This window comes from Burkholderia sp. SCN-KJ (assembly GCF_024656005.1).
In the GTDB taxonomy this organism is placed as follows: Bacteria; Pseudomonadota; Gammaproteobacteria; order Burkholderiales; family Burkholderiaceae; genus Burkholderia.
Map to the genome: position 1 here is coordinate 57672 of NZ_JANKOG010000019.1, position 56285 is coordinate 113956.

At 67.9% G+C, this 56285-nt stretch carries 53 protein-coding genes (1 of these 53 only partly in view); 25 read left to right on the forward strand and 28 right to left on the reverse strand.

The window, feature by feature from the left end:
• Positions 1 to 160 precede the first annotated feature (160 nt).
• A complete protein-coding gene (locus NQV17_RS27045) occupies positions 161 to 1582 on the forward strand; it encodes a PLP-dependent aminotransferase family protein (RefSeq protein ID WP_257774622.1) in 1422 nt (473 codons plus the stop codon).
• Positions 1583 to 1590: 8 nt separating this feature from the next.
• Positions 1591 to 2409, forward strand: a complete 819-nt coding sequence (locus tag NQV17_RS27050; protein WP_257774623.1) for an ATP-dependent serine protease — start codon at positions 1591 to 1593, stop codon at positions 2407 to 2409.
• 138 nt (positions 2410 to 2547) lie between these two features.
• Here NQV17_RS27050 and fdhA read toward each other — a convergent pair whose 3' ends face one another.
• The 8 genes from fdhA to NQV17_RS27090 form a co-directional block, all read right to left on the reverse strand.
• Complete coding sequence (fdhA, locus tag NQV17_RS27055) at positions 2548 to 3744, reverse strand: formaldehyde dehydrogenase, glutathione-independent (protein ID WP_257774624.1); 1197 nt, start codon at positions 3742 to 3744, stop codon at positions 2548 to 2550.
• A gap of 239 nt (positions 3745 to 3983) precedes the next feature.
• Complete coding sequence (locus NQV17_RS27060; RefSeq protein WP_257774625.1) at positions 3984 to 5174, reverse strand: HlyD family efflux transporter periplasmic adaptor subunit; 1191 nt, start codon at positions 5172 to 5174, stop codon at positions 3984 to 3986.
• Complete coding sequence (locus NQV17_RS27065; protein WP_257774626.1) at positions 5174 to 7051, reverse strand: efflux transporter outer membrane subunit; 1878 nt, start codon at positions 7049 to 7051, stop codon at positions 5174 to 5176. Before NQV17_RS27065 ends, NQV17_RS27060 begins: the two co-directional genes overlap by 1 nt.
• Positions 7052 to 7071: 20 nt before the next feature.
• Positions 7072 to 8010: a glycosyltransferase family 2 protein gene (locus NQV17_RS27070; protein WP_257774627.1), complete on the reverse strand. Its 939-nt coding sequence runs from the start codon at positions 8008 to 8010 to the stop codon at positions 7072 to 7074.
• Between the two features lie 10 nt (positions 8011 to 8020).
• Positions 8021 to 9607, reverse strand: coding sequence for a DHA2 family efflux MFS transporter permease subunit (locus NQV17_RS27075; protein WP_257774628.1), 1587 nt, complete (start codon positions 9605 to 9607; stop codon positions 8021 to 8023).
• On the reverse strand, positions 9604 to 10887 hold the full coding sequence (locus NQV17_RS27080; protein WP_257774629.1) for a glycosyltransferase: 1284 nt from the start codon (positions 10885 to 10887) through the stop codon (positions 9604 to 9606). Before NQV17_RS27080 ends, NQV17_RS27075 begins: the two co-directional genes overlap by 4 nt.
• 17 nt (positions 10888 to 10904) lie before the next feature.
• A complete protein-coding gene (locus tag NQV17_RS27085) occupies positions 10905 to 11474 on the reverse strand; it encodes an isoprenylcysteine carboxylmethyltransferase family protein (protein WP_257774630.1) in 570 nt (189 codons plus the stop codon).
• Positions 11475 to 11541: 67 nt separating this feature from the next.
• Positions 11542 to 12444 carry an alpha/beta fold hydrolase gene (locus NQV17_RS27090; protein ID WP_044844375.1) on the reverse strand — a complete coding sequence of 301 codons (903 nt, stop codon included), beginning with the start codon at positions 12442 to 12444 and terminating at the stop codon, positions 11542 to 11544.
• A gap of 720 nt (positions 12445 to 13164) precedes the next feature.
• On the opposite strand from NQV17_RS27090, the gene betI reads away from it, so the two are divergent.
• The 3 genes from betI to betA are packed head-to-tail and all read left to right on the forward strand — an operon-like array spanning position 13165 to position 16974.
• Complete coding sequence (gene betI, locus NQV17_RS27095) at positions 13165 to 13749, forward strand: transcriptional regulator BetI (RefSeq protein WP_044844376.1); 585 nt, start codon at positions 13165 to 13167, stop codon at positions 13747 to 13749.
• A 32-nt stretch (positions 13750 to 13781) separates the two neighbouring features.
• Complete coding sequence (gene betB / locus NQV17_RS27100) at positions 13782 to 15251, forward strand: betaine-aldehyde dehydrogenase (protein ID WP_044844377.1); 1470 nt, start codon at positions 13782 to 13784, stop codon at positions 15249 to 15251.
• A 22-nt stretch (positions 15252 to 15273) separates the two neighbouring features.
• Positions 15274 to 16974, forward strand: a complete 1701-nt coding sequence (betA, locus tag NQV17_RS27105) for a choline dehydrogenase (RefSeq protein WP_044844378.1) — start codon at positions 15274 to 15276, stop codon at positions 16972 to 16974.
• An 89-nt stretch (positions 16975 to 17063) separates the two neighbouring features.
• Here the strand turns inward: betA and NQV17_RS27110 are convergent, their stop codons facing one another.
• From NQV17_RS27110 to NQV17_RS27135, 6 genes are all read right to left on the reverse strand, one after another.
• Positions 17064 to 18182 (reverse strand): hypothetical protein, encoded by a 1119-nt coding sequence (locus NQV17_RS27110; protein ID WP_257774631.1) that lies wholly within the window; start codon positions 18180 to 18182, stop codon positions 17064 to 17066.
• Between the two features lie 223 nt (positions 18183 to 18405).
• Positions 18406 to 18909, reverse strand: a complete 504-nt coding sequence (locus tag NQV17_RS27115) for an activator protein (protein ID WP_257774632.1) — start codon at positions 18907 to 18909, stop codon at positions 18406 to 18408.
• A 123-nt stretch (positions 18910 to 19032) separates the two neighbouring features.
• Positions 19033 to 19857, reverse strand: coding sequence for an OmpW family protein (locus NQV17_RS27120; protein ID WP_124485133.1), 825 nt, complete (start codon positions 19855 to 19857; stop codon positions 19033 to 19035).
• Between the two features lie 72 nt (positions 19858 to 19929).
• Positions 19930 to 21183, reverse strand: a complete 1254-nt coding sequence (locus tag NQV17_RS27125) for a DUF2957 domain-containing protein (protein ID WP_257774633.1) — start codon at positions 21181 to 21183, stop codon at positions 19930 to 19932.
• Between the two features lie 71 nt (positions 21184 to 21254).
• Positions 21255 to 22868, reverse strand: coding sequence for a DUF2957 domain-containing protein (locus tag NQV17_RS27130; RefSeq protein WP_257774634.1), 1614 nt, complete (start codon positions 22866 to 22868; stop codon positions 21255 to 21257).
• A 623-nt stretch (positions 22869 to 23491) separates the two neighbouring features.
• On the reverse strand, positions 23492 to 23788 hold the full coding sequence (locus NQV17_RS27135; RefSeq protein ID WP_044844384.1) for a cupin domain-containing protein: 297 nt from the start codon (positions 23786 to 23788) through the stop codon (positions 23492 to 23494).
• 417 nt (positions 23789 to 24205) lie between these two features.
• Between NQV17_RS27135 and NQV17_RS27140 the strand changes: the two genes are divergently transcribed.
• The 3 genes from NQV17_RS27140 (at position 24206) to NQV17_RS27150 (ending at position 26773) form a co-directional block, all read left to right on the forward strand.
• Entirely contained in the window at positions 24206 to 25150 is a 945-nt protein-coding gene (locus NQV17_RS27140; protein ID WP_124485130.1) for an ABC transporter ATP-binding protein, read from the forward strand.
• 5 nt (positions 25151 to 25155) lie between these two features.
• Positions 25156 to 25926: an ABC transporter permease gene (locus NQV17_RS27145; RefSeq protein ID WP_044844386.1), complete on the forward strand. Its 771-nt coding sequence runs from the start codon at positions 25156 to 25158 to the stop codon at positions 25924 to 25926.
• A gap of 145 nt (positions 25927 to 26071) precedes the next feature.
• Entirely contained in the window at positions 26072 to 26773 is a 702-nt protein-coding gene (locus NQV17_RS27150) for an MBL fold metallo-hydrolase (protein WP_257774636.1), read from the forward strand.
• Between the two features lie 50 nt (positions 26774 to 26823).
• On the opposite strand, the gene NQV17_RS27155 is transcribed toward NQV17_RS27150, so the two are convergent.
• The gene (locus NQV17_RS27155) at positions 26824 to 27054 is read right to left on the reverse strand and encodes a hypothetical protein (protein WP_044844388.1); all 231 of its coding nucleotides are present in this window, start codon (positions 27052 to 27054) and stop codon (positions 26824 to 26826) included.
• A gap of 255 nt (positions 27055 to 27309) precedes the next feature.
• Here NQV17_RS27155 and NQV17_RS27160 point away from each other — a divergent pair, with 255 nt between their 5' ends.
• Entirely contained in the window at positions 27310 to 27756 is a 447-nt protein-coding gene (locus NQV17_RS27160; RefSeq protein ID WP_257774637.1) for a YciI family protein, read from the forward strand.
• A 239-nt stretch (positions 27757 to 27995) separates the two neighbouring features.
• Positions 27996 to 28427 carry a YciI family protein gene (locus tag NQV17_RS27165; RefSeq protein WP_257774638.1) on the forward strand — a complete coding sequence of 144 codons (432 nt, stop codon included), beginning with the start codon at positions 27996 to 27998 and terminating at the stop codon, positions 28425 to 28427.
• Between the two features lie 68 nt (positions 28428 to 28495).
• Here NQV17_RS27165 and NQV17_RS27170 read toward each other — a convergent pair whose 3' ends face one another.
• A complete protein-coding gene (locus NQV17_RS27170) occupies positions 28496 to 29092 on the reverse strand; it encodes a TetR/AcrR family transcriptional regulator (RefSeq protein WP_124485126.1) in 597 nt (198 codons plus the stop codon).
• 181 nt (positions 29093 to 29273) lie between these two features.
• Here NQV17_RS27170 and NQV17_RS27175 point away from each other — a divergent pair, with 181 nt between their 5' ends.
• The 7 genes from NQV17_RS27175 (at position 29274) to NQV17_RS27205 (ending at position 35201) form a co-directional block, all read left to right on the forward strand.
• A complete protein-coding gene (locus NQV17_RS27175; RefSeq protein WP_257774639.1) occupies positions 29274 to 30044 on the forward strand; it encodes an alpha/beta hydrolase in 771 nt (256 codons plus the stop codon).
• Positions 30045 to 30136: 92 nt separating this feature from the next.
• On the forward strand, positions 30137 to 30943 hold the full coding sequence (locus NQV17_RS27180; RefSeq protein ID WP_257774640.1) for a DinB family protein: 807 nt from the start codon (positions 30137 to 30139) through the stop codon (positions 30941 to 30943).
• Positions 30940 to 31671 (forward strand): alpha/beta fold hydrolase, encoded by a 732-nt coding sequence (locus NQV17_RS27185; protein WP_257774641.1) that lies wholly within the window; start codon positions 30940 to 30942, stop codon positions 31669 to 31671. Before NQV17_RS27180 ends, NQV17_RS27185 begins: the two co-directional genes overlap by 4 nt.
• A gap of 146 nt (positions 31672 to 31817) precedes the next feature.
• Positions 31818 to 32666, forward strand: coding sequence for an alpha/beta hydrolase family protein (locus NQV17_RS27190; RefSeq protein ID WP_257774673.1), 849 nt, complete (start codon positions 31818 to 31820; stop codon positions 32664 to 32666).
• Between the two features lie 130 nt (positions 32667 to 32796).
• On the forward strand, positions 32797 to 33696 hold the full coding sequence (locus NQV17_RS27195) for a LysR family transcriptional regulator (protein ID WP_257774674.1): 900 nt from the start codon (positions 32797 to 32799) through the stop codon (positions 33694 to 33696).
• Between the two features lie 96 nt (positions 33697 to 33792).
• Positions 33793 to 34119 carry a carboxymuconolactone decarboxylase family protein gene (locus tag NQV17_RS27200; protein WP_044844397.1) on the forward strand — a complete coding sequence of 109 codons (327 nt, stop codon included), beginning with the start codon at positions 33793 to 33795 and terminating at the stop codon, positions 34117 to 34119.
• Between the two features lie 74 nt (positions 34120 to 34193).
• On the forward strand, positions 34194 to 35201 hold the full coding sequence (locus NQV17_RS27205; RefSeq protein WP_257774642.1) for an aldo/keto reductase: 1008 nt from the start codon (positions 34194 to 34196) through the stop codon (positions 35199 to 35201).
• Between the two features lie 232 nt (positions 35202 to 35433).
• Here the strand turns inward: NQV17_RS27205 and NQV17_RS27210 are convergent, their stop codons facing one another.
• Both NQV17_RS27210 and NQV17_RS27215 read right to left on the reverse strand, forming a co-directional pair.
• A complete protein-coding gene (locus NQV17_RS27210) occupies positions 35434 to 35664 on the reverse strand; it encodes a hypothetical protein (protein ID WP_124666872.1) in 231 nt (76 codons plus the stop codon).
• A 294-nt stretch (positions 35665 to 35958) separates the two neighbouring features.
• The gene (locus NQV17_RS27215; RefSeq protein ID WP_124521439.1) at positions 35959 to 36864 is read right to left on the reverse strand and encodes a hypothetical protein; all 906 of its coding nucleotides are present in this window, start codon (positions 36862 to 36864) and stop codon (positions 35959 to 35961) included.
• A gap of 78 nt (positions 36865 to 36942) precedes the next feature.
• Between NQV17_RS27215 and NQV17_RS27220 the strand changes: the two genes are divergently transcribed.
• Positions 36943 to 37281, forward strand: a complete 339-nt coding sequence (locus NQV17_RS27220) for a helix-turn-helix transcriptional regulator (RefSeq protein ID WP_044844401.1) — start codon at positions 36943 to 36945, stop codon at positions 37279 to 37281.
• Positions 37282 to 37901: 620 nt separating this feature from the next.
• Complete coding sequence (locus NQV17_RS27225) at positions 37902 to 39857, forward strand: Xaa-Pro dipeptidyl-peptidase (protein ID WP_257774643.1); 1956 nt, start codon at positions 37902 to 37904, stop codon at positions 39855 to 39857.
• A 151-nt stretch (positions 39858 to 40008) separates the two neighbouring features.
• On the opposite strand, the gene NQV17_RS27230 is transcribed toward NQV17_RS27225, so the two are convergent.
• Together NQV17_RS27230 and NQV17_RS27235 are read right to left on the reverse strand one after the other, a co-directional pair.
• Positions 40009 to 40161, reverse strand: coding sequence for a hypothetical protein (locus tag NQV17_RS27230; protein WP_257774679.1), 153 nt, complete (start codon positions 40159 to 40161; stop codon positions 40009 to 40011).
• 156 nt (positions 40162 to 40317) lie between these two features.
• Positions 40318 to 41247 carry a 2-hydroxyacid dehydrogenase gene (locus NQV17_RS27235; RefSeq protein WP_257774644.1) on the reverse strand — a complete coding sequence of 310 codons (930 nt, stop codon included), beginning with the start codon at positions 41245 to 41247 and terminating at the stop codon, positions 40318 to 40320.
• 166 nt (positions 41248 to 41413) lie between these two features.
• Between NQV17_RS27235 and NQV17_RS27240 the strand changes: the two genes are divergently transcribed.
• From NQV17_RS27240 to NQV17_RS27260, 5 genes are all read left to right on the forward strand, one after another.
• Positions 41414 to 42337 (forward strand): ABC transporter substrate-binding protein, encoded by a 924-nt coding sequence (locus NQV17_RS27240; protein ID WP_257774645.1) that lies wholly within the window; start codon positions 41414 to 41416, stop codon positions 42335 to 42337.
• A complete protein-coding gene (locus NQV17_RS27245) occupies positions 42334 to 43512 on the forward strand; it encodes an ABC transporter permease (protein ID WP_257774646.1) in 1179 nt (392 codons plus the stop codon). The genes NQV17_RS27240 and NQV17_RS27245 overlap by 4 nt, the downstream gene beginning before the upstream one ends.
• Positions 43509 to 44447, forward strand: coding sequence for an ABC transporter ATP-binding protein (locus NQV17_RS27250; RefSeq protein WP_257774647.1), 939 nt, complete (start codon positions 43509 to 43511; stop codon positions 44445 to 44447). Before NQV17_RS27245 ends, NQV17_RS27250 begins: the two co-directional genes overlap by 4 nt.
• A complete protein-coding gene (locus NQV17_RS27255; RefSeq protein ID WP_124891657.1) occupies positions 44444 to 45217 on the forward strand; it encodes an ABC transporter permease in 774 nt (257 codons plus the stop codon). The genes NQV17_RS27250 and NQV17_RS27255 overlap by 4 nt, the downstream gene beginning before the upstream one ends.
• 234 nt (positions 45218 to 45451) lie before the next feature.
• Positions 45452 to 46120, forward strand: coding sequence for a lytic transglycosylase domain-containing protein (locus NQV17_RS27260; protein WP_257774675.1), 669 nt, complete (start codon positions 45452 to 45454; stop codon positions 46118 to 46120).
• A gap of 14 nt (positions 46121 to 46134) precedes the next feature.
• On the opposite strand, the gene NQV17_RS27265 is transcribed toward NQV17_RS27260, so the two are convergent.
• The 8 genes from NQV17_RS27265 to NQV17_RS27300 form a co-directional block, all read right to left on the reverse strand.
• Complete coding sequence (locus NQV17_RS27265) at positions 46135 to 47487, reverse strand: HipA domain-containing protein (RefSeq protein ID WP_257774676.1); 1353 nt, start codon at positions 47485 to 47487, stop codon at positions 46135 to 46137.
• Positions 47487 to 47822: a helix-turn-helix domain-containing protein gene (locus NQV17_RS27270; protein ID WP_257774648.1), complete on the reverse strand. Its 336-nt coding sequence runs from the start codon at positions 47820 to 47822 to the stop codon at positions 47487 to 47489. Before NQV17_RS27270 ends, NQV17_RS27265 begins: the two co-directional genes overlap by 1 nt.
• Before the next feature lie 240 nt (positions 47823 to 48062).
• The gene (locus tag NQV17_RS27275; protein WP_257774649.1) at positions 48063 to 48503 is read right to left on the reverse strand and encodes a dihydroneopterin aldolase; all 441 of its coding nucleotides are present in this window, start codon (positions 48501 to 48503) and stop codon (positions 48063 to 48065) included.
• Positions 48500 to 49129: a sarcosine oxidase subunit gamma gene (locus tag NQV17_RS27280; RefSeq protein WP_257774650.1), complete on the reverse strand. Its 630-nt coding sequence runs from the start codon at positions 49127 to 49129 to the stop codon at positions 48500 to 48502. Before NQV17_RS27280 ends, NQV17_RS27275 begins: the two co-directional genes overlap by 4 nt.
• A complete protein-coding gene (locus NQV17_RS27285; protein ID WP_044844413.1) occupies positions 49119 to 52130 on the reverse strand; it encodes a sarcosine oxidase subunit alpha family protein in 3012 nt (1003 codons plus the stop codon). The genes NQV17_RS27280 and NQV17_RS27285 overlap by 11 nt, the downstream gene beginning before the upstream one ends.
• Complete coding sequence (locus NQV17_RS27290; RefSeq protein WP_124485108.1) at positions 52127 to 52426, reverse strand: sarcosine oxidase subunit delta; 300 nt, start codon at positions 52424 to 52426, stop codon at positions 52127 to 52129. Before NQV17_RS27290 ends, NQV17_RS27285 begins: the two co-directional genes overlap by 4 nt.
• Positions 52427 to 52452: 26 nt before the next feature.
• Positions 52453 to 53697 carry a sarcosine oxidase subunit beta family protein gene (locus NQV17_RS27295; RefSeq protein WP_034180813.1) on the reverse strand — a complete coding sequence of 415 codons (1245 nt, stop codon included), beginning with the start codon at positions 53695 to 53697 and terminating at the stop codon, positions 52453 to 52455.
• 15 nt (positions 53698 to 53712) lie between these two features.
• Positions 53713 to 55098 (reverse strand): L-serine ammonia-lyase, encoded by a 1386-nt coding sequence (locus NQV17_RS27300; protein ID WP_124521422.1) that lies wholly within the window; start codon positions 55096 to 55098, stop codon positions 53713 to 53715.
• 241 nt (positions 55099 to 55339) lie between these two features.
• On the opposite strand from NQV17_RS27300, the gene NQV17_RS27305 reads away from it, so the two are divergent.
• Positions 55340 to 56285 carry the 5' portion of a GlxA family transcriptional regulator gene (locus tag NQV17_RS27305; protein ID WP_257774651.1) on the forward strand. The gene runs 128 nt beyond the window's last position, so 946 of the gene's 1074 nt are visible here — the first part of the coding sequence; the start codon lies at positions 55340 to 55342; its stop codon lies off the right edge, out of view.

Consider the following 56285-nt stretch of genomic DNA (forward strand, 5'->3'; position numbering starts at 1 on the left):
TGCGCAGCATGCCTGCTCGCTCGTCTGAAGAAAAGGCTCAAAGTGAGTCGAAAACAACCGGATCAGCGACAGGCGCATCAGCGTTTGAGGGCGGGATTGAACGCGGCGGAGGCCGTGCTACTCTTTTTTCACGACGGCCGCGATCGGCCGGAGGGCAGGCATGAAGCGTTATGCGGCGCTGGCTCAGACGATTGGCGACGCGATCCGGCGTGGCGACCTCGGGCCCGGCGCGCGTATCCCGACCGTGCGCGCAGCGTGCCGCGCTTACCGTGTAAGTCCATCCACCGTGTTTCGCGCGTACTACAAGCTCGAAAGCGAGGGCCTGATCACCGCGCGTGCGCGCTCCGGATATTTCGTTGCGAACCTGGATGACAAGCGCGTGCGCGCGGGTCACGACACCCCGCGCAAACCGGCCGCGTCGCAGACGGGCGACACCGATGTGCTGTTCCGCTTGCTCGACTCGCTCAAATTCGACGACATCGTGCCGCTGGGTTCCGCGTTCGCCAGCTATTCGCTGTTTCCGATGAGCAGCCTGTGGCGGTATGCGGCGGCGGCGGCCCGCAACATGGACCGCGCGAAACTGCTGGCCGGGCTGCCGCCCGGCCATGAAGCGCTGCGCCGCCAGATCGCACTGCGCTACCTGAACGCGGGCGCGTCATTGCCGATGGAAGAGATCGTCATCACGACCGGCGCGGCCGAAGCGCTGACGCTGAGCCTGCAGGCGCTCACGCGCCCCGGCGACATCGTCGCGATCGAACGTCCGGCCTATCACGCGGTACTGCAGGCCGTGCGGCGGCTGCACCTGAAGGCCATCGAAATTCCGGTGAATCCGCGCACCGGCCTCGATCTCGATGCGCTCGCCGACGCGCTCGACACGCATCCGGTGCGCGCCTGCTGGTTCATGACCTCGTTCCACAACCCGACCGGCGCGACGCTGCCCGACGAGCGCAAGCGCGCGCTGATCGACCTGCTCGCGTCGCACCGCGTGCCGCTGATCGAGGACGACGTGTTCGGCGAACTGCACTTCGGCCCGACGCCCACGCGGCCCGCGAAGCTGTACGACGAAAGCGGGCTGGTGCTGCATTGCGGTTCGTTCTCGAAGTGCCTTGCCCCCGGTTTCCGGGTCGGCTGGGTCGCGGCCGGACGCTACGTGAAGCAGATCAGCCAGGTGAAGAACGCGAGCGCGCCGGCGGCCGACGTGCCCGCGCAGATGGCCGTATCCAGCTACCTGCTCAACGGCGCGTACGACCGCTTCCTGCGCCGGCTCCGCCGCAACCTGGCCGCGCACCAGGCGCAGATGCTGGCGGCCGTCAGCGCGTACTTCCCGCCCGATACGGCGGTGCATGCCCCGCGCGGCGGGTATTTCCTGTGGATCGAATTGCCGCCGCACGTGGATGCGATGCGGTTGTTCGGCGACGCGATGAAAAACGGCGTCAGCCTCGCGCCCGGGCCGATTTTTTCCATGACGGGCGCCTTTCACCGCTACGTCCGGCTGAACTACGGCCGGCCGTGGACCCCTGCCGTCGAGGACGCGATGCAGACCCTCGGGACGCTCGCGGGGCGGCAACGACAGACGAGGTAGCAACGACCATGCAAGTCCTGCCCATCCGGAAAGTCCGCACGCGCGACACGTTGCGCGGCGCACTGAACCTGCACGCCGTGCCGCGCGATGCCGTCAGCCAGCGCTGCCGGCAATGCGGCTTCATGGCATTCCGCGCCACCGAGCAATGCCCCGTCTGCGGACTCGGGGGCTGGCCGTTCGCGCCGCTGCGCGAACCGATCGAATCGAGCGAATCAAGCGACGAAGCGCAGGCCACGCAGGCCGCTCCTCCGCACGACGCGCTCCCCGTCCCGAAATGGTCGTCGCGCATCGGCGCCGCGGTGCGCAGCGCGGCGATCCGGCGGCCGAGCGCGTCGAGCGCGCCGCTGCTGAGCATCCTGACCCTCGTGCTGCTGGTCGGCGGCTATGTGACGTTCGACCGGACGTGCAAGGCCGATCCGGTCTGCCGCGGCCAGGGCGCGCCGGCGCCAGCGGCAAACGACGCCAGTCTGCATGCGGCCGACGCGCTGACGTTGCCGGTCGTGCCCGCGCCCGTCCATGCGTTTCATCCGGCCGACCGCCCGGCGCTCGACAGCGATCGGCTTGCCGCCGCCGACCGGCTGGACGCAACCGATCGAGCAGGCTATGCCGGCCCGAGCCGACACATGACCGGACGCACGGCAACCACGGTCGCGCGGCACGCACCGGCGGTGCGCACGCGCAGCGGTACTCGCGTCGTCAACTGGAAAGGCGGCGCTACCGCGACGCGACACGCGCACGCGATCCGCCGCGTAAGCCTGCATACGCGCCACGGTCGGCGCGCGACGGCAAGCGCGACCCAAGTGGCCATGGTCTATCGCGCGCACTGAGCGCCGGGCGCGCAGGAATTCGGCGCGATCGCGGGCCGCTACGATCGGGGTTCGCCTGCGCCGGCAGCGCAAGCCCACAGCAAAAACGGGCGGCACCGTTTCCGGTACCGCCCGTTTCATGTTCCGCCCGTTCGTGCGTCAGGCCGCCAGCAAGCCGTGCGGATCGATCACGAATTTGCGCGGCGCGCCGCCGTCGAACTTCTTGTAGCCTTCCGGCGCCTGATCGAGCGAGATCACCTCGACGTTGACGATCTTCGCGATCGGCAGACGGTCGAACAGGATGGCCTGCATCAGGTTGCGGTTGTACTTCAGCACCGGTGTCTGGCCCGTGAAGAACGAATGCGACTTCGCCCAGCCGAGGCCGAAGCGGATGCTCAGGCTGCCGTGCTGCGCGGCCTTGTCCTTCGCGCCCGGATCGTCCGTCACGTACAGGCCCGGAATGCCGATCGCGCCGGCAGGACGCGTGATTTCCATCAGCGAGTTCAGCACCGTCGCGGGCGCTTCCTCGGAATGGCCCGACGAACCGTGACCGTGCGCCTCGAAGCCGACGCAGTCGACCGCGCAGTCGATCTCCGGCACGCCGAGGATCTGCTCGATCTGCTCGCCGAGCGACGCGTCCTTCGACAGGTCGACCGTCTCGAAGCCCATCGCCCGCGCGTGCGCGAGGCGTTCCGCATTCATGTCGCCGACGATCGTGACCGCCGCGCCGAGCAGGCGCGCCGATGCGGCCGCCGCCATCCCGACCGGGCCCGCGCCCGCGATGTAGACCGTCGAGCCCGGCTTCACGCCCGCGCTCACCGCGCCGTGATAACCGGTCGGCAGAATGTCGGACAGGCAGGTCAGGTCGCGGATCTTCGCCATTGCCTGGTCGCGATCCGGGAATTTCAGCAGGTTGAAGTCGGCGTACGGCACGAGCACGTACTCGGCCTGGCCGCCGATCCAGCCGCCCATGTCGACGTAGCCGTATGCGCCGCCGGCTCGCGACGGGTTCACGTTCAGGCACACGCCCGTATGCGTGTCCTTGCACATCGCGCAGCGGCCGCACGCGACGTTGAAGGGCACCGACACGAGATCGCCGATCTTCAGCGTCTCGACGTCGCGGCCCACCTCGACCACTTCGCCCGTGATCTCGTGACCGAGCACGAGGCCGATCGGCGCGGTCGTGCGGCCGCGCACCATGTGCTGGTCGGAACCGCAGATGTTCGTGCTGACCACTTTCAGGATCACGCCGTGGCCGATCGCGCGGCCGGTCGGATCGACCATCTTCGGATAATCGATCTTCTGAACTTCGACCTTGCCCGGCCCAAGATAGACGACACCTCGATTGTTGCTCATCGTATTGTCTCCATGTCTCGTTGGATGGCGCTGCTGTGCGCCGGCAGATGCGGTGCTACGCAACGTGCTGTTCGAGAGTAGTCCCGGAGGTGGGGGCGCCGATGTCTCAAACGCGACACGCGTTTGATCGGTGCCGACATCGGTGGCGGAAATGCGAAGGTCGGTCCGGAAAAGGGGTGCGGGCGGGGGTTGGGGGGAAGGCCGGGATGCGCCGGCCACCCACCCCGGCCCGCCGCCTGTCACCCGCCCTGATTCTCGCGGATGATCGCGGCAGCAGCCGCTTCCGCGTCGCTCGCGATGCCGTCGTGCACGCGCGTGCTGACGGCCGGCGTCGGCGGTTCGCTGTCGAGCGAATGGCCGTCGCGGTTGCGCGTATCGACCGTCGCGCGCATCGACAGCCCGACCCGCAGCGGATGCGCGGCCAGATCGCGGGGATCGAGCGCGATCACGACCGGCACGCGCTGCACGACCTTGATCCAGTTGCCGGCCGCGTTCTGCGACGGCAGCATCGAGAACGCGCTGCCGGTGCCGGCCGAGAAGCCCTGCACGCGGCCGCGATAGACGACGCGCGACCCGTACAGGTCCGACACCACGTCGACCGGCTGGCCGACGCGCATGTGGCGGATCTGCCCTTCCTTGAAATTCGCCTCGATCCATAGCCGGTTCAGCTGCACGATCGACATCAGCGGCACGCCGGGCCCGACCTGCTGGCCGGCCTGCACCGAACGCTGGCCGACCGTGCCGTCGACCGGCGCGACGATCGTCGTGCGCTTCAGGTTCCGGTAAGCGAGCTTGAACTGCGCGGCGGCCTGCACGACGGCCGGGCTCTCGTCCACCGGCAGCTTGCTGCCGAGCGCCCGCGCGGCGTCGAGCTGCGCCTGCGCGGCCGCGAGGTTCGCCTGGGCGCCGGCGACGGCCGCGCGGGCGCGCGCCAGCTCCTCCGGCGCGACGATCTCGACCGACGCGCCCGAACGCGCGGCAAGCGCGCGCTGCGCGAGCGACAGGTCGGCCTGGCGCGCGCTCACGGCTGCCACGTACATCGTGTTCGAGATCTTCGCGTTCGCGACCTGCCGCACGGCCTGCGCGAGCTGCGCCTTCGCCTGCGCGAACGCGACGGACGCTTCCGTATCGTCGAGCCGCACGAGCGTCTGCCCGGCGCGCACGGGCTGCGTGTCGGCGACCAGCACGTCGGTCACGGCGCCCGGAATCTGTGCGGCGGCCTGCACGATGCTGCCGGCGACGTACGCGTCGTCGGTGTCCTCGTAGTAGCGGTCGCGTAGCAGCCAGAACGCGATCCAGACGAGCGCGGCGAGCGCAACGACCGCGAAGAACAGCATGAAACGCTTGCGACGCGTCGCGCGGCGCGCGTCGAGTGCCGGGTCGTTCAGGGCGGCCGGCTGCGCCGCGGTGTGAAGGTTGTCGTGGTGCATCAGTCGCTTTGCGTAACGATCAGGCGGTCATGCTGGAACAGGGGGAGCGCGGACGCGCGCGTGTCGGCGGCGACGGTGGGAGCCGCGCGGCGCGAGCCGACGCCGACACTCGTGTTCGTGTTCGTGCTGGCACTCGCGCTCGTGCTCGTGCTCGCGCCGGTACTCACACTCGCATTCTCGGCATCGGCAGCCGGACTAAGCGGCACGACCGACACCGCCGGCGGATCGATCCGCACGGCACGCGGCGCAGCGCCGCTACCTGACACCGCCGCGCGCCGCGCTTGCGCACTGGTGTCCGCCGCGTTGCCGCGGGCAGCGGCATTCGCCGTCGCGCCGCGTTTCGTCCGCGCGCCTTGCGCGGTACGCGCCGCGGGCATCGCCGCACCCGCAGTCGTTGCGCTCGCATCGAACCCGCCGCCGAGCGCGCCGACCAGCCCGACGCGCAGCGTCCGCTGCCGCCCGAGCAGCGCGATCAGCTGCGCACGCTCGTCGATCAGCGTGAGGTCCGCGACATCGACATCCTTCTGCATCAACACGCCGCGCCGATGGCGATCGGCCGCGATCTGCACGATCTTCTGCGCGGCGGCGACGGCATCCTGCTGCTGCACGACGAGCGTCTGCGCGGTCTGCAGCGACGTGACGATTTGCGCGACCTGCCCGAGCGCGTCGTCGACGGTCTTGTTGTACAGCCCGATCGCGACGTCGGCCTGCGCGACGTCCGCGCCGAGCTTCGCCTTCAGCCGGCCGCGATCGAACACCGGCAGCGAGACCGCCGGGCCGACGGAGCCGGCGAGCGAATCACGCGAGAACAGCGACGCGGGCGTCAGCGCGAACACGCCGCCGAGCGCGACGAGGTTCACGTCCGGATAGAACTGCGCGCGCGTCGAATCGGCATTCGCGAACGCGGCTTCGACGCGCAACCGCGCGGCAACGATGTCGGGCCGGCGGCCGAGCAGATCGGCCGGCAGCCGCGCGGGCAGCGCGCCGCCGGGAAACGCGCCGACGCGCGGCCGCTGCAACGCGAGCCCGCGCTCCGGCCCGCGCCCGGACAGCACGCCGAGCTGCAATTGCGCGAGCTTGATCTGCTCGTCGTTCAGCGCGATCTGTGCGAGCAGGCGGCTGCGCTTGATCGACGCGTCGCTCGCGTCGTATGCGTTGTCGAGGCCGCGCGCGGTGCGCTCGCGCAGCACGGCCGTCACGCGCTGGCTGATCTTCAGCTTCTGCTGCAGCAGGTCGCGCACCGCGTACGCCTCATCGAGCTGGCAATACACGGTGACGATCGCGACCGCGAGCGTGAGCCGCACCTGCTCGGCCTCGACACCGGCCGCGTCGCGCAGCGACATCAGGCTCTTCGTCGCCGCGCGGTTCTTGCCCCACAGGTCGAGCTGGTAGTTCAGCCCGACGAACACCGACGACGGCGACACGACCGGATCGCCGAAGATCTCGACCGGCACGCGATAACCGCCCGCCGTCACGTCGGCGATATCGCCCGGCTTCGGCATCCGCGCGCGGCTGACCGTCGCGCCGGCCGTGCCGGTCAAGCCCGTCAGCGAATCGAACTGCTGAAGCTGCGACTGCGCGATCCGCAGCCGCGCCTGCGCGACCTGCAGATCCGGATTGTTCTGCGACGCCTCCACCACCAGGTCGTCGAGCTGCGGATCCTGCAGCTGCTTCACCCAGTCGGGCGCGGGCCATGCGCCATCCGCGCCGGGCCCCGCGGTGCGAGCGAGCGCGTCGCCGGCCGGTGTGCGCAGCGACAGCGACGGCAGGAACCCCGACGGCACGCAGCCGCCCAGCGCCAGCAGCGCGGCGGCCGCGACGATCGCCCAGCCGCCCTGCCCGCGATGCGTCGGCCCGGCCGCTCGCGCCGCTTTCATGATGCATTTCATCGCCGCCCTCACTCCTGCTGGACGCGCCGCGCGCGTGCGGCGAGACGCGGCCGCGTGCGCTCGAGCGGACCGAGCCGCCCGAACAGGCCGTCGGCGATGCCGAACGCGATGCCCGCGAGCTTGGCGCGCTTGTCGCGCTCGACGAGCGCGATCTGCACGACCTGCCACACGGTCAGCAGGTTCGGCACGATCGCCACCGGAAAGCGCAACCCGTACTGCATCCCAAGCTGCACCGCATTGCGTGCGCTGTAGTAGCGCCGTTGCCACGAGTGATTCATCGACGTCATTTCGAAAGGGCCGAACGCGTGCCGCTGCTTCGCGCCGATCCGGTGCGGCAGCACCAGCGACGGCACGACGTAGAGCGGCACGTTGCGCGCAAGCGCGCGGAAGCTGTACTCGGTATCGACGTGATCGATGAACAGCGTCTCGTCGAAGCGGCCGAGCACGTCGAACGCGGCGCGCGACACGACGCAGCCCGACGAGATCAGGAACGCGCAGCGCTGCGGCGGCGCGTCGGGCGCGAGACGCAGCCGACGCAACGCGATCCCGTCGGTCGCGAGTTCGGGCAGGAAGCTGCGCGCGTTCTCGTCGAAGATGCGCGGGCCGGCCAGGAACGCGCGCCCCGCGAGCCCCGTGCAGGCGTCGCGCATCGTCGCGAAGTAACCGGCCGGCACCGACGAATCCTGGTCGAACAGCGCGACCGCGTCGACGTCGTCGCGAAACAGCGCCGCGAGCCCCGCGTTGTAGGCGCCCGCGATGCCGCCGCGATTGCCGTGATGCAGCAGCGCGATGCCGTCGCGCGCGCACACCTCGCGAGCGCGCGCATCGGGCTGCGGCGTGTTGTCGACGACCAGCAGCGCGTCGCACGCGTGCCGCCACGCGCCGAGCGCCGCGAGCTGCGCGTCGCTCGGGTGATACAGGATCACGAGTGCGCCGAGTGTCGTCATGCCGCTCTCCTCAATGTCCGAACGAAGCGGCCGCGCCGCGCTTCGGCCGCGTGAGCCACATCATCGCGGCGAGCACGAGGCAGGTCATGCTCGCCATCCAGAACATGTCGCCTGTCGCCATCATGTACGCCTGCTGCATCACGACCTGGTGCAGCGTGGACAGCTCGCGCACGCCGTCCACGCCCATCGCGTTCAGCGTGTGCACGAAGCGCTGCGTGTTCGCCGACGCGTGCGTGACCGATTGCGACACGACGTCGTAGTGATAGGTCGCGCGGTTGTCCCACAGCGTCACGCTCATCGCGGTGCCGAATGCGGCGGACAGCGTGCGCAGGAAGTTCGACAGGCTCGACGCGGCCGCGAGCCGGTCGTCCGGGATGCGCGATAGCGTCGCGGCCGTCAGCGGAATGAAGAAACACGGCAGCCCGATCCCCTGGATCAACCCGGGCGCGGCGATCTGCGCGAACGTCATCTTCAGCGTGAAATGCGCGTCCCATGCGAGCACGGCAGCAAATATCAGGAATCCGAATGTCGCAAGCACACGCGCGTCGAAGCGATGCGCGTGCAGGCCGACGAGAATCGAGAACACGAGCGCGAGCACGCCGAGCGACGCGGTGGCGAGCCCCGCGTGGAACGCGTTGTAGCCCATCACCGCCTGCATCCACAGCGGGAACACGACGCCCACCACCGAGAAGCTCATCATCCCGAGCGAGATGATCAGCACGCAGAACGAGAACGTGCGGTCGCGAAACAGGCTGAGGTCGACGACCGGATGCGCGTCGCCTGCTTCCCAGATCAGCAGCGACACGATCGCGAGCGCCGCGACCACCGCGAGCGTGACGATCAGCGGCGAATCGAACCAGCCCTTGTCATGGCCGAGATCGAGCATCGCCTGCAGCGAGCCGACGCCGATCACGAGCAGCACGATGCCCGGCACGTCGATCGGGCCGGCCGCGCCGCGCTGCGCGTCGGGACGCAGCATCGCGGTGCAGACGGCGAACGAGAACAGCCCGATCGGCAAATTGATCAGGAAGATCCACGGCCACGAGAAGCTGTCGACGATCCAGCCGCCGACCACCGGCCCGAAGATCGGCGCGAGCAGCACCGTCATCGCCCACAGCGCGAGCGCGACCGTGCGCTTGTCCGGCGGGAACGTGCGCAGCAGGATCGTCTGCGACAGCGGCACCATCGGCCCCGAGCACAGCCCCTGCAGCGCGCGGCAGACCACCAGCACGTGCAGGTCGCGCGCGAGCCCGCACAGCAGCGACGTCAGCGTGAACAGCAGCACCGCGCCGACGAACAGCCGCAGCTCGCCGACGCGCCGCGCGAGCCAGCCGGTCAGCGGCACCGCGATCGCGGCCGCGACCGAATACGAGCTGATCACCCACGTACCCTGGCTGTTAGACACGCCGAGACTGCCGGAGATCGCCGGCACCGCGACGTTCGTCACGGTCGAGTCGAGCACTTCGATGAAGGTGGCGAGCGACAGTGCGAACGTCAGCAGCGCGAGCCGCGCGCCGCGCACCGGCGCTGCCGCGGGTGCGGGTTCGCGTGCATCGACGGCGGCGGGCGTGTCGTGAAGCGGCGCTGCGGTGCTCATGCGCCCGCCGTCGCGAGGTAAGCCTGCACCCGCGCGCGTCCGTGGTTCGGTGCGAAGCGCTCGATGAAATCGGCGGCGCGCTCGCAGCCGTCCGGCGCCGCATCGATCAGCGCCCGCGTGCGTTCCGCATGCACCGCGAATTCCGGCTCATCCAGCACGCGTGCGAGCGCCGCACCGAGACGCGCGCCGTCGACGGGGCCGTCGATGCGCACGCCGGCGCCGCTCGCCGCGACGCGCTGCGCATTGTCGAACTGGTCGTGCGCGAACGGCGTCACGACCTGCGGGATCCCGGCTTCGAACGCGAGCGCCGCCGTGCCGATCCCGCCGTGATGCACGAGCGCGCGGCAACGCGGCAGCAGCGTGCGCATCGGCACGAAGCGGCGCACCAGCAGCCGGTCGGCGGCCGGTGCCGCATCGTGCGGGCTCAGCAGGATGCCGCGCGCGCCGGTGGCATGCAGCGCGTCCGCGACCGCGCGCGCATACGCGTCGTGATCGACCCGCGTCGACCCGGCCGTGAACACGACGGGCGGCTCACCGGCCGCGAGGAACGCGTCGAGCGCGCGATCGTCGTCGGGCGTCGCGATGTCGTTGAACAGCGGAAAACCGCTTTGCAGATGACCGGCCGGCCAGTCGCGCTGCGCCGGTGCGAACCAGTCGGGAAACAGGCACAGCACGCCGTCGGTCGAATGCAGCCAGCGGCCGAGCACGCGCCGCGCGGGCGCGAGCCCGAGCTCGCGGCGCACCGCGTTGAGCGCCGGCCCGCACACGCGGTCGAGCACCTGCCGCTCGATCAGCGTCATCAGCGCCGCCTTCATCGGGAGCGGCCAGCGCGCGGGAACCGTCAGGCGCGGATGCGTCGGCGGCACGTGCGCGGACAGCAGCGTCGACGGCGACACCTGCACCGACACGTACGGCGTGCCGTGCAGCTCCTGCATGAAGCGCGCGGAAAACGCCCACAGCGTGCCGACCAGCACGGTGTCGCGATCGGTCAGCGCGCGCAGCGCGTCGTAGTGCGGGCGCAGCACGGGCGCGATCACCTGCCACAGCGTGCGAAACGACGTGCGCGGATCCCACAGCGCCGGGTTCGCCATCGCGGCCTCGTACTCGGCCGCGGTGCCGACCGGCACGAACGTGAAGCCGCAGCGGCGCGCGGCCGCCTCGAACGGCGGATGCGTGCAGAACACGACGTCGTGGCCGCGCGTCGCGAGCGCGCGCGCGACGCCGAGCAGCGGATGCACGTCGCCCGCCGAGCCGATCGCGGTCACGATCACCTTCGCCATCGCGCGCCTCGCGGGAGTCAGTAGAAGCCGGGGATCAGCGCCGCGACCTCGCGGCGATACTGCGTATACGCCGGCCCGAAATGCCCGGTCAGCCAGCTCTCCTCGACGCGCACCTTGTACGCGAGCGACGCGAACACGAGCGCGACGCCGAGCGCGCCGCGCCACTCGCCGCCGATCAGCGCGGCGCCGACCAGCGCGATCAGGCAGCCGGTGTAGATCGGATGACGCACGAGGCCGTACGGGCCCGTGCGAACGAGTTCGTGGTTTTCCTTCAGCGTGACGGACACGCTCCAGTTCGTGCCGAGATGCAGCCGCGCCCACACGGAGAACAGCAGCCCCGCGACGAGCATCGCGAGCCCGCATTGCGCCTGCAGGCCGAAGCGCTGCCAGTCGGGCACGAGCGCCTGCCACGACGGATCGGGCAGGATGATCAGCGCGCCGCCGACGATCAGCGGAATCGACTGCAGCGTGCGCGAGCGCGACGCCTCCTTGCGCACGGTCGTCTTCACGGCCTGCGACGTCGCAATCCAGTAGGCGAGCCAGATGGCCCACGGAACGACGATGGCGATGGTCTGAACGATATTCACGGCTGGCCTGCCTCGTGTGGATGAGAATTCGGATGCACCCGGCGTGCCCGGTGCGCGACGTGCTGCGTCACGACGACAGCGCCGGCATCGGCGCGGACACGCACGCATGCGCGGCGCCGAGCGCGATGCCCGCGGCAACGGGCGGCGCGTCGCAGAAGTAGTCGAGCAGCGCCGCCCGCGTGGCTTCGCGCTGCGCGCGGCCTTCGATGTCGAGGAAATGGCCGGCGTCGGGAATCGTCGCGAAGCGTGCGCGCGGCACGTGCGCGGCCAGCTGGCGAACGTCGGCCGGCGTCGTGTATTCGTCGCGCTCGCCGTTCAGGAACAGCAGCTCGCAGCCGATGTTCGAGAACTCGCTCAGGTAGCGCTCCGGCTGCAGCGACAGGATCTGGTCGACGTGGAACGCGACCTGGTCCTGCTCGTCGCGCGGCAGGCGCGTCAGATACCGGTAGTTGTACAGCTTCATGATGCGCGGCAGGTAGCGGCCGACCGTATCGTTCAGCAGCTGCGCGGCCTTCAGGTTCTCGCCGGCCGCGATGTGGTCGCGGGCGCGCGTCACGTAGTCGACCATCGCGTCGTTCAGGAACGGCGAGAACGAGCAGATCGCCGCGCGCCGCACGCTCGGGCAGCCGCGCGCGAGCGCGAACAGCGACGCGACGCCGCCCCACGATACCGACACGAGGAACGCGGGCGCGAAACGCTCGACCAGATGCTGGAGGATCGCGGCCTCGTCGTCCTTGGTCAGGATGAAGCAGCCGGGGTTGTGCTGGCGCGACTGCCCCGCGTACGGCAGGTCGAAGCAGATCGTGTTCATCCGCTCGCCGAGATACTGGACGGTCTGCCCGAACGAGGCGGTCGTCGCGAGCGCGCCGTTGACGAGCATCGCCGTGTCGAACGACGGATCGAACACGTTCCGTTCGACGTAGACCTTCAGACCATTCGGTAGCGGGACCACGTATTTTTCGGTCGGCATCGTCGTTCTCCGGTGGATGCGGCGTCTCGGCGTCGCGGCATGCTGCAGGTGCGCAATGGCGGGCGCCGGCCCTGTCGCGGTCGTTGGCCGCGCCCATTGCCGACGCACCGCGGGAATAACCCGCGGCACCGATTCATTCCTTGTGGTGCGGCGCCATACTAATACGGGCAATATTACTTACTCAAGTCATTCCAACGATCCCCTCTACTCCACCTGGAAATACGCCAGATTCGAATATTTTTGGCATTTTTTATGGTATGCAGAATCGATCTGAAGGTATCTGCAATCGTTTGCGAGCAATCCATCAATCAACCGAACAACCCAATCATTTCCTTAAAATTCAAATAGATATAAAGTTTAAATCGAACGATTTAAACGAATTTTCAGGAATTTCCGTTAGCGGATTTGGACATTCGAATTTCCGGATTTGCGAGAATTTCACATAGCTCGACATTCTTTCGGTCAGTAATAAATCGAATCCGGAAACATTCGCGGCCATTGCACCGTCTTTACCGAAACCGTTTTAAACAAACTTCAAATTATTTAACCACCTTTCAATCGGTTTTTCCGCACCTGCACAATCGCGGCGGCATCGTCGGCTTGGTTCCTCCACCCCTCCCATCTACCGTCGGACCCCGATTTTTTATTGATTGAACGGTCAATAAAAAACCGCTAAGCTCTCGACTTCCAGGAACGGCCCGTCCGGGCGAAGGAGTCGCGATGCCGAAAGTCGGAATGCGGGAGATTCGTCGCGCGCAGTTGATCGACGCGACGCTGCGCTCGATCGACGAAGCCGGCCTGCCCGGCACGACGCTCGCCTCGGTCGCGCAGCGCGCGAACATCTCGACGGGTATCGTCAGCCACTACTTCGGCGACAAGGACGGCCTGCTCGAAGCCACGATGCGGCACGTACTGCGCGATCTGTGGGCGGCCACCACGCGCCGCCGCGTCGCCGCCCGCAAGGACCCGCGCTCCCGGCTGCGCGCGATCGCCGCCGCGAACTTCGACGTCACGCAGGTCAGCACGCCCGTGATGAAGACCTGGCTCGCGTTCTGGTCGCAGAGCATGCACGACGCGATGCTCAAGCGCCTGCAGCATGTGAACACGCGGCGCCTCCATTCGAACCTGTGCGCGGAATTCGCCAAGGCGCTGCCGCGTGCGAAAGCACGGGAAGCCGCCAGCGGCCTCGCCGCGCTGATCGACGGCCTGTGGCTGCGCGGCGCGCTCGCCGGCGGCCCGATCGACACCCGGGCTGCATTGAAGCTCACCCACGATTACATCGACCTGCTGCTCGCGTCCGACTGACGCGTCGCGCACTCGCCCTCAAGGAGATCCTCATGTCCGTATACGGTTTGCAGCGCCTCTACATCGGCGGCGGTTACGTCGACGCCACCAGCGGCAAGACTTTCGACACCTTCGATCCCGCCACCGGCGAACTGCTCGCGCAGGTGCAGCAGGCGAGCGCGGCCGACGTCGACCGCGCGGTCGCATCGGCGCAGGAAGGCCAGCGCGAATGGGCCGCGATGACCGCGATGCAGCGCTCGCGCATCCTCCGGCGCGCGGTCGACCTGCTGCGCGAACGCAACGACGAGCTCGCGGCGATCGAGACGCGCGACACCGGCAAGCCGATCGGCGAGACGCTCGCGGTCGACATCGTCACCGGCGCGGACGTGATCGAGTACTACGCGGGCCTCGCGACCGCGATCGAAGGGCTGCAGGTGCCGCTGCGCGCCGAGTCGTTCGTCTATACGCGCCGCGAGCCGCTCGGCGTGTGCGCGGGCATCGGCGCATGGAACTACCCGATCCAGATCGCCTGCTGGAAGACCGCACCCGCGCTCGCGGCCGGCAACGCGATGGTGTTCAAGCCGAGCGAAGTCACGCCGCTCACCGCGCTGAAGCTCGCGGAAATCTATACGGAAGCCGGCGTGCCGGCCGGCGTGTTCAACGTCGTGCAGGGCGACGGTTCGGTCGGCGCGCTGCTGACCGGCCACCCGGACATCGCGAAGGTGTCGTTCACCGGCGGCGTCGAGACCGGCAAGAAGGTGATGTCGCTGGCCGGCGCATCGTCGCTGAAGGAAGTGACGATGGAACTCGGCGGCAAGTCGCCGCTGATCGTGTTCGAGGATGCCGACCTCGACCGCGCCGCCGACATCGCGGTCACCGCCAACTTCTTCAGCTCGGGCCAGGTCTGCACCAACGGCACGCGCGTGTTCGTGCACGGCTCGGTGAAGGACGCGTTCACGCAGAAGGTGCTCGAACGCGTGAAGCGCATCCGCGTCGGCAAGCCGACCGATGCCGACACCAACTTCGGCCCGCTCGTGTCGGCCGCGCAGCTCGACAAGGTGCTCGGCTTCATCGAGAGCGGCAAGGCCGAAGGCGCGAAGCTGCTCGCGGGCGGCACGCGCCTGACCGACGGCCACTTCGGCAACGGCCAGTACGTCGCGCCGACCGTGTTCGGCGACTGCCGCGACGACATGAAGATCGTGCGCGAGGAGATTTTCGGGCCGGTGATGAGCATCCTCGAATTCGCATCGGAAGACGAAGTGATCGCCCGCGCGAACGACACGCACTACGGCCTCGCGGCCGGCGTCGTGACCGAGAACCTGTCGCGCGCGCACCGCACGATCCACCGCCTCGAAGCCGGCATCTGCTGGATCAACACGTGGGGCGAATCGCCGGCCGAGATGCCGGTTGGCGGATACAAGCAATCCGGTGTCGGACGCGAGAACGGCATCACGACGCTCGAACACTACACTCGAATCAAGTCGGTACAGGTCGAGCTCGGCCGTTACAACCCGGTGTTTTGAGAACGATAGGAGATTCCCCGTCATGACGACACGCGAATACGACTACATCATCTGCGGCGCGGGCTCCGCGGGCAACGTGCTCGCGACGCGCCTGACGGAAGATCCGAATGTCACGGTGCTGCTGCTCGAAGCGGGCGGCCCCGACTACCGCTTCGACTTCCGTACGCAGATGCCGGCGGCGCTCGCCTATCCGCTGCAGGGCCGTCGCTACAACTGGGCCTACGAGACCGACCCCGAGCCGCACATGGACAACCGCCGGATGGAATGCGGCCGCGGCAAGGGGCTCGGCGGCTCGTCGCTGATCAACGGGATGTGCTACATCCGCGGCAACGCGCTCGACTACGACAACTGGTCGACGCACAAGGGGCTCGAGAACTGGACGTATCTCGACTGCCTGCCGTACTTCAAGAAGGCCGAGACGCGCGACGTCGGCCCGAACGATTACCACGGCGGCGACGGTCCCGTGTCGGTCACGACCAGCAAGCCGGGCGTGAATCCGCTGTTCGAGGCGATGGTCGATGCGGGCGTGCAGGCCGGTTATCCGCGCACCGACGACCTGAACGGTTATCAGCAGGAAGGGTTCGGCCCGATGGACCGCACCGTCACGCCGAAGGGCCGTCGCGCGAGCACCGCGCGCGGCTACCTCGACCAGGCGCGCGCGCGGCCGAACCTCGAGATCGTCACGCACGCGCTCGCCGACCGCATCCTGTTCGACGGCAAGCGCGCATCGGGCGTCACGTACCTGCGCGGCAGCGAGCGCGCGACCGCGCATGCGCGCCGCGAAGTGCTCGTGTGCAGCGGCGCGATCGCATCGCCGCAACTGCTGCAGCGCTCGGGCGTCGGCCCCGGCGCGTGGCTGAAGGAACTCGACATCCCCGTCGTGCTCGACCTGCCCGGCGTCGGCCAGAACCTGCAGGATCACCTGGAGATGTACATCCAGTACGAGTGCAAGGAGCCGGTGTCGCTGTATCCGGCGCTCAAGTGGTGGAACCAGCCGAAGATCGGCCTCGAATGGATGCTGAACGGCACCGGCCTCGGCGCGACCAACCACTTCGAGGCGGGCGGCTTCATCCGCACGCGCGACGACGACCTGTGGCCGAACATCCAGTATCACTTCCTGCCCGTCGCGATCAACTACAACGGCTCGAACGCGATCGAGATGCACGGCTTCCAGGCGCACGTCGGCTCGATGCGTTCGCCGAGCCGCGGCCGCGTGAAGCTGCGCTCGCGCGACCCGAACGATCATCCGAGCATCCTGTTCAACTACATGGCCGAAGCGCTCGACTGGCGCGAGTTCCGCGACGCGATCCGCGCGACGCGCGAGATCATGCGGCAGCCCGCGCTCGACCGCTATCGCGGCCGCGAGCTGAACCCGGGCGCCGATTGCAAGACCGACAAGGAACTCGACGCGTTCGTGCGGGCCCGCGCTGAAACCGCGTTCCATCCGTCGTGCTCGTGCAAGATGGGTTACGACGACATGGCCGTGGTCGACGAGGAAGGCCGCGTGCACGGCCTCGACGGGCTGCGCGTGGTCGATGCGTCGATCATGCCGATCATCACGACCGGCAACCTGAACGCGCCGACGATCATGATCGCGGAGAAGATCGCCGACAAGATCCGCGGACGCAAGCCGCTCGCGCGTGTCGACGTGCCTTACTTCGTCGCGAACGGCGCGATGGCGCGCAATGTCGCGAAGGCGGTGCGGCAGCCGGAAACGGCGTAACCGCGGGCGTAACCGCGCAAGCGCCCTTCCCGGGGCGCAGCAGCAACCTGCACGGCTCGCGGCGTTTTCACCGCGAGCCGTTTTTCATTTCATCGGGCGCGCGCGCCGTCCGTCTTGAACCGCGTGATCGCAGCCGCCCTCGGCCGCACGCGTTTCGCGCGCACGATCGGATTCGATCGCGACGTCAGGCTCATCGCGCCACGCAGGCGATCGAACGCGACATTCTCCGTCGGCCCGAAGCGGCCGACCGCCGGCCACGCGAGCCCTTCATCGAGCCACGTCTGCCACGCGTCGCCGTGAAAGCGGCGCGCGAATTCGCGCACGATGCCCGGCGCCGCGATCACGATGCCCGCCAGCAGGTAATACGCCCAGAAACTGCCCGCGCCGACGAGCCGGTCGAGCCGGCATACGGACACCGCCGCGAGCAGACCGTCCATCGACGCGAGATCGGTGCGCCGTTCGCGAATCGCGCGCGCAACGAGGTTGTGCCGACCGCCGTACGCGGCGAAGGACACCCCGTTGCCAGCGGCAAGCTCCGCGCAGAACATCGCGAGCGCGGCCATCTCGTCGACGCGCGCGGCATCGTCGCGCGGCCCGCAGACGCGCAGCACGATCGCGTCGATGATCGCCCCGGGCCGCGCCGACGGCGCCACGCAAGCTGCCGCGACGGCCGCGCGTCGTTCTCTCAGGTTCTTCGCGGGCGGTGCCTCGCCGTTCGCGGATGGTTCCCGTACTTCGTGCTCGCCGCCATCGCCGCCGCCGGGTTCGACACCGCCGGCAATCCGCTCGAGCGCGGCCCAGCCGTCGTCGGGATCGTCGAAAGCCCATGCATCGACGAAGCCGTGCGCCGAATCGAATACCGCGCGCGATCCGCGGCAGCGTCGCTCGGCATGCGCGAGCTGTGCCGTGTCGGGAATGTGCAGGCAGGCACCGGGCGGATCGCTCGCGTCGCACGCGCAACCGCCGCCGTCCGTTGCAATCCACGGCGCGAGTTCGTGCAGGACGGCGATCGCTTCGCGCGACAGGTTCGCGCCGGCTCGCCCGCGGGCCGAGCGCGCCGGCAGGACGGCCGGTGCGTCGGCGTCGGCCGTCGCCACGCAAACCGCTTCGTCCAGGTGTTCGATCAGGTACTGCAGCCACGCGGCCGTGCGCAGCCGGTCGAGCGTCGCACCGCGGGCATCGCCACACTTCGCTGGGTCAGTAAGCATGGGGGGTCCGGAATGGTTGTCTTGTGTCGGTCGAAGCAGGCGGCACGGTGCGCCGCACCGGCCCCCTGCACGGCCGCCCGCCTCGGATCGCGAGGCCGGCGGCCCGCCGGCCGTCGCGCCGCTACGCGCGACGACGCGGATGCATCGCGAAACCGGAACGCCCGCCGCGCATTCCTGCACGGCCCTCATTCATGGCGGGCGTCCGGCCTCGATCAGGTGCCGCTTACTGCACGTGGAACTTCGGCGACGTGGCAACCGTGCCGCTGACCGTGCAGTCCGGCGTCAGCACTGCGTTGTTGAACGTCAGCGACGAGTTCGGATCGCTCCACGTCGTCACGATCTTGCTCGGCCCGCAGGTACCGAGCAGCGTCACGGTCACCTTCGCGTTGTTGATCGACAGCTGCGTCGTGCTGTCGGCCTGCCCCGTCCACGGTGCCGCGCTGGTCGCGCTGCCGCTGATCAGGCCGCACGTCGCGCCGCCCGCGAACGTCGTCGACGTGATGTTGACGATGCCCGTCGAGCTGATCGTGCCGTTGAACGTCGCGTTGCAGCTCGCGTTGATCGCCCCCTTGGCCAGGACCGTGAGGCCCGTCGCGGAGAACGGTTCCCCGTTCGGGTTCATCGCGTGCCCGTCGACGCGCGAAACGGTCACGGCGAAAGCAGGCGCGGCCGAAACCACGGTGAATGCCACTGCAGCAACAAGCGATACGAGTTTGCGAATGCTCATTTGAACTGCCCCCTCTCTCTTCACAAATGGCGGCACGCCGCCAGGAACGCGACACGCCGGCCGGATTCGCCCGGCCGCGCGGTCGCAGGAAGCCGCCGGCGTGCGCGATGCACGCCGGACGGCTCAGAACCTGTAGGAAACACCGACGAACGTGATCAGCGGGTCCGCCTTCAGCCGCGTGCGCGTGGTCGCGAGCGTCGAACCGTCGGCGGCCTTGATCACGAGCGACGAGTAGGTCTTCAGCGGCATGTAGGTCAGCGTCGCCGTGAGCCCCCAGTGCTTGTCGATCGCATAGCTCGCGCCGACGTTGTAGACCGGCGTGAACGACGACGACGCCTTGCCCTCCACCGACGTCGGCCCCGGCTTGCCGGCGCCGGCAGCGAGCACGCTGCCGAGGTTCTCGTTGATGTCCTTCGCGAAGTTGCCGTTCAGTTCGATGTTGCTGAACCAGCTGTAGGCCACGCCGATCCCGACGAACGGGCGGAACTTCGCGGTCGGCGCATTGAAGTAGTACTGCAGAATGATCGTCGGGCTCCATTGCCGCGCGTTCTTCACGGCCGGCTGGTTCGCCGGCTTGTCCATGTCGACGTTGCCGAGCGAACCGGCCGGACCGGGCGGCCTGATCACGCCGTGCCCGGTCAGCGTGAACTCGGGCGGCACGCCGAGCACCGACGTCACCGCGATGTGGTCGGTGAAGAAGTGCGTGAGCGTGAGGCCGACCGTATCGGCGTTGTTGACCGTCAGGCTCGTGCCCGGCGACGTGAACGAACCGGGCAGCCGCAGCGGCCCGTTGATCGGCATGCTCGCGAGATTCGTCGTCAGCCCGTTGGTCGAATCCTGCGGCATGATGTGCAGCCAGCCCAGCGTCGCGACGTTGTCGCCCGCCTGCTGGGCCGATGCGAGCGTCGACACGCCTGCGACGACACCCGCGACAATCAGCTTCTTCATCAAGTCTCCCCTCGTTTCGTCCGGGCACCGCGCCATTGCGCGCGGCACCGCCGTGTCTCCATCCATGCGCGGTTACTGCACGAACGCACCGACCGTGAAGTACGGATTGCGCGTATCGGCCATGTCGAGGAACCCGAACACGCCGCCGGTGCACACGAACTTGCCGGTCGCCGGCCCCGCCGCCGCGTCCGCGTGGACGGTCGTCACGACGCCCGGCACCTTCTGCGTGTAGTCGAGGTTCAGCGCGCGCGTGAGCGCGGCCTGCGATGCGTTGAACGGATCGAGCAGCGTCGCCTGCGCACCGACGAGCGCGGTCGCGCGGTAGTTGAACGCGCTGTCGACGCCCGTGTACTCGCCGTTCTGCGAGCCCTGCGCGATCGCCGCCTGCGGGCTCAGGAACGAGATGCCCGATTCGTCGTCGGCGCTCGGCGGGCCCTGCGTGAGGTCCGCGTTCGCGGCGCCCGTGCGGATGAAAACCGGCACGAGCTGGTTGCGCAGCTTGCCGACGATCAGGATCCCCTTGCCGGCCTTCGCCGGATCGAGCGCGGCGAGCGTCGGCACAATCTGCGGCTGGTAGTTCAGCGACTGGAACGCCGGGGCGTCCGGGCGCAGCGTGAATGGCTGGTTCACGGTCGCGCTCGACGCGAGCGGCTGACCGCCGTTCTTCTTGCCGAAGTTGTCGGTCTCGACATAGCTGCCGTCCGCGTGGATCGTCACCTGTTGGTCGAGCGACACCGGCTGAAAGTTCTGCGACGGCGCCTGGTGGTAGCCGAGCTGGTTGTACGTGCCGGCGATCTTCGACAGATCGGTTTCGAGCGACGAGAAGCTGATGAACGGGTAGTACGGGAATGTCGTCTTCGGAATCCTGCCGACACCGATCACGCCGTCGAACTGGATCGTCGCGCCGGGAATCGCGCCGCCCAGCACACCTTCGCCGAGGAACAGGCGCGCCGGACGGCTCGGGTCGAGGCTCGCGTTCTGCATCCGGAACGTACACTGGTTCAGCTTCACGGTCGGCAGGCCCGTTTCGTCGGCCAGCGTGCCGTCGACGACGTTGGCCGGCGCGGTGTCGCGCGTCGGTTGCACGGTGCCGGTGGCGGTCGGCACCGGCGAGGCGAGGTAGGTCATCCGGTACGTCATCTTCGTCGTGTCGAGCTGCACCTTCACGAGTTCGCCCGAACCGGATCCGCCGACGAACACCGTGCCGTAGTCGATGGCCTGCGGGCACAGCCGGACCACCGGTGCGGGCGGCGGGTCGCCGTCGCCGCCGCAGGCAGCCAGCACGGGCGCGAGCGACGCCGCGGCCATCCAACGCTTCACATTCATAGGATTCCTCTTGAATTTCGATTCGCCGGCGGCGACGCGTGTGCCGCCGGTGTTCCGGGTTCAGTACGCGGTTACTGGACGAACGCGCCGACCGTGAAGAACGGATTGACCTTGCTGTTGTTGACGACCATCGCGTAGACGTTGCCGGCCGTCACGAGCCAGCCCGTGTCGCCCTTGCCGAAGATCGCCACGTTGCCGTTCGCCCCCTTCGCGTCGAAGTCCTGCGAGGCCGTGACCTTGATCTTGCCGGGCGTCGCCTGCGTGTAGTCGAGCGCGAACTGCGACGTGACCGACGACGTCTGCGGATCGATGAACGCCGCGGTGGCGCCCTGGAACAGCGTCGACGTATAGTTCGCGGCCATCGTCGACACGGCGGTGCCGTCGTTGCAGCTGCCGGCCTGCGCCAGGAAGAAAGTGCCGTCGAAGGTGCCGGGCAGATCCGGATGCGGGACGTTGTTGTTGAAGCTCGGCCCCGACGTCGCGATCGCGAACGTCGCGGTGCTGGGTGCCACGACGCCGCATGCGGACGCGCTCGTTGCGCCGATGAACCCGCCTTTCAGCGAATTCGCGCCGACGGCCGTGGTCCGCGACAGCATCGAGATCCCCACCTCGGCATCGGCCACCGACGCCAGCAGGTTGCTCGCGTCGATATGCGTGTAGCCCACGCGAATCACGATCGGCACCAGCACGCCGTTCAGCTTGCCGACGATCATGATGCCCTTCGCCTGACTCGGCGCGACGATGACGATTGCCGAGCCCTGCCCTGCGAACGGATAGATGAGGTTTCCGCCCGCCTTCGCCACCGGGTGGCTGACGAACACGTTGTCGGGCGAACCGTCCGTATTCTTGCGCAACGTCCACGGCGTCCCGGTGGTCTGGCACGAGTAGTCGCTGCCCGCCGTGATGGTGCACGAGCCGTCGGCATTGAACGTCTGATTCCAGTTGACGACATCGGGTTGCCAGCCGACGGCGCCCGTGCTGCTCTGCGCGCTGCCGCCGACCGGCGACAGGTGGATGCCGAGTTCGTTGTAGTTGCCGGCGACCTTCGAGAAGTCGGTTTCGGTGTCGGTGAAGCCGATGAACGGATAGAAATCGAAGGTGCGCGACGGCACGGTGCCGAGCACGACGCCCGGGAACGGCTCGAGACCGGCGAACGCGATCGTCGCGCCCGGAATCCCGCCGCCGACCACCCCGTTGCCGACGAACAGCATCGGCGGGTCCGCGCGATTGATCGTCACCGCATACGCGCCGTCGCTCGTCGCGCCGCTGTCGAGCACGAACGCGCAGCGGTTCTGCTCGGCGGTCGGCAGATTGGCCGGATGGTGGAACGCGCCGCTGATCGTCAGGCCTGCACGCGTGTCGTTGACCTGCCCCGCCGACGTCGGCACCGACGACTCGATGAACTGCATCTGATACGTCAGCTTCGTCGTGTCGAACTTCACCTTCACGTATTCGCCGCTGCCGGCGCCGCCCGTGTAGGTCGTCGTGTAGTCGAGCGAATCCGGACACAGCTTCTTCACGACGGGCGGTGTCGTCTCGGCGCCGCTCGGCCCGCATGCGCTGCCCGAGCACTGCGGCACGTTGATCGGGCCCGGATCGTCGCCGCCGCCGCAACCGGCGACGAACGGCAGCGCCAGCACGGCGCACGACAGGATCGCCTTCCGCCATTCAGGAATGCAAAACATCAACCCCTCCTTTTGAGGTACGACAGGTCTCGCCCGGACGGGCTGCGTGGCCCGCCGGTTGGTATCGCGCCGCCGCGACGGCGCGCGGCGCATGACGATGCGCGCAATGCGCGCCGCGTTGCCGGTCGGGCAAATGCGATCAGGACCGCCGCGGCAGGCAAGCGCTCTCCGGCGGCGCCGTCATGCGGCACGGCACCGTCGGAGCAATCGAAACGGGAAGTGGAGCGTCGCTACAGCGGCAACGCGATGTGATGACGCAGGCACGCGACTCGCGTCGCGCCCGCATCCGGCGAAAAGCAGCAAAACGGCCGTCCGGCCGGCCCCTCGGAAAGGCGTCTCATGGTGTGGTCTCCATACGTACGCTTGATTCGTTATCGTGATGCGTCGTTGGTCGAGACTATGATCGGACGATACGCACAAGTAAATGGATGCAGAGTTCCAAACGCGCCGAACCACGCACGCCTAGTGCGAGCAGGGCGTTTGACAATTTTTCAAACGGCCTTCATTTTATTTGCTCAGACAAATACCGGGGCCGTACAACGCGCGTTCGAACGAGGGCGCCCGACCCGCGCGAGGCCCGGCGTGCGGGCCTCAGGCGGGCCGCACGCACGAGGGCGCACGGCTCACACGTCGATGATCGCAAGCGTACCGTGGCTGCCCGGCAGCACCGCGTGACGCGTGCCGGCGACCGCGAGATACATCTGTCCGGCCTCGACCACGACCGTCTGTGCGTCGACCTCGAGCATCAGCCTGCCGTCGAGCACCAGCAGGCCCTCGTTGTAGTCGTGCACTTCCGCTTCGTACGGCTGCGCGTCCATGCGCAGCACCTTGATCCGGGCCGGCCCGACCTCGCCGACGATCGTGGATTGCCACGCGACGGCCTGAGCCGCCGCGACGGACTTGAAATCGATCAAAGACATGCGCACCGCTCCGGGAACGTGAGAGGAACGCATTATCGCGAGCGCGGCGCACGCCGTCCCGGTACGGCGCGCCGTCGACCGGGCAGCACAGTCGTGCCGGCCGCCAAGCGCTCACGCGAGCGTCATCCGATTGCCCGAAAATCGCGCGCATTGTTCACTCGACTCCAATAAAGCATCGCTTTATTGAGTCAAACGCGCGCATTTCACGCAAATCGCGCACCGGCATCGCACGTCCTTGCCGTCGAAATGCATTTCCATCTTCCGATTGCTAATATGGCGGTCCTGCGATCCCGCACCACAACGCCGTTCGACATGACGCCCGTTCGCCATGCCGCCCCCGCCCCGCCGCTTCGCTGCGGCGGCTCCGGGCACGCGCGGCGCGCAGCGTCGGACCGACCGGCCGTGCCATCCGTGAGCATGCAACCGATCCTTTCCGTCTCCGACCTCTCCAAGACATACGCGTCCGGCTTCCAGGCGCTGAAGCACGTGACCCTCGACATCCGCCCCGGCGAGATCTTCGCGCTGCTGGGCCCGAACGGCGCGGGCAAGACCACGCTGATCGGCTCGATCTGCGGCATCGTCACGCCGACCGAAGGCCGTGTGACGGTCGGCGGTCACGACATCCGCGACCAGTACCGCGCCGCCCGCGAAATGATCGGCCTCGTGCCGCAGGAGCTGACCACCGACGCGTTCGAAACCGTCTGGGCGACGGTATCGTTCAGCCGCGGCCTGTTCGGCAAGGCGCCCGATCCCGCGTACATCGAGAAGACGCTGAAGGCGCTGTCGCTGTGGGACAAGCGCGACAACAAGCTGATGACGCTGTCGGGCGGCATGAAGCGCCGCGTGATGATCGCGAAGGCGCTGTCGCACGAGCCGCGCATCCTGTTCCTCGACGAGCCGACGGCCGGCGTCGACGTCGAGCTGCGCCGCGACATGTGGAAGCTGGTCGACTCGCTGCGCGAAAGCGGCGTGACGATCCTGCTGACCACGCACTACATCGAGGAGGCCGAGGAAATGGCCGACCGGATCGGCATCATCCTCGGCGGCGAGCTCGTGCTCGTCGAAGAGAAGCGCGAGCTGATGCGCAAGCTCGGCAAGAAGCAGCTGACCGTGCAGCTCGAGCATCCGCTCGCGACCGTGCCGGCCGATCTCGCCGCGTTCGGGCTCGAACGCGCGGACGACGGCAACGCGCTCGTCTACACCTACGACTCGCAGCGCGACGACGCGAGCATCGCGACGCTGATCAACGCGCTCGGCTCGGCCGGCATCGGCTTTCGCGACCTGCATACGACGCAGAGCTCGCTCGAGGACATTTTCGTCAGCCTGATCGACAACCGCCGCAACGGCGCACAAGGGGCGTAACGCACATGGCGAACATGAATTTGCATGGCATCCGCGCGATCTACCGCGCCGAAATGGCCCGCACGCGCCGCACGCTGATGCAGAGCATCATCGCGCCGGTGATCTCGACGTCGCTGTACTTCGTCGTGTTCGGCTCGGCGATCGGCTCGCGCATCAGCGACGTGAACGGCATCGGCTACGGGTCGTTCATCGTGCCGGGCCTCGTGATGCTGTCGCTGCTGTCGCAGAGCATCTCGAACGCGTCGTTCGGCATCTACTTCCCGCGCTTCACGGGCACGATCTACGAGATCCTGTCCGCGCCCGTGTCGTACTGGGAGATCGTGATCGCCTATGTGGGTGCGGCCGCATCGAAGTCGCTGCTGCTCGGGCTGATCATCCTCGCGACGGCCGGCCTGTTCGTGCCGCTGCACATCCTGCATCCGTTCTGGATGGTGCTGTTCCTCGTGCTGACGTCGATTACCTTCAGCCTGTTCGGCTTCGTGATCGGCATCTGGGCCGACAGCTTCGAGAAGCTGCAGCTCGTGCCGCTCCTGATCATCACGCCGCTCACGTTCCTCGGCGGCAGCTTCTATTCGGTCGACATGCTGCCGCCCGCGTGGCGCATCGTCACGCTGTTCAACCCGATCGTCTATCTGATCAGCGGCTTCCGCTGGTCGTTCTACGGGCTGGCCGACGTGCACGTGGGAATCAGCCTCGCGGCGACCTCGCTGTTCCTCGCGATCCTGCTTGCAGTCGTCGCGTGGATGTTCCGCACCGGCTACAAGCTGAAGAACTGACGCGGCTCGGCCAAGGGGTCGCCCCGGTTCGCGGATCCGGGGCAGCGCTGCTAGACTGGATCGGAAGATCGACTGCTGCCGTCTGCCGCACCGCAACCCGCGATGCGCGGACGGCCCGGCTCCCTTCCCTGCGCGAGGATCCCCGATGAGCGCCTCCCGAATCGACGTCGTCCGCGACGGCCTGTTTCGCGCCACGTCCTACGTCGACACGCTGAACCTGAGCTTCAGCCAGTTCTTCGTACGATCGCCGCACGGCGACGTGCTGTGCGTCGAAACCGGCACCCGTTCCAATTTCACGCAACTGAGCGCGGCACTCAACACCATCGGCATCGCGCCGTCGATGGTCAGCAGCGTGATCGTCCCGCACTTCGAGGCCGACGAAATGGGCGCGCTGCCCGACTTCCTCGCGGCCAACCCGGCGCTCGTCGCGTACGGGCATCCGATGTGTACATGGGGGCTTGCCGACGTGTTCGGCGTGCATGCGGTTCCGCTGACGGACGGTGAACCGAGGACGCTGTCAGGCATCGACGTCGTGCCGGTCTTCACGAAACACGTGCATCAGTGGGATTCGCTCGTGGTGTACCTGCCGGCGTACAAGGCGCTGCTGTCGTCGGACATCCTGATGCGCTTCGGCAGGGAGGAGACCGACGATCCGCTGCCGGCGATCCTCGACGCGATCACGCGCTCGGACTACCTGCCGTCGCTCGCGCATCTGGCGAGCGCGCTGCGCCGCATCCAGGCGCTCGATCTCGACATCATCCTGCCGATGCACGGCCCGGCGATCACGCAAGACATTGCGCGCGTGATCGCCGGTGTGATCGCGCATTGCGACGCGGCCGCGGCATAGCGCACGCGCTGTCGCGTGCGGCTTGCCGGCCGCCGGCAGCCCGTCGCCGGTCAGGCGCCGGTCACGACGAATTCGGCGGACGCCTTGCTCTGGACCGCGGCCATCACCGCGAGTTCGCGCTTGCTGCGCGGTTCGCCGGCCACGACGCCCGTCGCATGCTTGGCCTTCGCGCCGAGCGGAAAGAACACGAACGATGCGCCGGCCGGCGCATCCGGCTCGGCCCGCAGGCGTTTGTTCAGAATCTTCAGGTACTTTTTCTTCGAGACTTCCTTCGTTGCCATGGCGCCCTCCGCATGAACGTAATGCAGATCAGCATACCAGTTTTGACCGGCGGCTCCAGCGCACCGCGGCACGATCGACCCGTAGCGGAATCAACCGGCTTGCGCGACTCGCCGCGTCATCGGGCATCGAGATTTTTTTCGCGCGATGTCGATTCGCGCGATCGTCGCCCGTCGTAGTGTCGTAACCGATCGATTTGCCGTCCGCACGGCCGGCCGATCGCGGATCTTCCCTTTCCCGTTCAAGGAGTCACAACGATGCGCGTCATGGTAATCGTCAAGGCAACGGCCATTTCCGAATCGGGCGCGATGCCCGATACCGAACTGCTGGCCGCGATGGGCCAGTACAACGAGGAGCTCGTGAAGGCCGGCGTGATGCTGGCCGGCGAAGGGCTGCACCCGAGTTCGCGCGGCAAGCGCGTGCACTTCTCCGGCAAGGACCGGACCGTCATCGACGGCCCGTTCGCCGAAACCAAGGAACTGATCGCCGGCTACTGGCTGTGGAAGGTCGATTCGATGGAAGAAGCCGTCGAATGGGTCAAGCGCTGTCCGAACCCGATGCCGATCGAATCGGACATCGAGATCCGCCAGGTGTTCTCGCCCGAGGATTTCGGCGCGGAATTCACGCCCGAGCTGCAGGAGCAGGAAGCGCGGCTGCGCGCGCAACTCGGCGACGGCACGAAGGCGCCGCCGGCCGGGAACTGACGGATCGTACTGACCTGCCCGCCGGGCGGGCCGCCTCGCATCCGTGCGCGGCGGCCCGCCCGGAAAGTCTCGGGTCGATCGCGCCCCGGCACCGCGCCACCCGCCGTTCCAGCCTGCCCTTCGGCGCTTTTTTCACCTCCGTTGTCGATTTCCCTGCTTGCCGGCCGTCCTGATGTCGTAAGCCCCGTTCGCCTTCCGGCGGACGATCATTCGACCACCCACCCCAAGGAGATACGACCATGCGCGTCCTGGTAATCGTCAAGGCCACCGCCGATTCCGAATCCGGCCGAATGCCCGACCCTGAAATGTTCGCTGCGATGGGCCGCTTCAACGAGGAGCTGGCGAGGGCCGGTATCCTGCTAGCCGCCGACGGCTTGCAGCCGAGCATGCGCGGCAAGCGCGTCCACTTTGCCGGCAAGAACCGCACCGTCATCGACGGCCCGTTCGCCGAAACGAAGGAGCTCGTCGCCGGCTTCTGGCTGTGGCAGGTGAAATCGATGGAAGAAGCGGTCGAATGGGTGAAGCGCTGCCCGAATCCGATGCGCGGCGACTCCGACATCGAAATCCGCCCGCTGTTCGAAGCCGAGGACTTCAGCCCGGCATTCACGGCCGAACTGCAGGCGCTGAAAGCGACACTGAGCGCGCAAGCCGAGGCCGGGAAGCGCACTTAAGCCGTGTGGCGTCAGGCGACTCCACATGACCGCCGGGCGCCTTCGCTACCCGCCGACGCGTGCACGGTTCACGCGCGGTTGCGCGGCACCGCGAGCCGCTCGACCGCCCCAGCGGTCACGTCCCTGAACATCCCGGCATTGCCGTACGCCCGCGCGGCAAGCATCGCGCCATAGACCAGCGACACGAACGTCGCGGCCTCGGTCTGCACCGACACGCCCGGCTGCACGACGCCGTCTTTCACCCCGGTGTCGAGCACGCGCACCAGCCACGCCGCAAGGTCGTCGAAATGCGCCTTCACCGCCCGCGCGACTTCGTCGGGCAGCGCCGGCAACTCCGCGCCGAGCATGCCGGCGACGCAGAACGGCGCGCTGTCGTCCGCGATGCAGCGTTCCCAGTAGCCGATGTATGCGCGCATCTGCACCAGCGCGTCGGCACCGCTCGCGTCGAGCAACGCCATGTCGGCATCGAATTTCGCCTGCGACTGCTGCAGCACGGCGACCGCCAGATCCGCCTTCGTCGGAAAGTGGTGGTGAATGCTCGCCTTCCTGATGTCGATCGCGTCGGCGATGTCGGCATAACTGAACCCGCTGTAGCCGCGCCGCATGATCAGTTGCCGCCCGGCTTCGAGTATGCGGCCCGCCGTACTGTCCCCCGATACCGTCATTTTGCCTACCATCTAGTCGGATGAAAAACATGGATAGTTTACCTCCCTGAGATACTCTTTTCCAGCCGTGATTTCTTCTTGCACACCACCCTACCTACTAGTAGGATGATTTCATCGACGGAACAAGACGCCTGTCGATATCCGACGGTTCCTACCCTGTCTTCCTTCTGGAGAATGAAAAATGAAGCGCTTTGCCCAAGTCCGCCAGATCGCCGCGGCACTCGCCCTGACCGCCGCCGCACTCGGCTCGCATGCGGCCGTCGCCGCCCCCGTCAAGAACGTCGTGCTGGTCCATGGCTACTTCGCCGACGGCTCGGGCTGGCAAGCCGTCTCGAACATCCTGACACGTGACGGCTACAAGGTTTCCGTCGTGCAGCAGCCGGAAACGTCGTTCGACGACGACGTGAAGGCAACCCGGCGCGTCGTCGACGCGCAGGACGGCCCGAGCATCCTCGTCGGCCATAGCTACGGCGGCGCGGTGATCACCGAAGCCGGCAACGACGACAAGGTCGCGGGTCTCGTCTACGTCGCGGCATTCCAGCCCGACACCGGCGAAAGCCCGCTCGAACTGACCAGGAAGACGCCGCCGGCGACAAAGGCGATCAAGGCCACCGAAGACGGCCATCTGTATTTCGACGAAGCGTCGTTCCATGCCGACTTCGCGGCCGACGTGCCGGCCGCCCAAGCGAAATTCATGGCGATCTCGCAAGTCACGCCGGCCGCGCAGTCGTTCGGCGTGCCGATCACGCACGCCGCATGGCGGACGAAACCGAGCTGGGCGGTGGTAGCCACTGCGGACCGCGCGATCAACCCCGAGCTCGAACGCTTCATGACGCAACGCGCCGGCAGCAAGACGATCGAACTCAAGTCGAGCCACGTCGCCTACATCTCGCATCCCGCTGAAGTCGCGAAGCTGATCGAACAGGCAGCTCGGGGCACCGGCAAGGAGTAATGCAGCGCGTTGCCCGAAGCGCTCCGGTTGACGCCGCCGGTCCAGTAACGTATCGTTTTGACACGTTACTGGACCGACAAACGCTTTCCATCATGCATTCCCGTTTCGATCGTTTTCGCGCGACGCCGCTCGGCGCGCAACTCGAAGCGCTGATCGCGCGGCCTGAGCGCTATGTCGAATTCGCGGCGCTGTCGCGTGTCGGCGTCGCCGCGATCGGCGCGATCCAGCACGAAATCGCGCACAAATTCCCCGAAATCGAAGCCGATACGACGGCCCGGCAGTTCTGCGGCGCGATGGTCGCCGACGTGATGCGCCGCCACGGGCATGACGTCGTACAGGCGCGCGGCCGGATCGGCGGCGCGCTGTTCAGCTACGGCGCGGTATTCAGCGCATTTCCGCGGGTGCTGCCGTTCGCCGACGTCGTCGCCGAACTGGCCGCGATGCCTGCGCGGATCGCCGCGTATGCCGCGCACTTTCCCGCCATGCTCGTCACGCGCCGCCCGGCCGGCACGGGCTTCTCGCTCGTCGAGCACGCATGCCACCTGCGCGACCTCGACGCGGTGTTCGGCGAACGCATCGAAGTCGTGCGCACGCACGAGCTGCCGGTGATCGCCTCCGTCGACGGGACGGCACTCGCCGCGCAGCGCGACTACCTGGCGCAGCCGCTCGACGACGCGCTTGCCGCGTTCCGCACCGGCCGCGCCGCGCTGTGCGCGACGGCCGCCGCGCTGCAACCGTCGGAACTGGCGCGCTGCGGGTTGCGCGACGGCATCCGCCGGATGTCGCTCGACGAACTCGTGCGCGAGCTGCTCGACCACGATCGCACCCACGTGCTCGAACTCGACGAACTGCTCGCCGAACTCGAATTGCCGCCCCTTCCGTCGTCGACCGTCCAATGAGCCTGCCCACCCCGCCCGTCGTCTTCGTCCACGGTTTCATCGGCACATTCGACGTGCCCGAATGGCCCGGCCCGCATCTCGCCCCCGACCTGCTCGGCTACGGCGTCCATCGCGACACGCCGTTCGACGCGATCACGCTCGCCGCACAGGTCGAGCATCTGCGGCAGGCCATCGACACGCACGACGGCGCGCAGCCGGTCGATCTCGTCGGTCACTCGGTCGGCGGCGCGATCGCGATGCTGTTCGCCCATGCCCACCCGGCGCGCGTGCGCCGGATCGTCAACGTCGAAGGCAACTTCACGCTCGACGACGCATTCTGGTCGGCGTCGGTCGGCCGCATGTCGGCCGCGCAGGCCGACGCGATGCTCGACGGCCTGCGCAGCGATCCATCCGGCTGGCTGCGCGGCGCGATCGACGAACCGTCGCCGCGCCAGCTCGACGACGCGCGCCGCTGGCTCGCGCATCAGCCGGCGTCGACGCTGCGCGCGATGGGACGCTCGGTCGTCGCGACGACGGGCGAACCCGGCTATCTGCAGGCGCTCGCCGAAGTTTTCGAGCGCCATCCGGTGTGGCTCGTCGCCGGCGACCGCTCGCGCGCGGGCTGGCACGTGCCGGACTGGGCGCTCGCGCGCTGCGCCGGCGTCGAGACGATCGCCGGCTGCGGGCACCTGATACCGGCCGAGCGGCCCGCCGCGTTCCGGGAAGCGCTGGCGCGCTGTCTCGGCTGACGCGCGCGGCCGCCGGACTGCGCGCCGGCCACCTGACAACTCGTAGGATTCGCCGAAATTTGGCTGAAAGGCACGGTTGCTAGAGTCGCCAAACAGGGTTTTCCCGATGCCCGACTGCCGAACGGAAACGACACATGCGAGGCTCCATGAACCTGATACGCACGTTCTGGCTACTGCTGCTGCTCGCCGTCGCGGGCCCGGCCCTCGCCTTTCAGACGCGGGTCGTCGCGATCCCGAGCGCGGCGATGAACGAGACGCTGAAGGCGACCGTCGTGCTGCCGGACGACTATGCGCGCCTGCGCCACGGGCCTGAACGCGCCGTCGAGCGCTTTCCGGTCGTCTACCTGCTGCACGGCTCCGGCGGCGACCACACCGACTGGACCGCGAACACGCGGATCGCCGCGCTGGCCGATCGCCATCACGTGATCCTGGTGATGCCCGACGGCGGACACGAAAGCTGGTACATCGACAGCCCGTTCGACTCGGGCAGCCGCTACGAAACCTTCGTCGGCGACGAAGTCGTGTCGTATGTCGACATGCACTTCAGAACCATCGCGACCAAGGGCGCACGCGCGATCACCGGGCTCAGCATGGGCGGCTTCGGCGCGCTGCGCATCGCGCTCGACCGGCCCGACACGTTCGGCGCGGTCGGCAGCATCAGCGGCGCGGTCGATCCGCGCTGCTGCGAGGACGAGCCCGGCATCGACCACGTGTTCGGCGATCCCGTCCGCCATCCGTCGTTCTGGAACCGCAGCGCGATCGTCGAAAGCGCGCGCGCGTTCGTCCGTGCGCATCTCGACCTGACGATCGACTGCGGCCGCGACGACTCGTTGGTCAGCTCGAATCGCACGCTGCATCAACGACTCGTCGCACTCGGCGTGCCGCACGACTATGCGGAGCGTCCGGGCGGTCACACGTGGGACTACTGGGCGCATGCGATCCGCTACCAGATGCAGTTCTTCGCGACGTCGTTCCAGCACGGCGGCTACGCGTAGGATCCGCCCCCCCGCGTCGCGCGCCGTGCAGCCGGCGTGACGCGGGCAGCGCTGCCGCGCCCGCGGGTCGTCGCAGCACGCGACGGACCCGATGGTAGGATGCGCAGGCATCGACCACCCGACTTCTTCCATGCCGCGCGACAACTTCGCGGACCTGCTCGCCTTCATCGCCGTCGCGCGCGAGCGCAGCTTCACGCGCGCGGCCGCCCGGCTCGGCGTGTCGCAATCCGCACTCAGCCATACGATCCGCTCGCTCGAGACGCGTCTCGGTGTGCGGCTGCTCACGCGCACGACGCGCAGCGTGGCGCCGACCGAAGCCGGCGAGCGCCTGCTGCTCAACCTCGCGCCGCGCTTCGACGAAATCGAGGCCGAACTGTCGGCGCTCGCGGAACTGCGCGACAAACCGGCCGGCACCGTGCGCATCAACGCGACCGACTACGTGATCCGCACGCTGCTGTGGCCGAAGCTGTCGCCGATCCTGCGCGACTACCGCGACCTCAAGGTCGAGTTCGTAACCGACTACGGGCTGGCCGACATCGTCGCAGAACGCTTCGACATCGGCGTGCGGCTGGGAGACCAGGTCGCGAAGGACATGATCGCGGTGCGCATCTCGCCCGACCTGAAAATGGCGATCGTCGGCGCGCCCGCGTATTTCGCGCAACGCGAGCACCCCGCGACGCCGCAGGATCTCGTCGCGCACGACTGCATCAACCTGCGGCTGCCGACGCACGGCGCGCTGTACGCGTGGGAACTCGCGCGCGGCGACGACATGCTGCAGGTGCGCGTCGACGGCCAGGTCACGTTCAACGGCACCTATGAAATGCTCGACGCGGCGCTCGCGGGCTACGGCCTTGCGTACGTGCCGGCCGAACTCGCCGTGCCGCACGTCGGTGCCGGCAGGCTCGTCAGCGTGCTCGACGACTGGTGTCCCACCTTTCCCGGCCACCACCTGTACTACGCGAGCCGGCGGCAATCGTCGCGCGCCTTCGCCCTGATCGTCGACGCGCTGCGCCATCCCGGCCATTCATGAACCGGTTCGATAAGTGCATGCGCATTCGTGGGGATTATCGATAAGCGCGCGGGTGGCTACCATCGTCGATGTCTTCCACGTCCTCCGGAGCCCTCGATGTCCGAACCGACTTCCGCCGCGCGCCAGGCCTTCGGCGCAATCGCGCCGGCCCTCGCCGACTACACCGACAACGTGCTGTTCGGCGACGTGTGGCAGCGCCCCGGCCTGTCGCCGCGCGATCGCAGCCTGATCACGGTCGCGAGCCTCGTCGCGCTGTATCGCGTGAACGAACTGCCGTTCCACCTGAAGAAGGCGCTCGACAACGGCATCACGCGCGACGAGCTGATCGAGGCGATCACGCATCTCGCGTTCTATTCGGGCTGGCCGACCGCCAGTTCGGCGCTACCGATCGCGCAGCGCGTGTTCGACGAAGCAGGCGTGTGAGCGCCGCATCCGGACCGCACGCTCATTCAACCGACTTCAATCGACGCGGGCGCTCGCCCGCATGGAGCCTCACCATGGATTACCGCTATCTCGGGCGCAGCGCGCTGAAAGTGTCGCCGCTGTGTCTCGGCGCGATGATGTTCGGCGGCGAGACCGACGAAGCGACGTCGACGCGCATCATCGACAAGGCGTTCGACCAGGGCATCAACTTCATCGACACGGCCGACGTCTATCACGCCGGACGCTCGGAACAAATCGTCGGCCGTGCGATCGCGCGGCAACGCGACAGCTGGGTCGTCGCGACGAAGTTCGGCTTTCCGGCCGGCCCGGACGCGGGGCCGAACCGTCAGGGCCAGTCGCGCAAATGGATCTACGAATCGGTCGACGCGAGCCTGAAACGGCTCGGCACCGATTACATCGACATCCTCTATTTCCACCGCACGCTGACCGATGCGCCGCTCGAAGAAGGGATGCGCGCGGTGGCAGACCTGATCCGGCAAGGCAAGGTGCGCTACGTCGGGCTGTCGAACTTCAAGGGCTGGCGCATCGCCGAGATCGTGCGCCTCGCCGACCAGCTCGGCATCGATCGCCCGGTGGCGAGCGAACCGCTGTACAACCTCGTCGATCGCACGGCCGAGGTCGAACAGTTGCCGGCGGCCGCGCATTACGGCATCGGCGTCGTGCCGTACAGCCCGCTCGCGCGCGGCGTGCTGACCGGCAAATACGCGCCCGGCGCGCAGCCGCCCGCCGATTCGCGCGCGGGCCGTGGCGACCGGCGAATCCAGCAGACGGAATGGCGGCCCGAGTCGCTGCACATCGCTCGGCAGGTGGCCGAGCACGCGGCCGCGCGCGGCACGACGTCGGTCGCGTTCGCGCTCGCATGGGTGATGAAGAACCGGATCGTCAGCTCGACGATCGCCGGGCCGCGCACCGAAGCGCACTGGGACAGCTACATCGATGCGTTGACGATCGAACTCGGTCCCGACGACGAACGCTTCGTCGATTCGCTGGTGCCGCCCGGACATGCGTCGACACACGGGTACACGGATCCCGGCTATCCGGTCGAAGGGCGGAAGGTTTGATGTTCGTCTGCTGAAACCGGGTGCGCGCCGCCCGACTGCATGATGCGACGGGTGTAATGCAATGGCCGGTTGGCGGAGGATGAGAGACTGACATGCCGGACGTTGTCTTCCGGCAAGCTGGTAGGTCGGCACTCCGCCGAACGTCGAATGACGCGGCGAAACGATCAGAGCGAAAAACGGAAGACGACCGCGGCCGAAGCGAAAGCAGAAGCCGCGAATTCAGTTCAGTTGTTCAGTTGCCGTGCGCGGCGTCGGCGCCCACCACGCGATCGAAGAATTCCTGCGCACGCGCCAGTTCGTCGAGCGCGCGATCGAGGCGCGACATCGCAAGTGCATAGTCGGCCGACGAGATGTCGTCGTCGCTTTCGCCGCGCACGGCGCGAAACGCCTGGTCGACGTTGCGCGTCGCCTCGACGAAGCGTTGCGCGGCCCGGGCTTCCCGCGAACAGGTGTGGGTCGACATCGACACTTCTCCCTCAGGGTTGCTGTGTGAAGCAAGCCGACGCCCAGTGTGCGTGGTGCGCATGTCGGCGGCGTGAACGACGGCAAGCAGCCTGTCGATGCACGGCCACCGCGCGGCACGCTTCGTGGCGATTGTCGCTCCGCACCCGCCGATCCGCTACGGCGAGATTGCAACAAATTCTTGCGCGCCCCGAGATGGCTGCCACACGCATGTGCGTCGACGCGCGTCGTTGCACGCGCATTCATCTGCCCTGCCCTGCCTTGCGTCACGCGCCGCGCACCGGCGGCGCGAACGTCATGCGCGCCCGATGCGCGGATGCGCGAGACCACCGAACGCGGCCGCTTCGCCGGGCGACAGATCGAACAGATCGCCGGTGAGCTCGCCCGGATGCTCGGCCGCGGGCCGGCTGCGCAGCCGCGCGACATGCGTGGGCGCGACGTAGGCAGCCGCCGTTTCGATCGGCGGCACGTCGAACAGGTCGCGCGTGACGCCGCGCACGGCATCCGTCGGCGAACGGCCGCGCAGGCGCGCGACCAGTTCGACGAAGCGGTCGAAATCGCCGGCGCGCGTCGCCTTGTTCACTTCGGCGAGATCGCGCGCCTTCAGCACGCACGGCTGTGCGAGCCGCACGAAATACGGTGCCTCGAGTTCGACCGACAGCGCAAGCGGATAGCTCTTGCCGGTTTGTTCCTTCGCGCGCCCGATGCAGTCGACCACGGCCGCGCCCTGCGCGACGCCGAGCGGCTTGCCCGTGCTCACGCTGCGCAGGTGATCGGGGCACACGCGCAGTTGCGTGCCGACCGTCAGCGCGGTGGACGATGCGCAGACGAGCGCGTAGTGCTGTTCGCGACGCCGGCCCGACGGCAGCGTCGCGCGGCTTGCAATGAACGTGTGCGGCGGCAGCGGCCGCACCTGGCCGCTGGCGTCGACCCAGGCATTCCACAGCAGCGCGTCCTCGCGCTTGCGCTCGCCGGGCCGCGTGCGCGATGCAACCGGCGAGAACAGCGCGAGCAGCGAGCCCGTGCGATGCGCGGCGACTTGCGCGCTGCTGCCGAGCGGCTGGTTGATGCCCCACAGAAAACGCCCGCCTCCGAGCCGGCGCTCCCATTCCTTGCGGAGCACGACGGTCGGCAGTTCCTCGCCGGACTCGGTACCGATCTTCGTCCAGCAGAACGTGGGAGGGAGGTGTTTCAGTGTCATCAACTTTCTCGGGATACAGCCTCGCTGGTGACAGCAAGCCCATTCAACAACCGTAACTGTATAGGTATAATGCACCGCATGGAAGCCCCGGATCACGATTTTCCTGTACAAGACCTGTTACGCCGTCTGATGGCGGACACGCGCTCGTCCAGCGAAATCGCGCGACTTTCCGGGGTCAGCCAGCCGACCGTGTCGCGGCTGCGGCTGTCGAACGGGCATCGGCTGCGGCGCAGCGCGCCATTCAACAAGCTATGCAGTTTCTACGGCGTCGATACCGGCCCGGCGCGCCGCCGCTACAACGACCTGCTGCGCGACGCGATCGTCGACGCGTGGGACGGCTCCGACGAGCACGGGCGCGCGCTGCTGGTCGTGATTCAAGGGTTGAAGGATCTGCAGGCGAAGGCCGACGACGGGTGACGGCGTGCGCGAGCGTTCATGAATGGAAGGAAGACCGAGAGCATCCGGCGAGCGGGCGGTGGCGAATACGATTCGTCATCGCCCGTTTTGCTTGGGGCGACAGGGCGCGAAGCAACGGCAAGCGCGTCGCCGCACATGCGCGAGGTCATCGCACTACGCGCGCCGCATCGGCATGCGCTTCGAAACTTTTTTACCTACGGTTAAAAAAGTTTGACACACCGTTTTCCCTGAGATAACTTTTGCGCAAGCTTCCGGAAAGCAAACGCGAACCGGCGAGCCATCACGATGCGCGGCGCGGCCGAAACCGCCGATCCGTTTCATTCCGTCGCCGCACGCGCGTCGCGTCGTGTTTTTTCGCAGCGCAGCACCGCAGCTCGCAACATCCCCGTCTCATCGAATGATGTCGTTCCGTTTCATCTGGAAGGACGCGTGGCACGCACGCATTTGATTCGCAGTCCTGCATGACTGCAATGCACTGCCGCCGCTTTCCGGCCGGGATCGCGCCCGGCGTTGTCCCGATGGTGCAGTTTCCTCTTCGTCGCATGCAGTAATCGGCCCGGCCCGCAGGGGGCGTATCGCGGAACGGTCGTATCCACACAATCAAAAGAACGAGGTCGGCAATGCAATTTCATATCAGAGGATCGCGCAGCGCATGGCTACCCGCGCTCGTTGCGGCCGCGACGCTCGCCGCGTGCGGCGGTGACGACGGCGGCAGCGTGGCGGGCGTCTCCGCGCTCGCGCAAAATCAACAGGACGAGGCCGCTGCATCGGCGGCGTCCGGCGCTCAATCGCTCGCGGCGCGCGTGTCGCCGTCCGGCGTCCCGTACGCGAACCCGGCGAGCGGCGGACGCTACAAACCGGTGATCAGCAACGGCCAGGTACAGCCGTCGCTGTCGGGCGGCACGATCGAGGAAAACGCGTGGATCGACACGCCGGTCGACTCCGACGGCGACGGTACGCGTGACCGCATTCACGTGCGCGTCGTGCGTCCGTCCGAAACCGCCAACGGCGCGCGCACGCCGGTCATCGTGCTCGCGAGCCCGTACTACGCGGGCCTTGCCGACAGCCCGAACCACGACGTCGACGTCGAACTCGACGGCTCGCCGCATCTCGTTGCGACGGCCGCCGCCCCCGGCGGCGCGTCCACGCGGATCATGGCCGCCGCGCCGCAAGTGCGCATGCTGCAGCAGCTCGAAGCGGCCGCGGCCGGCCGTTCGTGGATCGAGGGCTACTTCATTCCGCGCGGCTTCACGATCGTCTATGCGGATTCGCTAGGCACCGCCGGCTCCGACGGCTGCCCGACGATCCTCACGCGCGACGAATCCGTCGCGATGGCGTCGGTGATCCGCTGGCTCGGCCGCGATGCGACCGCGAAGGATGCGAGCGGCAAGGCAGTCGTCGCGAGCTGGTCCACGGGCCACGTCGGCATGTACGGCGTGTCGTACGACGGCACGCTGCCGAAGATGGTCGCGAGCCTGCGCACGCGCGGGCTCGATGCGATCGTGCCGATCGCCGGATTGTCGAACATGTACGGCTACTATCGCTCGGGCGGCCTCGTGCGCGCGCCGGAGGGCTATCAGGGCGAGGACGTCGACGTCTACATCAAGGCGCTGCTGACGAATGCGCATCCGGAGCGCTGCACGCACCTGGTCGACGAAGCGCTGCAGCAGGAAGACCGCAAGACGGGCGACTATTCGCCGTTCTGGGCCGCGCGCGACATCCCGACCGAGCACGCCGTCGCGCCGGCACTCGTCGCGCAAGGGTTGACCGACGACAACGTGCGCGTCGACCAGTCGACATCGTGGTATCTCGCGATGCGGCGTCAGGGCGTGCCGACGCAGCTGTGGCTGCATCGCCTGAAACACACCGACCCGACCCGCGTGCCGGCGATGGCCGATGCGTGGACCGCCGAGGTGAACCGCTGGTTCACGCGCTACCTGATCGGCGTCGACAACGGCGTCGAACGCGATCCGCGCGCGGTGGTCGCGCAGGCCGACGGCACGCTGCTGAAGGAAACCGACTGGGCCGCGCGGCGCGCCACGCCGGTCGTGTATTTCGCGGGCGGCGACGGCACGGGCACCGGCACGCTGTCGCGGCTGCCGAGCGGCGGCCCGCTCGCGCGCTTCACCGACGATGCGTCGATTCCCGCGCTCACGCTGGCGAACGCGCCGACCGGCGAGCATCGCAGCCGCTTCGAGACGACTCCGTTCACGACCGCGACGCGCCTGTCCGGCTCCGCGACCGCCCGCGTGCGACTGACCTTCACCGGCGTCGCGAACGTGACGGCGCTGCTGGTCGACCGCGCGCCGGACGGCACGGCGACGATCGTCTCGCGGGCATGGACCGATCCGCGCAACCGCGTGTCGGACTGGATCTCGGCGCCGGTGCTGCCGGGCATGCCGTATGACCTGAAACTGACGTTCATGCCGCGCGACTACACGCTCGAAGCGGGTCACAAGCTCGGCCTCGTCGTGCTGTCGAGCGACAACGAGGCGACGCTGCGGCCGGCACCGGGCACGGGGCTCGCGCTCGACCCGGCAGGGACGTCGGTGACGGTGCCGCTGGTGTCGTCCTGATCCGGCGCGCGCAAAACGGGCGCGGCGGTCCGAAGGATGCGCGTGCGATCGCGAACGATCGCACGCGCCCGAATCCAGACGAAACGTACCCTGGGCGCCACGCGGCGATGCTGCATCGTTGCGTGGCGCCGTTCTTCATCGGCAACGCGGCTCAGCCCGCCGCAAGACGCCTGCGCACGACATCCGGCAACACGTTCGCACGGTCGACGCGCTGATCGTCGCCGGCATGTTCGCGGGGGTTGCGGCTGATCCCGCCGCGGCTCGGCACGAAGGTACGGCAGCGATAGTCATCGATCGTCCCCATGAACGGCACACGTCCGGCAGCAGCCGGACGGCATGGAATGCGATGTCATTGCAGCGGAATCGATGTTCCGGCGCCGAATGGCCGGCCTTGATGCGAATTTTTCCGATTTTCGCGTGCGGGTTGCGGATACATGCCCGCGCTCCGCACGGACCACACTCACAGCGGCGTCAGCACCGGCTCCCCGGCGAAATGCCGCGCCGCATTGTCGAGAAACTGCTGGACCGAGCGATCGAGCGCCTCCGGCGACCAGCCGCCCATGTGCGGCGTCAGCACGATATTGTCGAGCGCCGTCAGCGCGCGCGGCGGCTCCGGCTCGCCTTCGTAGACGTCGAGCCCCGCGCCCGCGATGCGCCGTTCGCGCAGCGCATCCGCCAAAGCGGCGGTATCGACAACGCTGCCGCGCGACACGTTGACGAGAAACCCGCCGGGGCCGAGCGCATCGAGCACCGCGCGGTCGATCAGGTGACGCGTGCCCGCGCCGCCCGGCGTCGCGACGATCAGGAAATCGGCCCATTGCGCGAGCGCCTCGACGCGCTCGAAATAGCGATACGGAACATCCTTCCCGGAACGGTTGTGATAACCGATCTCGATGTCGAAGCCGGCCGCGCGCCGCGCGCACTTCTCGCCGATCTTGCCGAGCCCGAGGATACCGAGCTTCTTGCCCGACACGTTCGGCGGCATCGGCAGCGCGTCGCGCCATACGCCCGCGCGGGTCTTCGCATCGAGTTGCACGACGTTGCGCACCGCCGCCAGCAGCAGCGCGAACGCATGATCGGCAACGCAATCGTCGTTGGTGCCCGCGCCCGTCACCACGGTGATGCCGCGCGCCTTCGCATGCGCGACGTCGATGTGCTCGTAGCCGGCGCCGAGCGCGCTGACGAACGTGAGCTGCGGCAGACGATCGATTTCGGCGGCTGTCAGGCCCGTGCTGCCGTTGGTCAACACCGCGCGAATCGTGCGGCCGTGTTCCGCGATCGCGCGCTCGCGTTCCTCGGCGGTCGGTGCATGGCGGACGTCGTACGACGCGGCGATCTGGCGGTGCGCGTCGTCGCGCAGCGCGATAAGGACCAGTAGCTCGGGTTTCATGTCGGCAAGTGTCCGCAGGCGGGAATGCGCTCCAGTGTAACAACGGCGTGCGACGCATGCGGGTTACCCCCACGCGTGCTGTGGACGTGCCGCCGCACGCGGTTTGCCAAAGCCGACTCAGTCAAGTAACTTTCGGCGTACGTCCCCGTTCTGGAGAAAGGCCCCGATGAAGCTCGCCCTGCCCGCCCGCATCCTGGGCCTCGCGTTCGCCGCCGCAGTCGTCGCACCCGGCGCGCACGCCGACACGCCCGTCGTGGTGTCATCGAAAATCGACACCGAAGGCAACCTGCTCGGCAACGTCATCGCACAGGTGCTGAAGGCCCACGGCATCCCCGTCACCGAAAAGATCGCGCTCGGCACGACCCCGATCGTGCGCAAAGCGCTCACGAGCGGCGAGATCGACATCTACCCCGAATACACGGGCAACGCGGCGTTCTTCTTCAACAAGGCCGACGATCCCCTGTGGAAGAACGCGAGCCAGGGCTACGACACCGCGAAGAAGCTCGACTACGCGGCGAACCATCTCGTCTGGCTGACGCCGGCGCCCGCGAACAACACGTGGGGCGTCGCCGTGCTCGCGCCGGTCGCGCAAGCGCAGCACCTGAAGACCTTCTCCGACTTCGGCAAGTGGATCGCGGGCGGCGGCAAGCTGAAGCTCGCGGCATCGGCCGAGTTCGTGAACAGCGCATCCGCGCTGCCGTCGTTCGAAAAGGCATACGGCTTCAAGCTGAAACCCGATCAGCTCGTCGTGCTGTCGGGCGGCGACACGGCCGCGACGATCAAGGCCGCCGCGAACCAGACCGACGGCGTGAACGCGGCGATGGTGTACGGCACCGACGGCGGCATCTCGTCGAGCGGCCTCGTCGTGCTCGACGACGACAAGCACGTGCAGCCCGTCTATGCGCCGACGCCGGTGATTCGCGAAGCCGTGCTGAGCGCGCATCCGCAAATCGCCGACTTCCTGAAACCCGTGTTCGCGAGCCTCGACCTGAAGACGCTGCAGACGCTGAACGCGCGCATCCAGATCAACGGCGAACCGGCGGCCGGCGTGGCCAAAAGCTACCTGAAGTCGAAAGGCTTCGTTAAGTGACGGATCGCGCGGTGGCGTCCGCGCGGCGCATCACGCTCGACAAGGTCGGTATCCTGATCGGTGTCCTGACGATCGTGGCGGTGTTCGGCATGCCGTTCATGGTGCTGCGGCCGAACCGCATCGCGGCCGGCACGGGGCTGCCGGTATTCGCCGCGCTGCCCGCCGTGCAGGGTGCCGCGCTCGCCGCGCTGTGGCTCGCCGGCGCGTTGTGGGCGATGACGGCGAGCCGTCCCGCCTGGCGGCTCGCGGCCGGCTGCACGTGGCTCGCGACGCTGGCCTACGCGGTCGGTGCGGCCGCGACGCACGCCGTCGCCGCCGACGACGCGCTCGCACGCGTATCGCCCGCGGCGGGCGTGTGGCTGCTGCTGTTCGCGTGGGCCGTGCTCGTCGCCGACGCGCTCGCGCGGCTCGCCTTCGGCCCGTGGCGGCGCCTCGTCGCGCTCGCCGTCGCCGTGGCAGCGATTTCGCTGCCGCTCGCGATCGGCTGGTGGGACGGCCTGTCCGTGATGCGCGAATACGCGGTGCGCAGCGACGACTTCTGGCGCGAGGCGATCCGGCACGTCGCGCTCGCGGGCGGCTCGGTCGCGGCCGCGCTCGTCGCGGGCCTGCCGCTCGGCATCGCATGCGCGCGGGTCGCGCCGGTGCGCACCGTCGTGATGCCGGTGCTCAATATCGTGCAGACGATTCCGAGCATCGCGATGTACGGGCTGATGATGGCGCCGCTCGGCCTGCTCGCCGCGCACGTGCCGCTCGCGGCCGCGCTCGGCATCCGCGGGATCGGCGTCGCGCCGGCCGTGCTCGCGCTGTTTCTCTACTCGCTGCTGCCGATCGCGTCGAGCGTCGTGGTCGGGCTCGAGCAGGTGCCGCCGCACGTGACCGAAGCAGCACGCGCGATGGGCATGACGCGCGCGCAGCGGCTGCTGCGCGTCGATCTCGTGCTCGCGTTGCCGGTGATCCTGAGCGGCGTGCGCATCGTGCTGGTGCAGAACATCGGCCTGACCGCGGTCGCCGCGCTGATCGGCGGCGGCGGGTTCGGCATCTTCATCTTCCAGGGAATCGGGCAATCGGCAGCCGATCTCGTGCTGCTCGGCGCGATCCCGACGATCGGGCTCGCGCTGGCGGCCGCCGTCGTGTTCGAAGCCGCGACCACGCTCGCGAAGGGACGTACCGCATGATCGAGATCGAACGCATCGGCAAACGCTTCGGCGACGTCGTCGCCGTCGACGACGTATCGATGACGATGAAGCAAGGCACGATCACCGCGCTCGTCGGCGCATCGGGCAGCGGCAAGTCGACGCTGCTGCGGATGATCAACCGGCTGATCGCGCCGACCGGCGGCACGATCCGCATCGACGGCGTCGACACCGCGAGCGTGCCGCCCGAGCAGCTGCGGCGGCGCATCGGCTACGTGATCCAGGGGCACGGCCTGTTCCCGCACTGGAGCGTGGCACGCAATATCGCGACCGTGCCGCGGCTGCTCGGCTGGCCGGCCGAGCGCATCGACGCGCGCGTGCGCGAACTGCTCGACCTGTTTCATCTCGCGCCGTCCGAATTCGCGGACAAGCTGCCGCACGAACTGTCGGGCGGCCAGCAGCAGCGCGTCGGCGTCGCGCGCGCGCTCGCGGCCGAGCCCGCGATGCTGCTGATGGACGAGCCGTTCGGCGCCCTCGATCCGATCATCCGCAACAAGGCGCAGGACGATCTGTACGCATTGCAGCGCCGCCTCGGCATCACGGTCGTGATCGTCACGCACGATATCGAGGAAGCGCTGAAGCTCGGCGACACGATCGCGGTGATGGACGGCGGACGGCTGCTGCAGGTCGCGTCGCCGGCCGAGATTCTCGGCAAGCCGGCGGCGGGTGTCGTCGAGCAGCTCGTCGCCGGCGTCGACCGGCCGCTGCGCCTGCTCGCGCTAACGCCGATCGACGCGGTGGCCGAGCCCGGTCACGCCGACGGCGAACCGATCGCCGCGACACGCACGCTGCGCGACGCGGTGTCCGAGCTATTGTGGCGCGGAGCGGACGCATTGCCGGTCGAAGGCGGCAACGGGCCCGCCGTGCGCCGCATCACGCTCGACGCGATCCGCGCGCACGCGAGGAAGCCCGCATGACGACGCGGCCCGCGCGTTCGCACTCGTCCCGGCCGCGGCGGCTGCCCGCGCATGTCGCGCGCGCGGCCGCGCTCGCGCTGCTGCTCGTGCTGCTGTTGCGCCCCGCGTGGCTGCAGGGCGTGTTCGCGCCGTTCGCGGACAACGGCGCGCCGGTCATCTACGACCGCGCGAGCCTGCTCGATCTCACGCTCGCGCATCTCGGCACCGTCGCGCTGTCGAGCCTGCTCGGCACGCTGATCGCGGTCGCGGCCGGGATCGCGGTCACGCGGCCGGCCGGCGCGGATTTCCTGCCGGTCGCGCGCAGCGTCGTCGACATCGGCCAGACCTTTCCGCCCGTCGCGGTGCTCGCGCTCGCGGTACCGGCCGTCGGCTTCGGTTTGAAACCGGTGCTGATCGCGCTCGTGCTGTACGGGCTCCTGCCGGTTTTCGAGAGCACGATCGCGGGGCTCGAGGACGTGCCGCGCGACGTCGTCGACGCCGCGCGCGGGATGGGGATGAGCGGCTGGCAGCAGCTGGTGTCGGTCGAGCTGCCGCTTGCGTTTCCGGTGATCGTGAACGGCATCCGGCTCGCGGTCGTGATCAATCTCGGCACCGCGACGATCGGCTCGACGGTTGCCGCGCGCGGGCTCGGCGACGTGATCATCGCGGGCCTGCAGACGTCGAACACCGCGTTCGTGCTGCAGGGCGGCGTGATCGTCGGGCTGCTCGCGGTGCTGGTCAGCGATGCGATCGGGGCGATCGCGCGAGTGGCGGGCGCGCGGCGGGCGTAGCACGCGGCAGGCGGATTGCGCACCCGCAGTCGCTGCGTCGCGGGCGAAAAAGGGAGCGCGAAAAAGAGCCGGACGCGCTTCATCCGGACTCCGATGCGTGTTCGTGCAACGATCCCGCCTGCGCACCGCGCGCATCGATACAAGCCTACATCGTGCTTTCATTCGAGCCTGCGCTCGAACGCGCATGGCGATTGGCCGATATACTATGCGCCTCTCATTTCCCCGCACTCCACCATGCGACGACGGTTTCTCTGGCTGATCGTGCTTTCGCTCGGCATTGCGCAACAGGCCTCCGCGCAGCAGGCGCCCACGCTGCCTGCCTCCGCGCCCGAAGCGGCCGCATCCGCGCCGGCCGAGGCCTCCGCCCCGCTCGCGAACGATCAGCCGAACGAAGCAAACCGCCGCATCACCTCCTACCTGACGAAGAAATTCGGCGTCGCGAAAGAGCGCGCCGCGAAGCTCGCCAATATCGTGAACGTCACTGCGACGAAATATTCGCTGCCTCCGGCACTCGTTTACGCCATCATCTCGATCGAATCGCGCTTTCAGGAAAAAGCGCGCGGCCAGCATGGCGCGACCGGGCTGATGCAGGTCGTGCCTGCCGCACACCGCGGCATGCTGCGCGACGTGAAGGACCTGACCGAGCCGAATGCGAACGTCGAAGCCGGCTCCAAAATCCTGTCGGGCTATGTGAAGGCGGCCGGCGGCAACGTGCAGGCCGGGCTGAGGAATTATGGCGGGTCGAATGCGTATGCGGCGAAGGTGATGCAGCGGGTCGACACGTTCCGCTTCGTGCTCGAACCGGAAGACGGCGCGAAAGGCTCGAACGACACGAACCCGCGCATGGTGCCGGTCAGTGATCCGTCGACCGCGGCGCCCGCTGCGAGCCGCAACGCGAAGTAAGCGCACCGCGCGCGTCAGAGCAGTTCGACGTTGACCTTGGGCACCATCGGCGCAATCCGCAGCACGCGCTCCGCCTGAGCTCGCACGTACTCCGAAATACGCTGTACCCATGCACGCTCGTCGCCTGCGTACACGCCGGATTCCGCCAGTTCGGGAGCCAGCTTCCCGGCCAGCGTCGCCATCCGCGTCATTTCACGCGCAACGAGCGCCGGCCGGATCCGCACACGATGCGCGAAGTCTGCGAGCGCGAAAGCCGTGAGCTCCTCGGTGCGAAACACATCGCCGTACGCCATCGCCATGTCCTGCACATAGGCGTCGCCGTAGACGTTCACGCACACCAGGTCGTAAAGCGGCGCCGGATCGAGCCCGCCGCTGCTGACGAAAAACGAAATGTTCTTGCCGTGCGCGTCGCTGTTGCCGATCAGCAGCTGCAACAACGCCCAGCGCAACATGGCCGAACGCGCGGCGGCGGGCGTCTCGAGAAACGGCGTCAGCGAAAACAGCTTTTCGAAGCTCACGCCTTCGCGGATATTGCGTACGTCCGCGTTGTTGCCGAGATTGCGTTCGTATTTGAGTGTCGCCGGCAAGTCGAGGGCCTGGCATCCATCGATGACATGAAGTCGCCGCACCGCGCTCACGCACTGCGGATCCTCCGGATCGGTCGTCACGACCCGGTCGAATCGTTCGATCAGCAGAATCGGTTCGGGGATGCGCCGAATCTCGACATGCGCGACCGGCAAGCCCATGCGGGCCGCCAGCGTCATGCAGAAATGCTCGTTGGCCACCATGAACGGCGCCTGCGGGCTGCGCGACTCGGGCTTCAGAATATGCGAACTGCTGAGCGCCCCGTCGACAAGCGCATACCGTTCACCCTCGACGAGCACCTGGAGCTTGTCCTGATGGCCGGCGATCGACAGGCGTACCTGATCGTCCCACACGGGAAACGGAATCGCATCGCGCTTGCGGATCCGATCGGTCAGTTCCTCCGCGGAGATCGGTCGGCGCACGGGTTCGAGGGCCTCAGGCGCCCGTGCGGGCGAACCGTCGTCCGGAACGAAGCTCAACGCACCGACGGGCTCCTTGCCGAGCATTCGAATCAGGCCGAAAACGTTGTCCTTCGACATCTGATACATCGAGGCGGCCACGTCGAGTGCGCGCCCCTCGGGCAGCAGATTGCCCACGAAGCGCTGGATCGCACCCGACGGCGGGATCCCCCCGTCGAGCGGAATGCACGGCGACAGCGCAAACGCATCGCCGCGTGCCAGCCACGCCGGATCGTAGGAAAAGCCGTAGTCGTCGCGGCGGGCATCGTAAGTCAACTGCCCGACCGGCGAGCCATCGGCCGAAATGCGCAGACGATGGATCATCACGGGCCCTCGGGCAAACCGGACGAGCCTGGCAAAGCGGCGCGCACCGTCGCGGTGTCACGCAATGCGTTGCGCGCCGCCGGGACGTCGCGTTTCGGCACGACGAGCAAATTGAGGCCGAAGCCGTCCAGTACCTTGAACAGCTTGTCGAGACTCACCGCGCGGCCGTTTTCGAGCCGCGACAGGACGTCCTTGGAGACGCCGAGCATGTCGGCCGCATCGTCGATCCGCATCTGGTTCTGCGCGCGCCGGTTGCGCACGAGCGCGCCCAGGGCGGCAAGGTCCGGTGCGAACGGGTCGGGTGTCGCGATGGGTTGCGGTAAGGTGCGGGCCATAATTCCGAAATTTCAGGAACAAAGCGCCGTCACAGGCAGCTGACGGCATAGTTACGTAAATATCGGAATTATAGTGGTTCAACGGCCGAACGGCCAATTGTTCCGGTATTTCAGGAATAAAATCGAGAACGGCGGGCGATCGCCGATTATTCGCATATTTCAGGAATTATAAATGGAAACGGCGACGCCTCCGCGCCGCCGTCTCGCACTGACCGGATCCCGCCGACCAGCCCTACCCGCTCAAAGCTGCCCCGCCGCCCCCGTCCACCGCAGGTAATCCCCGCGCGTCCAGTCGAGCGACACGCCCACGCGCCTCGTCCCCGGCCGGATCTTCGGCTTGTACATCGACAGCGTCAGCGACTCCAGCGCGGGCCATTCGCGGAACGACAGCACCGCGAGATCGGCGACGAGCGTCTCCAGCAGCCGCGTATGCGGCTTGTGCGACAGGAACGACGCGACGCGCGCGCAGTAGCCGTCGTAGTCGATCCACTCGCCCTGCTCGCTCGGCTCGCAGCGATACCCGAGCCGCGCATCGATCACGATCGGCTGCGGCGCCTCGTGCTCGTGCGCGTGGATGCCGATCCGCGCGGGCACCTTCAGTTCGTCGACGAACACGCTCCAGCCACGCCCGCGCAGGCGCGGCGCGTCGATCGCCACGAACGGTTCGTCGAACGGCTTCATGATGCGAGCGGCGCCGCGGCGTCGAGCATGATGCGCACGAAATAGTCGGCGAAGCTGCGGCGCAGGACGATCTCGAACGTATCGTCGCCGGTCGGGATCAGCGTGATCGGCGACTTGAAGTAGTGCGACTGCGCGCACTGGCCCGGCTTGAGCACGCGCGGATGCAGGTCGAGCGGGCAGCCGCGCGCGATCACGTCGCGCACGCGTTCGCCGCTGACCTCGACGACCGTGTAGCCGCTGCCGACGTCGACGGCCGCCGCATACGAACCCTGCACGGCCTCCGCGAGCTGCGCCTCGAGCACGCCCGCCTGGACGGGCCCGTTCGAGCGCACGAGCCACTCGTCGGGACCGAGCCACAGCACGTCGTACTCGGCGCCGCGCGCCACCGTGTTCGGCACCGACGGCGGCCGGCAGCCGACCACGCGCTCGAACGCGCCGACGAATGCCGGGTCGCTCAGCTCGCCGCGCACGTTCACGAGATCGAGGAACGGCCGCTCGCGCAGCGTGAACTTCTTCGATGCGCGCGCCTGGTGGAGCTTCAGCACATCGGCCGCGCCGACGAACGGCGATTCAAGCGTCACGCCCGCGCCCGCCACCGGCGTCTGGTTTCTCGTTTCATTCCACATGCTGGCGCACCCCTTCGGTATCGTAGAAAACCGGGCTCGAGATCTTCGCGGTGATGCGCTTGCCGTTGGCCAGCGGAATCACGACGCTCTCGCCCATCTTGTTCAGGCCGCCCTTCACCACCGCCAGCGCAATCGAGCGCTTCAGGATCGGGCTGTAATAACTCGACGTCACGTGGCCGATCATCGGCGTCGGATCGACCGCCGACACCTGCGTGTCCTTCGCGATGATCTGCGCGCCTTCCGGCAGCACGAACTGTTCGTCCTCGGTCAGCAGGCCGACGAACTGCTTGCGGCCTTCCTTCGACGTATCGGAGCGCGACAGCGAACGCTTGCCGAGGAAGTCCTTCGACTTCGCGACGAGCCCGCCCATCCCGAGGTCGTACGGCGTGATCGAGCCGTCGGTGTCCTGGCCGACGATGATGTAGCCCTTCTCCGCGCGCAGCACGTGCATCGTTTCCGTGCCGTACGGCGTGATGTCGAACTCGGCACCGGCTGCCATCAGCGCTTCCCACACCGCGCGGCCCGCGTTGGCCGGCACGTTCACTTCATAGGCGAGCTCGCCCGAGAAGCTGATCCGCATCACGCGCGCCTTCGCGCCCGCGACGGTACCGTTCCGGTAGCTCATGAACGGGAACGCGTCGTTGCCGAAGTCGATGTCCTGGCATACCTTCTGCACGACCTTGCGGCTCTTCGGGCCGACCACCGCGAACGTCGCCCAGTGATCGGTGACGGACGCGAGCCGCACCTTCATGTCGGGCCATTCGGTCTGCAGCCAGCGCTCGAGCCACGTGAGCACGCGCGCCGCGCCGCCGGTGGTCGTCGTCATCATGAAATGCTGGTCGGCGAGGCGCACCGTCACGCCGTCGTCGAACACCATCCCGTTTTCGTCGAGCATCAGCCCGTAGCGGCACTTGCCGATCTCGAGCTTGTTCCACGGGTTCGTGTACATCCAGTTCAGCAGCTTCACCGCGTCCGGACCCTGGATGTCGATCTTGCCGAGCGTCGACGCGTCGAGGATGCCGACGCCGTTGCGCACCGCGAGGCATTCGCGCTTCACGGCCGCATGCAGGTCCTCGCCCTTCTTCGGGAAGTACCACGGCCGCTTCCAGTTGCCGACGTCCTCGAACATCGCGCCGTGCTCGACGTGCCATTCGTGCACGGCCGTCTTGCGGATCGGGTCGAGGAAGTCGCCCGTCTCGCGGCCCGCGAACGTACCGAACGACACGGGCGTGTAGTTCGGGCGGAACGTCGTCGTGCCCGTTTCCGGAATCGTCTTGCCGAGCGCCTGCGCGAGGATCGCCATCCCGTTGATGTTGCCGAGCTTGCCCTGGTCGGTGCCGAAGCCCATCGCGGTGTAGCGCTTCACGTGCTCGACCGACTCGAAGCCTTCACGCGCGGCCAGCAGGATGTCGGCGGCCGCCACGTCGTTCTGGAAGTCGACGAACTGCTTCGGCCCGCGTGCGGCGGCCTCGCGGCTGCCGACGAGCCACAACGGCTGCAGCGCACCTTCGACGGTTTCCGCGACCTGCGGCGCGACGGGGCGCTGCGCGGCCGTGAAGCCCGCGGCCTTCGCCGCTTCGGCGCCCGCGTCGACCGCGAGCCGCAGCGCACGGGCGAGACCGAACTCGCCCGCAGCCGCACCGACGCTCGCTTCGGCCTGCACGGGCTTGCCCGGCAGGAAGCACGCCTTCTCGTCGCTCCAGCACGCCTTGCCGCCCGACTGCGCGAACAGGTGCAGCACCGGGCTGAAGCCGCCCGACATCGCGACGAGGTCGCACGGCAGCGACTGCAGCTTGCCGCCGGTCTGGCCGTTCGAGTAGGACGCGACGTCGACCGACGATACGCGCCACTTGCCCGAAGCGGCCGTCACGACCGCACCGCTCATCACCGTCACGCCCTGCCGCTTCGCGGCCGCGGGCAGCGCGCCGTTCGACGACGCACGCGAATCGACGACGGTCACCTTCGCGCCGCATGCCTTCAGGTCGAGCGCGGTCTGGTACGCACGGTCGTTGTTCGTGAACACGACCACGTTGCGGCCCGGCAGCACGCCGTAGCGATGCACGTAGGTGGACACCGCGCCGGCGAGCATCACGCCCGGCAGGTCGTTGTTGCCGAACACGATCGGACGCTCGTGCGCGCCGGTCGCGAGGATCACGCGCTTCGCGCGGACCTTCCACAGCAGCTCGCGCGTGCCCTTGCGCATCGACACCGGCTGGTGATCGGTCAGGCGCTGCGTGACCGTCACGAGGTTGTGGTCCTGGTAGCCGAACGCCGTGCTGCGCGACAGGATCGTCACGTCGGGCAGCTTGCGCAGCTCGGCCTCGATCTTCTCGACCCACTGCAGCGCGGGCTTCGCGTCGATTTCCGCGCGGCACGACAGCAGGCTGCCGCCGAGTTCGCGCTGGTCGTCGACGAGGATCACGCGTGCGCCGGCGATCGCTGCCGCATGCGCGGCGGCGAGGCCCGACGGGCCACCGCCGACCACGAGCACGTCGCAGTGCGCGTAGCATTTGTCGTAGCGATCGGCGTCGAGCACTTCGGGCGCCTTGCCGAGGCCGGCGGCCTCGCGGATCTTCTCTTCGTACTTCGGCCACATGTTGCGCGGCCACATGAAGGTCTTGTAGTAGAAGCCCGCCGGCATGAAGCGCGAGAACTTCTGGTTGATCGCGTACTTGTCGTTCTCGAGCGACGGCTCGGCGTTCACGCTCGTCGCGACGAGGCCCTGGTACAGCTCGATCTCGGTCGCGCGCGCGTTCGGCACCGTGTACGGGCCGGTTTCGAGCTGCACGACGGCATTCGGTTCCGCGACATCCGCCGTCACGATCCCGCGCGGACGGTGGTACTTGAAGCTGCGCGCGACGAAGTGCACGCCGTTCGCGAGCAGCGCGGACGCGAGCGTGTCGCCCTGGAAGCCCTGATACGTGCGGCCGTTGAACGTGAACGTCAGCGGAATCGCGCGATTGATGCGGCCACCGGTGCCGAGGCGGTCTTTCTGGCTCATTTGCTCGTGCCCTCTTCGTGTGCGTTGCCGGCAGCTGCGCCACCGAACTTTTCGTAGCCCTTGATATCGTAGGTCACCGTGTCGCGCGTCACCTTGAACCAGCGGCGGCAGCCCTGCGTGTGCAGCCATTGCTCCTTGTGCAGGCCGCGCTTGTTCTCGCGCATGAACACGTATTCGCCCCATTCGCGGTCGGTCATGGTCTCGTTCGCGACCGGGCGCACGATGTCGGCTTCACCGCCGCACGTGAACTCGGATTCGGCGCGCGGCCCGCACCACGGACATTCGATCAGCAACATGTTTCTTTCTCCAATGGTCGTCGGGTTTAGTGCGCAACGGCGGCAGCGCCGTGTTCGTCGATCAGGTGGCCCGTGTAGAAGCGGTCGAGCGCGAACGGGGCGTTCAGCGGATGCGGTTCGTCGCGGGCGATCGTGTGCGCGAACACCCAGCCCGAGCCCGGCGTCGCCTTGAAGCCGCCGGTACCCCAGCCGCAGTTGAAATAGAGGCCCTTCACGTCGGTCTTGGTGATGATCGGGCAGGCGTCCGGCGACACGTCGACGATGCCGCCCCACTGGCGGTTCATCCGCACGCGCGAGAACACCGGGAACATCTCGATGATCGCCTGCAGCGTGCTTTCGATGATGTGGAAGCTGCCGCGCTGGCCGAAACCCGTGTACTGGTCGATACCCGCGCCGATCACGAGGTCGCCCTTGTCGGACTGGCTGATGTACGCGTGCACCGCGTTCGACATGATCACCGAGTTCACCACCGGCTTGATCGGCTCGGACACGAGCGCCTGCAGCGGGTGGCTTTCGATCGGCAGGCGCACGCCGGCCATGTCGGCGAGCGTCGTCGTGTTGCCGGCTGCGACCACCGCGACCTTCTTCGCCTTGATGAAGCCCTTCACCGTGTCGACGCCGACCACCGCGCCGCCTTCGCGGCGAATGCCCGTCACCTGGCAGTTCTGGATGATGTCGACGCCGGCGCGGTCGGCGCCGCGCGCGAAGCCCCAGGCCACCGCGTCGTGACGCGCGACGCCCGCACGGCGCTGGATCGATGCGCCGAGCACCGGATAGCGGCTGTTCAGGTTGATCGTCGGCTCGATTTCCTTGATCTGCGCGGGCGTCAGGAATTCGGCGTCGACGCCGTTCAGGCGGTTCGCGTTCACGCGACGCTCGGTGTCACGCACGTCCTGCAGCGTGTGCGCGAGGTTCATCACGCCGCGCTGGCTGAACATCACGTTGTAGTTGAGGTCCTGCGACAGCCCTTCCCACAGCTTCATCGCCTTCTCGTACAGCGCGGCCGATTCGTCCCACAGGTAGTTCGAGCGCACGATCGTCGTGTTGCGCGCGGTGTTGCCGCCGCCGATCCAGCCCTTCTCGAGGATCGCGACGTTCGTGATGCCGTGCTCTTTCGCGAGGTAGTACGCGGTCGCGAGGCCGTGGCCGCCGCCGCCGACGATCACGACGTCGTATTCCTTCTTCGGTTCCGGGCTCTTCCACTGCTTTTCCCAGTTCTCGTGATACGAGAGGCCGTTGCGGAACAGGCTGAATATCGAGTAGCGGCTCATGTTAGTGATCCTTCGTTAGCATTCGATGACGTTCACGGCAAGACCGCCGCGCGACGTTTCCTTGTATTTCGTCTTCATGTCGGCCCCCGTCTCGCGCATCGTCTTGATCACCGAATCAAGCGAGACGTAGTGCTGGCCGTTACCCTTGAGCGCCATGCGCGACGCGTTCAGCGCCTTGATCGCGCCCATCGCGTTGCGTTCGATGCACGGAATCTGCACGAGCCCGCCGACCGGATCGCAGGTCATGCCGAGGTTGTGCTCCATGCCGATCTCGGCCGCGTTCTCGACCTGGTCGGGCGTGCCGCCCATCACCGCGGCCAGCGCGGCGGCGGCCATCGAGCACGCGACGCCCACTTCGCCCTGGCAGCCGACTTCCGCGCCGGAGATCGACGCCGTTTCCTTGTAGATGATCCCGATCGCCGCGGCCGTCAGCAGGAATTCGACGATGCCGGCTTCGTTCGAGCCCGGCACGAACTTCACGTAGTAGTGCAGCACCGCGGGAATCACGCCGGCCGCGCCGTTGGTGGGCGCGGTGACGACCCGGCCGCCCGCCGCGTTCTCCTCGTTGACGGCCATCGCGTACAGGTTGACCCAGTCGAGCATCGACAGCGGATCGCGCAGCGACTCCTCCGAACGCGCGCGCAGGCGCCCGTTCAGCTCGGCCGCGCGGCGCTTCACGCGCATCGGGCCCGGCAGTTCGCCCTCGACCTTGCAGCCGCGCTCGACGCATGCGGCCATCGTGCGCCAGATCGCGAGCAGCCCGGCGCGCACTTCGTCTGCCGGCCGCAGCGCGCATTCGTTGCGCAGCATCAGTTCGGCGATCGACAGCCCGTGTTCGCGGCACTGGCGCATCAGGTCGTCGCCGGTGCGGAACGGATACGGCACCTCGACCGCCGCGCGCACGCCGTTCACGCGATCGCCGTCACGGTTCACGACGAAGCCGCCGCCGACCGAGTAATACTCTTTCTCGACGAGCAGCTGGCCGTGCTCGTCGAACGCCTGGAAGCGCATCCCGTTCGGATGCACGATGCTCGTGCCGCTCATCAGCTTGCGGTAGAAGCCGATGTTCTCCTTCTCGTCGAAGCGGATCGTCTGCTTGCCGAGCAGCGCCAGCGACTTCTCCGCGCGGATCGCCGCGAGCCGCGGCTCGATCAGGTCCGGATCGATCGTGTCCGGCAGGTGGCCCTCGAGGCCGAGCAGCACCGCCTTGTCGGTGCCGTGGCCCTTGCCCGTTGCACCGAGCGAGCCGTATAGTTCGACCCGCACGCGGCGCACGAAGCCGAGCAGGTTCGCGTCCTCGATGTGCGACGCGAAGCGGCACGCGGCGATCATCGGGCCGACCGTATGCGAACTGGACGGGCCGATGCCGATCTTGAACAGGTCGAACGCGCTGACGTTCATCTGGCTTCCTCTGGGTGGGCGTACGTGAAATGTCGTTGGCGTCAGTACATCAAAGCGTAAAATTGGCCGATAGAACAAAAACGGCATCGGCGTGGGATACCGGCGCCAAGCCCCGCGCAGGACGGCTGGAAAGTGCGTTTTGACGATGATCGGCGACGCAAAACCACAAGTCGGCCGGCGCGCCCGCAAGCAGAGTGCAACAAGTGAGACCCGCCTTCCCGGCGTGACGAGATTGACCGCGATGACACCCGACGTACCCGCTTTCCCCCTCGCTGAACCGGCGCCGCGGCGCATCCGGTTCGGCATCGTGCTGCTGCCGAACTTCACGCTCACGGCCTTCTCGGGTTTCGTCGACATGCTGCGGCTGTCGGCCGACGACGGCGACTACAGCAAGCCGGTGCGCTGCGCGTGGAGCGTGATCGGCGAAACGCTGGCGCCGGTGCGCGCGAGCTGCGGGATCCAGATCACGCCGTGGGAAACCTTCGAGAGCGCCGAGCCGTTCGACTACGTGGTCGTGGTCGGCGGGCTGCTGCATTCGGGGCCGCAAGCCGGCCCCGAAACGCTCGAGTTCGTGCGCCGCGCGGCGGCGGACGGCGCGACGGTCGTCGGCATCTGCACGGGCGTGTTCACGCTGATGCGCGCGAACGTGCTCGACGGCTACCGCACCTGCGTGAGCTGGTTCCACTACTGGGATTTCATCGAGCGCTTCCCGAACGCCGATCCCGACCTGCTGATTGCCGACCGCCTGTTCGTGATCGACCGGCGCCGGATCACCTGCTCGGGCGGCCGCGCGTCGATCGACGTCGCCGCCGCGATCCTGCTGCGGCATTTCGACCATGCGACCGTGCAGAAGGCGCTGCGCATCCTGCTGGTCGGCGAGATGCAGAAAGGCAATGCGCCGCAGCCGCATCCGCCGGGCCTCGAGCCGGCCACGCATCCGAAGGTCAAGCGCGCGATTCTCCTGATGGAACAGCATGTCGGGCGCGCGCTGCCGCTCGAGGAACTCGCGTGCAAGCTCGACATGTCGACCCGCCAGCTCGAGCGGCTGTTCAAGGCCGAGACCGGCAAGAGCCCGCAGGCGTTCGCGAAGCAGGTGCGGCTGCGCACGGCCGCGTGGCTGCTGACCAGTTCCGACCGCACCGTCGCCGATATCGCGTCGAGCTGCGGGTTCGCCGACGCGTCGCACC

Excerpts from the sequence above, each read along its gene's own strand:
- NQV17_RS27140 (WP_124485130.1), top strand. The coding sequence starts at position 24,206 with ATGCAACCGATCCTTTCCGTCTCCGACCTCTCCAAGACATACGCGTCC.
- betI (WP_044844376.1), top strand. The coding sequence starts at position 13,165 with ATGCCGAAAGTCGGAATGCGGGAGATTCGTCGCGCGCAGTTGATCGAC.
- betA (WP_044844378.1), top strand. The coding sequence starts at position 15,274 with ATGACGACACGCGAATACGACTACATCATCTGCGGCGCGGGCTCCGCG.
- NQV17_RS27210 (WP_124666872.1), bottom strand. The coding sequence starts at position 35,664 with ATGTCGACCCACACCTGTTCGCGGGAAGCCCGGGCCGCGCAACGCTTC.
- NQV17_RS27195 (WP_257774674.1), top strand. The coding sequence starts at position 32,797 with ATGCCGCGCGACAACTTCGCGGACCTGCTCGCCTTCATCGCCGTCGCG.
- NQV17_RS27290 (WP_124485108.1), bottom strand. The coding sequence starts at position 52,426 with ATGTTGCTGATCGAATGTCCGTGGTGCGGGCCGCGCGCCGAATCCGAG.
- NQV17_RS27045 (WP_257774622.1), top strand. The coding sequence starts at position 161 with ATGAAGCGTTATGCGGCGCTGGCTCAGACGATTGGCGACGCGATCCGG.
- NQV17_RS27165 (WP_257774638.1), top strand. The coding sequence starts at position 27,996 with ATGCGCGTCCTGGTAATCGTCAAGGCCACCGCCGATTCCGAATCCGGC.
- NQV17_RS27160 (WP_257774637.1), top strand. The coding sequence starts at position 27,310 with ATGCGCGTCATGGTAATCGTCAAGGCAACGGCCATTTCCGAATCGGGC.
- NQV17_RS27235 (WP_257774644.1), bottom strand. The coding sequence starts at position 41,247 with ATGAAACCCGAGCTACTGGTCCTTATCGCGCTGCGCGACGACGCGCAC.
- betB (WP_044844377.1), top strand. The coding sequence starts at position 13,782 with ATGTCCGTATACGGTTTGCAGCGCCTCTACATCGGCGGCGGTTACGTC.
- NQV17_RS27295 (WP_034180813.1), bottom strand. The coding sequence starts at position 53,697 with ATGAGCCGCTACTCGATATTCAGCCTGTTCCGCAACGGCCTCTCGTAT.
- NQV17_RS27260 (WP_257774675.1), top strand. The coding sequence starts at position 45,452 with ATGCGACGACGGTTTCTCTGGCTGATCGTGCTTTCGCTCGGCATTGCG.
- NQV17_RS27145 (WP_044844386.1), top strand. The coding sequence starts at position 25,156 with ATGGCGAACATGAATTTGCATGGCATCCGCGCGATCTACCGCGCCGAA.
- NQV17_RS27265 (WP_257774676.1), bottom strand. The coding sequence starts at position 47,487 with ATGATCCATCGTCTGCGCATTTCGGCCGATGGCTCGCCGGTCGGGCAG.
- NQV17_RS27050 (WP_257774623.1), top strand. The coding sequence starts at position 1,591 with ATGCAAGTCCTGCCCATCCGGAAAGTCCGCACGCGCGACACGTTGCGC.
- NQV17_RS27285 (WP_044844413.1), bottom strand. The coding sequence starts at position 52,130 with ATGAGCCAGAAAGACCGCCTCGGCACCGGTGGCCGCATCAATCGCGCG.
- NQV17_RS27080 (WP_257774629.1), bottom strand. The coding sequence starts at position 10,887 with ATGGCGAAGGTGATCGTGACCGCGATCGGCTCGGCGGGCGACGTGCAT.
- NQV17_RS27190 (WP_257774673.1), top strand. The coding sequence starts at position 31,818 with ATGAACCTGATACGCACGTTCTGGCTACTGCTGCTGCTCGCCGTCGCG.
- NQV17_RS27155 (WP_044844388.1), bottom strand. The coding sequence starts at position 27,054 with ATGGCAACGAAGGAAGTCTCGAAGAAAAAGTACCTGAAGATTCTGAAC.
- NQV17_RS27135 (WP_044844384.1), bottom strand. The coding sequence starts at position 23,788 with ATGTCTTTGATCGATTTCAAGTCCGTCGCGGCGGCTCAGGCCGTCGCG.
- NQV17_RS27275 (WP_257774649.1), bottom strand. The coding sequence starts at position 48,503 with ATGAAGCCGTTCGACGAACCGTTCGTGGCGATCGACGCGCCGCGCCTG.
- NQV17_RS27175 (WP_257774639.1), top strand. The coding sequence starts at position 29,274 with ATGAAGCGCTTTGCCCAAGTCCGCCAGATCGCCGCGGCACTCGCCCTG.
- NQV17_RS27115 (WP_257774632.1), bottom strand. The coding sequence starts at position 18,909 with ATGAGCATTCGCAAACTCGTATCGCTTGTTGCTGCAGTGGCATTCACC.
- NQV17_RS27250 (WP_257774647.1), top strand. The coding sequence starts at position 43,509 with ATGATCGAGATCGAACGCATCGGCAAACGCTTCGGCGACGTCGTCGCC.
- NQV17_RS27300 (WP_124521422.1), bottom strand. The coding sequence starts at position 55,098 with ATGAACGTCAGCGCGTTCGACCTGTTCAAGATCGGCATCGGCCCGTCC.
- NQV17_RS27205 (WP_257774642.1), top strand. The coding sequence starts at position 34,194 with ATGGATTACCGCTATCTCGGGCGCAGCGCGCTGAAAGTGTCGCCGCTG.
- NQV17_RS27065 (WP_257774626.1), bottom strand. The coding sequence starts at position 7,051 with ATGAAAGCGGCGCGAGCGGCCGGGCCGACGCATCGCGGGCAGGGCGGC.
- NQV17_RS27225 (WP_257774643.1), top strand. The coding sequence starts at position 37,902 with ATGCAATTTCATATCAGAGGATCGCGCAGCGCATGGCTACCCGCGCTC.
- NQV17_RS27060 (WP_257774625.1), bottom strand. The coding sequence starts at position 5,174 with ATGCACCACGACAACCTTCACACCGCGGCGCAGCCGGCCGCCCTGAAC.
- NQV17_RS27125 (WP_257774633.1), bottom strand. The coding sequence starts at position 21,183 with ATGAATGTGAAGCGTTGGATGGCCGCGGCGTCGCTCGCGCCCGTGCTG.
- NQV17_RS27255 (WP_124891657.1), top strand. The coding sequence starts at position 44,444 with ATGACGACGCGGCCCGCGCGTTCGCACTCGTCCCGGCCGCGGCGGCTG.
- NQV17_RS27240 (WP_257774645.1), top strand. The coding sequence starts at position 41,414 with ATGAAGCTCGCCCTGCCCGCCCGCATCCTGGGCCTCGCGTTCGCCGCC.
- NQV17_RS27075 (WP_257774628.1), bottom strand. The coding sequence starts at position 9,607 with ATGAGCACCGCAGCGCCGCTTCACGACACGCCCGCCGCCGTCGATGCA.
- NQV17_RS27270 (WP_257774648.1), bottom strand. The coding sequence starts at position 47,822 with ATGGCCCGCACCTTACCGCAACCCATCGCGACACCCGACCCGTTCGCA.
- NQV17_RS27120 (WP_124485133.1), bottom strand. The coding sequence starts at position 19,857 with ATGAAGAAGCTGATTGTCGCGGGTGTCGTCGCAGGCGTGTCGACGCTC.
- NQV17_RS27220 (WP_044844401.1), top strand. The coding sequence starts at position 36,943 with ATGGAAGCCCCGGATCACGATTTTCCTGTACAAGACCTGTTACGCCGT.
- NQV17_RS27200 (WP_044844397.1), top strand. The coding sequence starts at position 33,793 with ATGTCCGAACCGACTTCCGCCGCGCGCCAGGCCTTCGGCGCAATCGCG.
- NQV17_RS27070 (WP_257774627.1), bottom strand. The coding sequence starts at position 8,010 with ATGACGACACTCGGCGCACTCGTGATCCTGTATCACCCGAGCGACGCG.
- NQV17_RS27215 (WP_124521439.1), bottom strand. The coding sequence starts at position 36,864 with ATGACACTGAAACACCTCCCTCCCACGTTCTGCTGGACGAAGATCGGT.
- NQV17_RS27090 (WP_044844375.1), bottom strand. The coding sequence starts at position 12,444 with ATGCCGACCGAAAAATACGTGGTCCCGCTACCGAATGGTCTGAAGGTC.
- NQV17_RS27150 (WP_257774636.1), top strand. The coding sequence starts at position 26,072 with ATGAGCGCCTCCCGAATCGACGTCGTCCGCGACGGCCTGTTTCGCGCC.
- NQV17_RS27180 (WP_257774640.1), top strand. The coding sequence starts at position 30,137 with ATGCATTCCCGTTTCGATCGTTTTCGCGCGACGCCGCTCGGCGCGCAA.
- NQV17_RS27170 (WP_124485126.1), bottom strand. The coding sequence starts at position 29,092 with ATGACGGTATCGGGGGACAGTACGGCGGGCCGCATACTCGAAGCCGGG.
- NQV17_RS27110 (WP_257774631.1), bottom strand. The coding sequence starts at position 18,182 with ATGCTTACTGACCCAGCGAAGTGTGGCGATGCCCGCGGTGCGACGCTC.
- NQV17_RS27280 (WP_257774650.1), bottom strand. The coding sequence starts at position 49,129 with ATGTGGAATGAAACGAGAAACCAGACGCCGGTGGCGGGCGCGGGCGTG.
- NQV17_RS27230 (WP_257774679.1), bottom strand. The coding sequence starts at position 40,161 with ATGGGGACGATCGATGACTATCGCTGCCGTACCTTCGTGCCGAGCCGC.
- fdhA (WP_257774624.1), bottom strand. The coding sequence starts at position 3,744 with ATGAGCAACAATCGAGGTGTCGTCTATCTTGGGCCGGGCAAGGTCGAA.
- NQV17_RS27185 (WP_257774641.1), top strand. The coding sequence starts at position 30,940 with ATGAGCCTGCCCACCCCGCCCGTCGTCTTCGTCCACGGTTTCATCGGC.
- NQV17_RS27130 (WP_257774634.1), bottom strand. The coding sequence starts at position 22,868 with ATGTTTTGCATTCCTGAATGGCGGAAGGCGATCCTGTCGTGCGCCGTG.